We start from the raw sequence: 56,107 nt of genomic DNA, 5'->3' as shown, positions 1-56,107 counted from the left end.
GTGGCGGTCGTTCGGGGCCGAGGTCACCATCGTGGAGGCACTGCCCCACCTGCTGCCGCTGGAGGAGGAGTCCAGCTCCAAGCGCCTGGAGCGCGCCTTCCGCAAACGCGGCGTCAAGTACGAGCTCGGCACCCGCTTCGAGGGCGTCAAGACCACCGACGGCGGCGTTTCGGTGTCGCTGGAGGGCGGTAGGACCCTGGAGGCCGAGCTGCTGCTGGTCGCGGTCGGACGCGGCCCCGTCTCCGAGGGCATCGGCCTGGAGGAGGTCGGCGTCGAGACCGAACGCGGCTTCGTGAAGGTGGACCGGTTCTGCCGCACCAGCGTGCCCACCATCTCGGCGGTCGGGGACCTGATCCCGACCCTGCAGCTGGCGCACGTCGGTTTCGCCGAGGGCATCCTGGTGGCCGAACGGCTGGGCGGGCTCGACCCGCGGCCGATCGACTACGACGGGGTCCCCCGCATCACCTACTCCGACCCCGAGGTCGCCTCGGTGGGCATCACCACCGCGACGGCGCGGGAGCGCGGAATCGAGATCAGGGAGGTCACCTACGACCTGGCAGGCAACCCCAAGAGCAAGATCCTGGGGACGCAGGGCGAGGTCAAGGTGATCGCCGCCGTGGACGGTCCCGTCCTCGGCGTCCACATGGTCGGCGCGCGCGTCGGCGAACTCGTCACCGAGGGCCAGCTCATCTACAACTGGGAGGCCCTCCCCGACGAGGTCGCGGAGCTGATCCATGCCCACCCGACGCAGTCCGAGGCGGTCGGCGAGGCCCATCTCGCCCTCGCCGGCAAGCCGCTGCACGTGCACGGCTGATCCATCGCCCGCACGCAATATTCGAATTCGAAGGAGTCGCTGAGAGCCATGCCGGTCTCCGTCACCATGCCCCAGCTCGGCGAGAGCGTCACCGAGGGCACCGTCACCCGCTGGCTGAAGAAGGAGGGTGAGCGCGTCGAGACCGACGAGCCGCTTCTCGAAGTGTCGACCGACAAGGTCGACACCGAGATCCCTTCGCCCGCGTCGGGCATCCTGACCCGCATCACCGTCGCCGAGGACGAGACCGTCGAGGTCGGCGCCGAACTGGCGATCATCGGTGACGAGGGCGACGCCCCGGCGCCCGAGTCCGCCCCGCAGGCCGAGGAGCAGGCCGCCGAGCAGCCCGAGGAGCAGGCCGCCGAGCCCGAGCCGGAGCCCGAGCGCCAGCAGGCCCAGCAGGCCCCGCCGCCGTCGGCGTGGCCGCCCCCGGCCCAGCAGCAGTCGGCGCCCGAGCCCGCCCCGGCCGCGCAGCCCGCCCCGCAGGCGTCGCCGCAGCCGGCCCCGCAGGCCGAGGCGCCCAAGCAGGAGCAGGCCCCGTCCGCGGACGGCCCGTACGTCACCCCGCTGGTGCGCAAGCTCGCCGCCGAGCACGACGTCGACCTCAACTCGGTCACCGGCACCGGCGTCGGCGGCCGCATCCGCAAGCAGGACGTCCTGGAGGCCGCCCGCGCCAAGCAGCAGGCCGCCCAGCAGGCTCCCGCCGCCCCGGCCCCGGCCGCGCCCGCCGCCGTCCCGGCGCAGCAGGCTCCGGCCCGCGCCGCCCGCCCGGCCCCGGCCGCCGCCCCCGCCGAGCAGCTGGCGCTGCGCGGCAAGACCGAGAAGATGTCCCGCATCCGGCAGACCATCGCCCGCCGCATGGTCGAGTCGCTCCAGGTCTCGGCGCAGCTGACCACCGTGGTCGAGGTGGACGTCACCAAGATCGCCCGGCTGCGGGACCGCGCCAAGGCCGACTTCGAGGCCCGCGAGGGCGTCAAGCTGTCGTTCCTGCCGTTCTTCGCGCTGGCGGCGGTCGAGGCGCTCAAGCAGCACCCGAAGCTGAACGCGGTCATCAACGGCGACGAGGTCACCTACCACGACGTCGAGAACCTCGGCATCGCGGTGGACGTGCCCGAGCGCGGCCTGATGGTCCCGGTCATCCACAACGCCGGCCAGCTCAACCTGGGCGGGCTGGCGCAGCGGATCGCCGACGTCGCCGCCCGCACCCGCGACAACAAGGTCAGCCCCGACGAGCTGGCCGGGGGCACCTTCACGCTGACCAACACCGGCAGCCGCGGCGCCCTGTTCGACACCCCGATCCTCAACCAGCCGCAGGTCGGCATGCTCGGCACCGGCGCCGTCGTCAAGCGCCCCGCCGTCATCGACGACCCCGAGCTGGGCGAGGTCATCGCGGTCCGGTCCATGGTCTACCTGGCCCTGACCTACGACCACCGCCTCATCGACGGCGCCGACGCCGCCCGCTTCCTCGGCACCATCAAGCACCGCCTGGAGGAGGGCAACTTCGAGGCCGACCTCGGCCTCTGAGAACCCCGAACACCACGGAGCCCCGCCACCCGTCCGGGTGGCGGGGCTCCGTGTTTACACATGCATGGCCGTACCGTCTACGGCATGCTGGGAGTGACACCATTGGGAGAGCGACCCCAGCAGGGCGACCGGAGGCGACCACAGTGAGCGAGCACGCCCCCTCTCTCGGAAACCACGATGACGGAGCTCTGGATCTACGAAGCTACGCGGAGCAGCTTCTGGAGACCCACAAGGTCGAGTACGTGGATGAGGGGGTACTGCTGGTGATGGCGCCGGCGGGCTTCGAGCATCGGTCGATCATCGAGTCGGTCGTCGACGCCATCAAGGGAGCCTTCTACACCTCCCAGACCACGACCAACTGGGCCACGCACTCCGAGAACTTCCAGTGGGACCTTCCCGACCAGAGCGGGCGTTTCTACATCCCCGACCTGGTGGTGACACGCCGGGACGCGCACACCGCGCAGGAGGAGCGGGAGGGAATCGCCCTGGTCGTCGAGGTCACCTCGCCGAAGTCCCCTGACACCGTGCTGAACGACCGGGAGACCAAGCCCAAGCAGTACGCCAGGGCCGGGATTCCGCTCTATCTGCTGATCGACCAGGAGCTCGGCACCTGGACGCTGCACGCCCTGGCCGACGGCTGGATCCGCTACCAGATCGCGGCGGACGGCCGCTACGGCGAGAAGATCTTTCTCCCTGAGCCGTTCGGCTTCTCGATCCCCACCGGGGACTGGCCCGAGTACCGGTCGTTCTGACCTTCACACGTGGGAGCCCCCGGCCATGGGGCCGGGGGCTCCCACGTGCCTCATTCGGACCTGCGGTCGGAGACGGCGTAGGCGGAGGCCGCCGACACGGCCGCCACTCCCAGGACGGCGGGCCAGGCGCCGGTCCTCTTGGCCAGGGGGTGGGAGCCGCCGAAGCCTCCCAGGTAGATCGCGGTGAGGGCCGCGGCGGGCACCGGGCCGGCGGTGCGCGCCCAGTCCCGGGCGCACCAGGCGCCCGCGGCGGCGAGGACCGCGCCGCCCAGTTCGCGGCGGCGGGTGAAGCGTGCGGTGGCGTATCCGCCGATGAGGCCGGACGCGGCCACGGCGGCAGAAGGGATCTTCGGCATGTCCTGGAGGTTACCCATCCGCCGCCCCCTAGGCTCGGCATATGAGGGTGACGGTCACGGGTTCGACCGGACTGATCGGGACGGCCCTGGTGCGCTCGCTGCGCGCCGACGGGCACGAGGTGGTGCGGCTGGTGCGGCGCGAGCCGTCCGGGCCGGACGAGGCGCGCTGGGACCCGGCGGGCGGCACCGTGGACGCCGCCGCCGTGGAGGGCTCCGACGCGGTCGTGCACCTGGCGGGCGCGGGCGTCGGGGACCGGCGGTGGACCGCGTCCTACAAGAGGGAGATCCGCGACAGCCGCGTGCTCGGCACCCGGACGCTGGCCGAGGCGGTCGCGGGCGCCGCGCGCGGGCCGAGGGTGCTGGTGTCGGGGTCGGCGATCGGGTTCTACGGCGACACCGGGGACCGCGAGGTGGACGAGGACGCCCCGATGGGCCGCGGGTTCCTCGCCGAGCTGGTCCGGGACTGGGAGGCCGCGGCGGGGCCGGCGGCCGGGGCGGGCGTCCGGGTCGTGCACGCCCGCACCGGGATCGTGCTGGACGGGAGGGGCGGCCTGCTGGGCAGGGTGCTGCCGCTGTTCCGGCTGGGACTCGGCGCCCGGCTCGGCGACGGCCGCCAGTGGGTCAGCTGGATCTCCGCCGACGACGAGGTCGCGGCGCTGCGCTTCCTGATCGACCACGAGATCTCCGGCCCGGTCAACCTCGTCGGCCCCTCCCCCGTCACCAACGCCGGCTACACCCGGGCGGTCGCGCGGGCCGTGCGCCGTCCGGCGGCGCTGGCCGTCCCGGCGTTCGCGCTGCGGCTGGCGCTGCGGGACTTCGCCGACGAGGGACCGCTGATCAGCCAGCGGGTGCTGCCGCGCCGGCTGGAGGAGGCGGGCTTCCGTTTCGCTCACCGCGACCTGGGGTCGGCCCTCGAAGCGGTCCTGTGAGGCCCAAGATTCACCAAAACGTCCTGCGGTCGCCGACGGTACCCGTACCGTGACCCTGAGAAACGCGCCGACTGCACTGAGGAGCGCCGGGAGCAATGAGCACAGACGGACAGCCGCACATCTTGGCCATCGGCGGCGGGACCTTCGTCCCGGACGGCAGGTACGGCGTGAAGCCGAGCCCGCTGCTGCGCTACGCCCTCGACCTGACCGGCCAGGACCGCCCCCGGGTGTGCTTCCTGACCACGGCCGTGGGCGACGGGGCCGAGTACATCGCCCGGTTCTACAGCGGGTTCTCCCGGCTGGACGCGGAGGTCAGCCATCTGGCGCTGTTCCCGATGCCGAACGTCGCCGACATGCGCGCGCACCTGCTGTCCCAGGACCTGATCTACGTGTCCGGGGGCAGCGTCGCCAACCTGCTGGCGCTGTGGCGGCTGCACGGCCTCGACGAGGTCATGCGGGAGGCGTGGGAGGCGGGCGTGGTGCTGTCGGGGCAGAGCGCGGGCGCGCTGTGCTGGCACGTCGGCGGCACCACCGACTCGTTCGGCCCGCAGCTCAGCCCGCTCACCGACGGGCTGGGGTTCCTGCCGTACTCGTGCGGCGTCCACTACGACAGCGAGCCGCAGCGGCGGCCGTTGCTGGAGCGGCTGGTCGGGGAGGGCAGGCTGCCGGGCGGGTACGCCGCCGACGAGTCGGTGGCGCTGCACTACGTGGGCGCCGAGTTCGTGCAGGCGGTGTCCTACCGCAAGGAGGCCGGGGCCTACCACGTCCAGGCCGACGGGCCGGGCACCGCCAAGGAGGTCCGGATCGAGCCGCGGCTGCTGGCCACGCTCTGACCCGCCGGCGGCGACCGGCCGGTAACAACCAGGCGGCATAAGCTGGGCGGCGTGAGCGACGTAGACGTACGCGAGTCCGGCACGGAGACCCCGGAAACCGCCGAGCCGGTCCGCAACCCCCGCAGGGACGACGGCGACCTCGTCGTGGTGCACGTCGGGTTCGGGAGCGCGGCCGTTCCCTACCTGGAGGGCTGGGACCTGCAGAAGCGGGTCCAGCAGCGGCGGATCGACGACGAGATCGGCGACACCGTCCTGCTGATGGAGCACGAGCCCGTCTACACGGCGGGCAAGCGCACCGAGCCCCTGGACCGGCCGTTCGGCGACCCCGGCGCCCCGGTGGTGGACGTGGACCGCGGCGGGAAGATCACCTGGCACGGCCCCGGGCAGCTCACCGGCTACCCGATCGTCAAGCTCCGCGACTCCACCGGCGGCGTGGCCATGGTGCGGGTGCTGGAGCACATGATGATGGCGGTCTGCGCCGAGTTCGGGCTGACCACCAAGTTCGTGGAGGGCCGCAGCGGGCTGTGGGTGCCGGGCGCGCCCGACCGCAAGCTCGGCTCGATCGGGATGCGGGTGCGCCGGGGCGTCACCATCCACGGCTTCCAGATCAACTGCGACAACGACCTGTCATGGTTCGACCGGATCGTCCCGTGCGGGATCCGGGACGTGGGCTCCACGAACCTGTCGCGGGAGCTGGGGCGTCCGGTGCCGGTGGCCGAGGTCGTCCCGCTGGTGGAACGCCACCTGGCCGAGCTGCTGGGCGCCCCCGCGGTGCTGCACCGCACCACCGCCCAACTGGAGGCGTGAGGGCCGGGCGGCCGGGCCCGTCCCGGCCGCCCGGTTCACGTCCGCGGCGCCATCGCCTTGTAGACGGCCTGCCCCTCCTCGGAGGCGTCCCGGAAGAACCGCGTGAGGCCCTCGTAGGCGGGCCGGAAGAACCGCTCGCGGGCCGCCTCGTCCAGGGCGTCCGCGTCCTGCACGCCGGCGGCGGCCATCGCGGCGCGGTCCCAGCGGCGCGCGACCGCGTCGAACGGCGTGTCCGCCAGGTGCTCGGCGGCGCTCTTGACCCGCTCGGCCGCCAGGTAGACCACGTCCAGGCCGAGGTCGGCGGTGCCGTTCTCGGTGAGCAGCCGCCCGCCGCACACGATGTCGGCCTCCGGCGGGCGCCCGTCCCACGGGTCCCCGGTGATCAGGTAGTGCAGCACCTGCCAGCCGCCGCCCAGGTCCAGCAGCGCCCCGGCGGACCGGTCCCGCCAGCGCGGCGTGCCGAAGAGGCGGTGGGCGATGCGCGCGGGATCGGGCTCCCCCTCCAGCACCGGCGGCACTCTGAGGTACGACATTGCCAGACCCAAGGGGTTCCTCCTGCGAAGGGTGAAGCGAAGGCGACAGCCAGTCACCTTAGAGAGATCCACAGCTACGGAGGGTAGAAACGCGGGAATCGGTGGCCGTCTCCCGTGGTCGCCGCCCCTCCGGGGTCGATCATCCCCGATGTGCCGACGGGGTTGATCCGGACGTAACCTGAGGGGGTGACGACGGTGACACCTGAGGGGCGCAAGCTCCTGCGCATTGAAGCCCGCAACAGCCAGACCCCCATCGAGCGCAAGCCGGAGTGGATCAAGACCCGGCTGAAGATGGGCCCGCAGTACCGCGAGCTGACGTCCCTGGTGAAGTCCGAGGGGCTGCACACCGTCTGCCAGGAGGCCGGCTGTCCCAACATCTACGAGTGCTGGGAGGACCGCGAGGCCACGTTCCTCATCGGCGGGGACCAGTGCACGCGGCGCTGCGACTTCTGCCAGATCGACACCGGCAAGCCCGCCGAGTTCGACCGGGACGAGCCGCGCCGGGTCGCCGAGTCGGTGGCCACGATGGGCCTGAAGTACGCGACCGTGACCGGCGTGGCCCGCGACGACCTGGAGGACGGCGGGGCCTGGCTGTACGCCGAGACCGTGCGGCAGATCCACGCGGCCGTGCCCGGCTGCGGCGTCGAGCTGCTGATCCCCGACTTCAACGCCGACCCCGCGCAGCTGGCCGAGGTGTTCTCCTCCCGCCCCGAGGTGCTGGCGCACAACGTGGAGACCGTGCCGCGGATCTTCAAGCGGATCCGGCCCGGCTTCCGGTACGAGCGCTCCCTCGAAGTGATCACCCGGGCGCGCGAGGACGGCCTGGTCACCAAGTCGAACCTGATCCTCGGCATGGGCGAGACGCGCGAGGAGGTCTCCGCGGCGCTGCGCGACCTGCACGAGGCGGGCTGCGAGCTGGTCACGATCACGCAGTACCTGCGGCCGTCGCCGCGCCACCACCCGGTGGAGCGCTGGGTCAAGCCCGAGGAGTTCGTCGAGCTGTCGGCCGAGGCCGAGGAGATCGGCTTCGCGGGCGTGATGTCCGGGCCGCTGGTGCGTTCCAGCTACCGGGCGGGCCGGCTGTACAAGCAGGCGATCGAGGCCCGCCAGGGGTGACCGGCGGACGGTAGCGCACGACTATCCTTGGGGACATGTCGAAAAAGCCCACGGACGGGGCCCAGGAGCGAGTGGGCCGTTTCAAGCAGATCCGCATGGTCGCGGGCCTGCTCAAGCAGGCCGACCCGAAGGCCCTTCCGATCGTCTTCGGTGCCGCGCTCGCCACCCTGGTCGTCGTCATCCTCATCGGCCTGCTGATCGACCAGCTCTGGTTCTTCATTCCGCTGGGCGTCCTGGCCGCGTTCGCCGTGGGCATGATCATCTTTGGGCAGCGGGCGCAGAAGGCGCAGTACAAGATGATCGCCGGGCAGCCGGGCGCGGCCGCCGCGATCCTGAAGAACATGCGCGGCAACTGGTCGGTCACCGAGGCCGTCGCCGGCAACCGGAACCTCGACATGGTGCACCGGGTCGTCGGCCGCCCCGGCGTGGTCCTGGTGTCGGAGGGCCCGCGCAACCGGGTCGGCCAGCTGCTCGGCGCGGAGAAGAAGCGCCTGTCGCGCGCCGCCCAGCAGGTGCCGATCTATGACGTGCAGGTCGGCGACGAGGAGGGCCAGATCCCGGTCGACCGGCTCCAGCGCCATCTGATGAAGCTGCCGCGCAACCTGACCAAGGGCCAGGTCGCCGAGCTGAACGACCGCCTCCAGGCGCTGCCCCGCGCGATGCCCATGCCCAAGGGTCCGGTCCCGCGCGGCGCGCGGATGCCGAAGGGTCCCAAGCCGAAGACCCGCTGACCCTCCCCCACGACGAGGAAAGCGCCCCCTCGGGGGCGCTTTCGTGTTCCCGCCGCGTTCTCCCGCGGGGTCAGACGCGCACGACAATCGAGTTGGCGGCGCGGTCGTGCAGGCCCCGGTAGTCGCGGTCCCAGACGAGGGCGGGGATGACCAGCACCAGCAGGAGCGTCCGCACCAGCGCCCACACCGGCCCGACCGGGCCGCCGTCCGGCCGCGCCACCCGGATGCCGGTGACGCGCTTGCCGATGGTGATGCCGAGCAGGCCGGTCAGGACCCACGCCTGGATCGCGAAGATCACCAGCGTGGCCAGGCTGCGGGTCGGCGGGGACCACGCGAGCATGTTGGCCAGCAGGCTCGCCACCAGCAGCGACAGCAGCCAGTCGATGAGCAGTGCCAGCAACCGGCGGCCGTAGCCCGCCACCGACCCGCTGCCCTCCGCGGGCAGTCCCAGGCGTTCCCCCGGCGTTCCGAGGTCGACCCCGGCCGAGCGGGCGCCGCCCAGCCACGTCTGCGTCCACCGAGGCCCCTCGGCCTGGCGTCCCTTACCGCTGCTCATGCCTCTACGCTATCCGCTCCCCGGCGCGGCCCCGATCCGGCCCCGATCCGGCCCCGCCTACCGGCCCCCACCCGGGTCCCGGTCAGTGACCGACGTCATAGAGTGATGCGTAACACACCCGAAACATAAGGGACACGGCCGGGAAACGGCCGCCCCATAGCCTGCCCGAAGCCAAAAGCGCCCCAAGGAGGCTGGATGTTCAGCAGCGCCGACGAGGTCCTGAGCTTCATCAGGAACGAGGACGTGAGGTTCGTCGACTGCCGCTTCGTGGACCTGCCCGGCAAGATGCAGCACTTCACGTTCCCGGTGGAAAGCTTCGGCGAGAGCGCGTTCACCGAGGGGCTGATGTTCGACGGCTCCTCGGTCCGCGGATTCCAGGAGATCCACGAGTCGGACATGCTCCTGCTGCCCGACCCGAGCACGGCGGTGGTGGACCCGTTCCGCCAGCACAAGACGCTGAACCTGAACTTCTTCGTGCACGACCCGCTGACGGGCGAGCCCTACAGCCGCGACCCGCGCAACGTCGCCAAGAAGGCCCAGGACTACCTGCGCGGCACCGGCATCGCCGACACCTGCTACTTCGGCCCCGAGGCCGAGTTCTACATCTTCGACGACGTGCGCTTCGAGACGAGGCAGAACGCCGGGTACTACTACCTCGACTCGATCGAGGGCGCCTGGAACACCGGCCGCGAGGAGCCCGGCGGCAACCTCGGCGCCAAGCCCCCGTACAAGGGCGGCTACTTCCCGGTCCCGCCGATGGACCACTACACGGACCTGCGTTCGGAGATGGTCGCGCAGCTGCTGTCGTCGGGCATCCACGTCGAGATGCAGCACCACGAGGTCGGCACGGCGGGCCAGGCGGAGATCGACTTCCGCTTCGACACCCTGCTGAAGACCGCCGACAACCTCCTGCTCTACAAGTACATCGTCAAGAACGTCGCGCGCGCGGCGGGCAAGACGGTGACGTTCATGCCCAAGCCGATCTTCGGCGACAACGGCTCCGGCATGCACTGCCACCAGTCGCTGTGGAAGGACGGCTCCCCGCTCTTCTACGACGAGGTGGGCTACGCGGGCCTGTCCGACAACGCCCGCTACTACATCGGCGGCCTCCTCAAGCACGCGCCCGCGCTGCTGGCGTTCACGAACCCGACGGTGAACTCCTACCACCGGCTGGTGCCCGGCTACGAGGCCCCGGTGAACCTGGTCTACTCCCAGCGCAACCGCTCGGCCTGCATCCGCATCCCGATCACCGGGAACAACCCGAAGGCCAAGCGCGTCGAGTTCCGCGTGCCGGACCCGTCCTGCAACCCGTACCTGGCGTTCTCGGCGATGCTGATGGCGGGCCTGGACGGCATCAAGAACAAGATCGAGCCCGCCGACCCGGTCGACAAGGACCTCTACGAGCTGCCGCCGGAGGAGGCCCGCGCGATCCCGCAGGTCCCCGGCTCCCTGGAGGAGACCCTGGCCGCGCTGGAGGCCGACCACGACTTCCTGCTGGAGGGCGGCGTCTTCACGGCCGACCTGATCGAGACGTGGATCTCGATGAAGCGCGAGTTCGAGATCGACCCGATCCGCCTGCGCCCGCACCCGCACGAGTTCGAGATGTACTACGACATCTAGACCTACGATGTGGCTCGTGGCGGTCGCCTCGGCGACCGAGGGTCGCAACGAGATGTGCTACGACATCTGATCCTGAGCACGAGGCCGCCGGTCGCTCGCCGTACCGCGGTGGGTGACCGGCGGCTTTTCCGTATGGTCATGAGGGCGACCGTCGCCGGACATGGTCCGACAGGACCGATTTCCGGCAAAGGCCCCTCATGATGATCTTGACGCTCCTATGCTCAAGATCATGTTGATGCGCCGAACACTGCGGGCCGTCACCGCGCTCACCGTCACCCTCGCCGTCGCCGTCACCGGCTCGGTCGGCGGGGGGACGGCGACGGCGCGGGCCGACGAGGCCCAATCGCAGTCGCTGTTCTACAACCACGCCTACGCGGTGGTCGACAAGGAGACCGCCGACGCCATCGAGAACTCCGACTACCTCCGGAGGTTCGCCAACTTCGAGGTCCGCACCACGACCGGGGGCGGCATGACCTGGAAGGGGCGTTACCTGTACGGCCGGGAGACCTACATCGAGTTCTTCGGTGAGGGCGACCTGCCCGGCCAGGACGCCCTGTTCGGGTCCTCCGGGATGGCCGTCTCGACCGAGAACGCCGGTGACCTGGTCAAGGTGACCGACCGGCTGAAGGCCCTGGGGGTCACCGACCCGGCCGAGTACCGCCAGACCCGGAACTTCGGCGACGGCGTGCCGGTGCCGTGGTTCGACACCATCCGCACCACCGGCGACCAGTACGACGCCTTCGACGCCTGGGCGATGGAGTACCTGCCGGAGTACTTCGCCGACCCGCGCAGCAAGACCGAGCCGGCGAGCCGCCCCGGCGACGTCAGCCGGGAGCGCTACCTGCCCGACACCTACCGCGACCGCATGATGCGCGACGTGACCGCCCTCCACCTCGCGGTGCCCCAGCGCGACCTCGCCAACACGGTGCCGCTGCTGAAGGCCGGCGGCTTCGCCGTCCAGACCCTTCCCGGCGGGATCGTCGCGCTGCGCGGCGGGACGAGGATCCAGCTCGACGCCGTCCCGCGCGAGCGGGCGGGCCTGCGGCGGGTCGAGATGTCGCTCAACCAGTACCTGGACCACCGGCACGAGGAGCGGATCGGCAGGTCCACCCTCGCCGTCGGCCCCGGCGCCCGCGCCGTGTGGACGTTCGACGGCCCGAAGTAGGAACCGGACACCGGGACGGACGGCGCCCGGACCGGCTCGCGTCACGATCGTCGCGGGCCGGTCCGGGCGCCGTCGCGCGCGGCGGCGGATTCGGCCGTCCTGACCTGGGTAGGAACCCCGCCCCAGCGATCTGGAGGCGACCATGACGGAGCAGGTGCCGGACCGGTCCGGCGACGTCGGACGCGGTGCCGCGGAGGAGACGGACGACTCCCCCTACGAGGACCCCGACGCGACGCGCGAGGGCGAGGGCGCGGGCGACCGCCCCGAGGAGCTGAACCCCGACGACTTCGAGTGACCGGCGGGAGGGAACGCGACCGTGAGGACACGGAGACAGGCGGCGTCGGTGGCGGCGTCCGGCACCTGGCGGGACCCGGACGGGGTGCGGCTGCCCGCCGGGGAGGTGCACGCCTGGACGTCCGGGACCAACCAGACCCTGTGCGGCCTGCCGCTCAGCCGCGCCCGGCTGCTGCGGTTCCCGCACGTCGCCTGGCCGGACATCCTTCCCGAATCGGGAGGATCGGCCGACCGGGTGCAGCGGGTGTGCCCGCGCTGCGCCGCCGCCATGGGCCGCCGCCGCGACGAACGTCCCTGGACGCGCACCGATCCCCGTCCCTGACCCGCACCGGCCGCGCTTCCCAACGTTCCCCGTCCGCGGGTGACGGCCAGGACGCGGACGACCGGCGGGGCGAGGCCGGGGGCCGTCGCGAGGCCCATCCCCACTGACCCGGGCGGAGTCGTCCGCAAAAGGCCATGCGGCCCTTCCCTCCGACCAACGGTGATCGCGCGAGCGCGCGCCGGTGCGTGGTGAAACGAACCGCTCCCGGAACCCCTCCGCGCGGAAGAACGCCGACGGCGTTTCCGGTGCGACGGATCCGCGGGTCCGGGCCCGGCGGGCGCCGTCCGGAGGCCGGACCGGCGTCGCGGGCGAGGCCGTTCCCTTCCTCCCGGTGGCGTGCCCCTCACCCCGGCGGCCGCCATCGCGTGTCACCCCTTTCGTCAATGGTCGTACACAGGGCCTTTTCCCGCTGCCACGTTGTCCGCCCTTTCTGACAGGGTTACTTTGATCGAAGTCAGGTTCCAGCCGTCGACCGAAGCGGGGGTCGCGATGGCATGATCCGGTGACAGGCGAACGGTGGCCGCGCACGAGGCGGTCGCCGCCCCCGCGCCGCCGATTTCCGGGGAGACGCACGGCGGATCCGGGTCGCCTGTGCCGGGGGTGACGCTCCTGCTGGTCTCCGCGGGCTCGTTCGGCGCCATGGCGGTCTTCGCGCGGATCGCCTACCGGCACGGCGCCGACGTCCACGGCGTGCTGGGGGCGCGGTTCGTGATCGCCGCGACGATGCTGGTGGCGCTGATGGCGGTCACGTCGGCCCGCTGGCCGCACGGCCGTGACCTGTGGGTGCTGCTGGCCATGGGCGCGGTGGGATACGTCGGGCAGTCGTTCTTCTACTTCACCGCGCTGACCCGCATCCCGGCGGGCCTGGTCGCGGTGCTGTTCTCCACCTACCCGGCCCTGGTCGCGGTGTGCTCGATCGTCGTGACGCGCCGGGCCCCGGCGCGCGGCACGGTGACGGCCATCGTCCTGGCGACGGCGGGCGTCGTGCTGATCGCGGGGGTGCGGTGGTCGGCCGACGCGGTGGGCATCGCGCTGGCGCTGGCGGCGGCGGTCGTCTACACCGGCTACATCATGGCGGGCAGCCGCCTGGCACCGCAGGTCGGCTCCCTGGCCTCGACGGCGGTGGTGTGCCTGGCGGCGGCCGCCGTGTACCTCGGCGCGTGCGCGGCGCACCGGCCCGCGCTCCCGGTGGACGCGGCCGGGTGGAGCGGCGCCGCCGCCACGGCGGTGCTGTCCACCGTGGTCGCGATCATCACGTTCTTCGCGGGCCTGCGCCTGCTGGGCGCGGCGCCCGCCGCGGTCACCGGCCACTCCTCCCTGTTCAACATCCATGTCGGCGTCACCGACGTCACCGGCTTCCGCGACGTCCGCCGCGTGGACGCCGCCGCGCAGCAGGCGCTGTTCCTGGACCTGCTGACCGAGGGGTTCATCATCGCCCCGCGCGGGATGGGCGCCGTCTCCACCGCCACCGGCCCCGCCGACATCGACGCCTTCGTCGACGCGGCCACCGCCGCACTGACCCGCCTCGCCGCCGCCACTTCCACGATTTCGCCGCGCGCGTCATCGCCCCCGGCAGCGCCGGACGCGACCGCGCGGCGGCCTTCGACCGCCCCCTCTGGCAGGCCCTGGCCGACGAGGGCTTCTGGGCCGCCCGCGTGCCCGCCGAGTACGGCGGCTCCGGCGGCGACCTGTGGGGCTTCCCGGCCGGGTTCGAGGGCCTGGCCCTCGGCGCCGACGACTGCGGCTTCGTCCTGTCGGCCGTCGCCCACGCCGGGTTCATCCAGCTCCTGCCCGACCACGGCACCCACGAGCAGCGGGCCGACCTGCTCCCCCGCCTGGTCGGCGGCGCGGTCGGCGCGACCGCCGCCACCGAGCCGGGCGGCGGCTCCCACATGGCCGCCATCACCACCAGCGCCGTCCGCCGCGACGGCGGCTACCTGCTGTCCGGCTCCAAGTCCCACATCACCAACGCCCCCGTCGCCGACCTCATGCTGATCGTGGGACGCGTCCCCGAGGCGGGCGGGCACGACATCACCCTGTTCGTCATCGACGCCGGGCAGCCCGGGGTCGAACGCGGCATGGAACGGCTGTGCGTCACCGCCGTCGCACCCCACCTGCGCCCGGGCCAGATGACCGTGGGCGTCTCGGTCGAGATGCGCCACCTGGCCCCCACGCCGGTCGGCGAGAAGGTCGAGTTCCACATCACCACCGCGCTCACCGGCCGCAGGTTCACCGTGACCTTCACGGCCGCCGACCCCGCGGGCCGGGTGCTGGCCACCGGCACGCACGACCGCGCCATCGTCGACGAGGCGGCCTTCCGCGCCCGCATCGGCGCCCCCGCGTCCTGACCGGACGCCCGTCCCCACCGAAACCGCCCAGGCCGAGGAGCCACCATGGACTCCCCCACCTCGTTCGCCGTCCCGTCCGAGATACGCATCCTGACGAACCCGCCGCTGCTCCTGCGCAGACACGACGGCACCGCCGTGCGCAAGCTCATCGCCACCCGCCATGTGCCCGACCTCGGCCGGGTCTACGAGACCGTCGACGCGGACTCCGACGCCGAGCACGTCAAGCAGGTGGAATGCCTGCGCAGCATCATGGGCTACACCGTCCTCGGCGAGGCCGGCCCGGCCGCCTGACCCCGCCCGTCACGACGCCCGCCCACCGGCGATCCGGGCGGGGCCGGACGCCGCCGCCCGGATGGAGGCCCGGTGTTTTCGTCACCGGGTGGTGCCATCATGTGCCATTGGCGGTGGGAGGGGCAGGGCGTGATGATGCAGCAGGGTCTACGGCCCGTTCGGGAGCCGCGGGAGGTTCTGCGGGGGGCCCACGAGCTGTTGGAGGCCGCGCGGGCGTTGCTCGGGGACCACCGGGAGGCCCGCGCCGGCGTGCACGCGGCGTTGCAACCTCTGCGGAACGGGATCGCGCGGGAACAGCTCTCCGCCATGCCCGTGGCGCGGCTGAAGGACGTCACCGGCGGGCGGCTGCGGCTCGGGGCCGTCGAGCAGGCCGGGATCCCCACCGTCCTCGACGTGCTCGACTCCACCCCCTACCGGCTCCAGCTGATCCCCGGCGTCGGGCCCCAGACCGCCAACCAGCTGCACGCCGCCGCGCGCCAGCTCTGCGAGGCCGCCGAGCGGTCCGCCTCCATCCGCGTCGACGCCGGGGCGCGGGACGAGGCCACCACCCGCCTGCTCATCGCCCTGCACCGCCTCGTCAACGCCGGGACCGGCCTCACCAGGGCCCGCGCCCTCGCCGAGGAGCTGGACGAGCGGCTCAGCCCGCTCCTCGCCGACGCCCGGCCCCTGCGCAGTTGGTGGCGGCGCGTCCTGGCCACCAGGGCCCAGCGGGAACGCGCCCGCGCCGCCGTCGCGCGGGCGGCCGCGGTCCTGGAGGAACGGGCCGGGTCCCGGACCCTCCTCGCCCAGGCGTCGGTGGACCTGCTGCGCCCCCCGGCGGACGGCGACCGGGCCTGGATCGACTACGAGCTGCGCGCCGCCGACTACCAGACCCTGCTGGCCGAGCTGGCCGCCACCGACCCCGAGCACGACGCCGTCGAGGGCTTCCTCCCCACCGACCTGGCCGAACGCGTCCGGGCCCAGCCCCTGGACGACACCCACCGCGACGTCTCCCTGCGCGGATACCAGGCGTTCGGGGCGCGGTTCGCGCTCGCCCAGCGCCGGGTGATCCTCGGGGACGAGATGGGGCTCGGCAAGACCGTCCAGGCCATCGCCGCCATGGCCCACCTGCGCGCCGAGGGGGCCACGCACTTCCTGGTCGCCTGCCCGGCCAGCGTCCTGGTCAACTGGGTGCGCGAGGTCGAGGGCCGCAGCTTCCTTCCCGTGCGGCCGGTCCACGGGCCCGGCCGGGCGCGGGCGTGGGGGGAGTGGGCGCGGAGCGGGGGCGTCGCGGTCACGACGCTCGACAGCCTCCACACCCTGCCGCCCGCACCGGGGGTGGACGTCGGCATGTTCGTCGTCGACGAGGCCCACTTCGTCAAGAACCCCGAGACCCGCCGGTCCAAGGCCGTGGCCGCGTGGTGCGGGAACGTCGGGCGCGTGCTGTTCCTCACCGGCACCCCCATGGAGAACCGCGTCGAGGAGTTCCGCAACCTCGTCGCCCACCTGCGGCCCGAGCTGCTCCCCGCGATCCGGCAGAGCGACGCGGCCGTGGGGCCGAGGGCGTTCCGGGCGGCGGTCGGGCCCGTCTACCTGCGCCGCAACCAGCGGGACGTGCTGCTGGAGCTGCCCGAGGTCATGCACGTGGACGAGTGGGAGGAGTTCAGCGCCGCCGACGCCCGCGCGTACCGCAAGGCCGTGCGGGACGGCAACTTCATGGCCATGCGCCGCGCCGCCTACGCCGACCCGCAGCGGTCGGCCAAGCTGCGCCGCGTCGTGGAGCTGGTCCAGGAGGCCGCCGAGAACGAGCTCAAGATCGTCGTCTTCTCCTACTTCCGCGACGTGCTGGCCGCCGTCCACCAGGCGCTCGGCCGGGAGGTCCACGGCCCCGTCACCGGCGACGTCCCGGCCGCGCGACGGCAGGAGATCGTGGACCTGTTCACCGACGAGCCCGGGCACGCCGTGCTGCTCGCCCAGGTCCAGGCGGGCGGCACCGGGCTGAACCTCCAGGCCGCCTCGGTGGTCATCCTGTGCGAGCCGCAGGTCAAGCCCACCCTGGAGGCGCAGGCGGTGGCGCGGGCCCACCGGATGGGGCAGGCGCGGCGGGTGCAGGTCCACCGGGTCCTCACCCCCGAGGGCGTCGACCAGCGGTTGCTGGAGATCCTGCGCGTCAAGGAGGGCCTGTTCGACGCCTACGCGCGGCGCAGCGACCTGGCGGAGGCGACGCCGGACGCGGTGGACGTGTCCGAGCCGGAGCTCGCCCGGATGATCATCGCGGAGGAGCGGGAGCGGCTGGCCACCTGAGCGCCCGGGAACTCTGGGAAGATCGCCGGTGCCGGGCGTGTTGGCATGGGCGCCGGCTTCCGCAAGTGATCGAAGGGGATCTCATGGCCACGGTGAACGTCGAGCGCACCGCCGACGGCTTCCAGGCGACCAACGACCGCGGGGCGCGCGTCGCGATCGGGGACGGCGACACCGAGGGCGCGTTCACGCCGGTGGAGCTGCTGCTGGCCGCGCTGGGCGGCTGCGAGCTGGTCACCGTGGAGCCGCTGACCTCCCAGCGCGGGCACCGCATGGCGCGGCTGGCCGCGACGGTGTCGGCCGACAAGGTCGCGACCAGCAGGCTCGGCACGATCACGATCACCTACGACGTGGAGCTGCCGGAGGGCGACGCGGAGGCCGACGAGGTGCTGCGGAAGGTCGCCAAGCGCGTCCACGACAGCTACTGCACGGTCGGCAACGCCCTCAAGGAGCCGATGAAGGTCGAGCAGATCGTCCCCTGACCCGGTCCGCCCGCGGGCTCCCCTCCCCGGCGGCTCCCCCGCCGGGGTGCCGCGCCTCCCCCGTAGGTCCGGAGGCCGTGCCGGGTTCGTACTACTCAAGGCTGAGATGAAGACCATTCGTCGCGGTGATCTCAGGGAGGTGGCCTCCCGGCAAAGATAAATAACATGGCCCAAACCGCCCCCGCAGCCCCCCGCGGCCATGTCGCGGACCGGCCTGCCCCCCCGAGCCGGCGCCCCTCCCCCGGCGGGCCCGCCGCCGCCCGGCGAAGGCGCGCGCTCGCCGCGCCGCCGGTCTGGCGGGAGCTGCTGCTGATCGCGCTGTTCTACGCGGCCTACACGCTGACGCGCCTGCTGCTCGTCGAGGACGGCACCGGTCCGGCGTTCGCGCACGCCGACCAGATCCTGGGGTTCGAACGGGCGATCGGCCTCGATGTGGAGCTGGGCCTCAACCAGCTGCTGCTCCAGGTGCCGTGGCTGGCGCGCACCGCCAACCTGTTCTACGCCACCGCGCACTTCGCGGTGACGCTCGCCGTGGTGGTGTGGCTGTACCGGCGGCGGCCGCGCGACTACCGCTGGCTGCGCGCCTCGATCATGCTGGCGACCGGGGCCGCGCTGGTCGGGTTCTGGCTGTACCCGCTGGCTCCGCCGCGGTTCCTGCACAGCGAGGGCTTCGTGGACCCGGTGACGGCGCTGCACTCGTTCGGCCTGTACGCCAGCGACGCGTCGGGCACCCTCACCAACCAGTACGCCGCGATGCCGTCGATGCACGCCGGATGGGCCCTGTGGTGCGGGTACGTCATCACGCGGCTGGCGCGGCGGCGCTGGGCGCAGGTCGTGGGCCTGCTGTACCCGGCGACGACGGTGTTCGTGATCCTGTCCACCGCCAACCACTACGTGCTGGACGCGGTCGCGGGGATCGCGCTGGTGGGCGCGGCCCTGGCGGTGTCGTGGGTCCTGTACCACCGGTGCCCGGCGCCGCTGCTGCGGCTGCGGGCCGCCGTGGGGCAGCGGGCCGCGGACTGGACGCGTCCCCTGGCCGGCTCCGACCGGGCCCGCGCCGTCCGCTGACGGACCGCCCGGCGGGCCGGTCGGCGGGTCAGTCGGCCCCGTAGAAGACGCGGTCCACGACGGCGCGGGCGCGGCGGGCGTGCCGCCGGTAGTCCTCCAGCAGCTCCCCGGTGGCCGGGTAGCGCAGGACGCGGGCGACGGCGCTGCGCTCGCGGTGGTGCTCGGTGGGCAGCAGGTCGGACGGGCGGCCCCGCACCAGCATGGTCGTGCCGCGGATGCGGGTGGCCAGCCGCCACGCGTCGGCCAGCACCCCGGCGTCGGACCGGTCGAGCAGCCCGGCGTCGGCGGCGGCGTCCAGCGCGGCGAGGGTGCGGGTGGTGCGCAGCCCCGGGACGTCGTGGGCGTGCCGCAGTTGCAGCAGCTGGGCGGCCCACTCGACGTCCGACAGCCCGCCGGGGCCGAGCTTGGTGTGCAGCCGCCGGTCGACGCCGCGCGGGAGCCGTTCGGACTCCATGCGGGCCTTCAGCCGCCGGATCTGCCGGACGGCGGCCTCGTCGATGCCGCCGTCGGGCCAGCGCAGCGGGTCGATGAGCGCGCCGAACCGCGCGCACAGCTCCGGGTCGCCGATGAACGGGTCGGCGCGCAGCAGCGCCTGCGCCTCCCACGGCTCCGACCAGCGGGCGTAGTAGGCGGCGTAGGAGGCGAGGGTGCGCACCAGCGGTCCCCGGCGCCCCTCGGGCCGCAGGTTCGGGTCGATCTCCAGCGGCGGGTCGGGGGCGGGCAGCGCCAGCAGCCTGCGCAGCTCCTCGGCGACGGCGTACGCGGCGCGGCCCGCCTCCTGCTCGTCCGCGCCGGGCACCGGGTCGTGGACGAACATCACGTCGGCGTCGCTGCCGTAGCCGAGCTCGTGCCCGCCGAACCGGCCCATCGCCACCACCGCCATCCGGGTCGGCAGCGGTCCCCGCAGCTCCAGCTCGATCTTGTGGCGGGCGGTGCGCAACGCGGCCTCGACCGTGACGGCCGCGATGTCGGTCAGCGCCTCCCCCACCGTCCCCACGTCGACCAGGCCGAGCAGGTCGGCGACCGCCACCCGGAACAGCTCGCGGCGGCGCAGCCCCCGCACGACCGCGACGGCCTCCTCGGCGAGCAGGGTGCCGTTCGCGCCGCCCTCGGCGTCGGTGTGCCGCCGCACGGCCGCCAGCGCCTCGCCGCGCAGCGCCGCGTGCGGCCGGGGCGTCAGCTCGGCGGCGGTGCCGAGCATCGCGACGGCGTCGGGGGCGCGCAGCAGCAGGTCGGTGGCGTACCGGCTGGAGCCCAGCACCCACGCCATCCGCTCGGCGACGGTGACCTCGTCGCGGAGCAGCCGCAGGTACCAGGGGGTCGTGCCGAGCGCGTCGCTGACCTGCCGGAACCCCAGCAGCCCGCCGTCGGGGTCGGGCGCGTCGGCGAACCAGCCGAGCATCACCGGCAGCAGCGTCCGCTGGATGGCCGCGCGCCGTGACACCCCGGCGGTCAGCGCCTCGATGTGCCGCAGCGCCCCCGCCGGGTCGTGGTAGCCGAGGGCCTCCAGCCGGGTGCGGGCCGCCTCCGGCGTGAGCCGCGCCTCCTCCTCCGGCAGCCGCGCCACCGCGCGCAGCAGCGGCCGGTAGAACAGCTTCTCGTGGATGCGGCGCACCTCGCGGGCGTGCCGCCGCCACCGCGCCGTGAACTCCCCCACCGGGTCGGCGCGCAGCCCCAGCGCCCGCCCGAGCCGCCGCAGGTCGGCCTCGGCGTCCGGCACCACGTGCGTGCGGCGCAGCCGGTGCAGCTGGATCAGGTGCTCCACCTGCCGCAGGAACCGGTAGGCCGCCGTCAGCGCCGCCGCGTCGTCGCGTCCCACGTAGCCGCCCCGCGACAGCGCCGCGAGCGCGTCCAGCGTGGTGGGGCTGCGCAGCGACTCGTCGGTCCGCCCGTGCACCAGTTGCAGCAGCTGGACGGCGAACTCCACGTCCCGCAGCCCGCCCGGGCCCAGCTTGAGCTGGCGTTCGGCCTCGGCGGTGCGCTGGTTGAGGTGGGTCTCCACGCGCCGCCGCATGTCCTGCACGTCCGCGACGAAGCTCTCGCCGTCGGCGGCCCGCCACACGATCGGGGCGGTCATCTCCAGGTAGCGGCGGCCGAGACCGGTGTCCCCGGCGACCGGCCGGGCCTTCAGCAGCGCCTGGAACTCCCACGTCTTGGCCCACCGCTCGTAGTAGGCGCGGTGGCTGGCCAGGGTGCGCACCAGCGGCCCGGCCTTGCCCTCGGGCCGCAGCGCCGCGTCCACCTCCCACAGCGCGCCCTCGGCGGTGCTGGCCGAGCACGCCCGCATCATCGCCGCCGCCAGCCGGGTCGCCACCCGCAGCGCCGCGTCCTCGGCGTGCCCGTCGCACGCCTCCGCCACGAAGACCACGTCGACGTCGCTGACGTAGTTGAGCTCGCGGCCCCCGGCCTTGCCCATGCCGATCACCGCCAGGCGGCACGCGCCGTGCCCCTCGACCTCGGCGCGCGCGACCGCCAGGCCCGCCTCCAGCGCCGCCGCCGCCAGGTCCGCCAGCGCGGCGGCGACCTCGGCGAGGTCGGCCGCGCCGGTCAGGTCCCGCCCGGCCAGCGCCAGCAGGTGCCGCCGGTACTCCACGCGCAACGCCACCAGCGTCTCGGGCGAGGCGTCGCGCGCCAGGGGGACCTCGGCGTCGGGGTCGGCCCCCACCGCCCGCAGCAGCGCCGCGCGCAGCCCGTCGGCCGTCGGGGCGTCGCCTCCCCCGTCGCGCAGGACGGTCCAGTGCCCGGGGTGCCGCGCCAGGTGCCCGCCGAGCGCGTCGCTCACCCCGAGGACGGCCAGCAGGCGGGCCCGGACGGCGGGCTCCTTCTCCAGCGCCGCGCGCAGCCCGCCGCCGGCGCCGCGTTCGTCGGCCGCCGCCAGCAGCCGCAGCAGCCCGGTGAGCGCCAGGTCGGGGTCGGGGGTGCCGCCGACCGCCGCCAGCAGGTCGTCGTCCAGGGACTCGCCCTCCGCGAGGAGCCGGTGGGCCCGGCCCGGATCGGTGAAGCCCAGCCGGGCGAGCCGGACGGTCGGGGACGGGCGGCGTTCGGGACTCCACGGCGCGCTCACGCCCCAACCGTAGTCCGCCGGACGTCCGCGCGCCCGCACGCGGATCCCCGACCGGTGAAGCGCGGGCCAACCGCATCACCGATCACGAGGGACGCTCATGCGCACCAGAACCCTCACCGCGTCGGCCGCCGCCGTCACGGTCGCCCTCGGCACCGTCACGGCCGTCGTCGCCAACCAGAACGGGGGCGGGGGCGGCACCACCCCCGTCGCCGCCCCCACCCCCACCCCCGCCGGGGGGGCCACCACCCCGGCCGAGAAGGGTGCCGCTCCCGGCGACTTCAACGGCGACGGCTACGCCGACATCGCCGACATCGCCGACGGCAACCTCTACGGCGCGGTCAAGGGCAGGCGGGCGGCGGGTTTCGTCACCGTCGTCTACGGCGGCCCCAAGGGCGCGAGCGCGGCCCGCCACCAGATCGTGACCAACCCCGACGGCGCCCGGCGGGGCGACCTGTTCGGCCACACCCTCGCCTCGGCCGACCTCGACCACGACGGTCGTGCCGACCTGGTCGTCGGCCAGGCGGGCGCTTCGGGCCGCGTGATCTACGGCGGGGCGAGGGGGCTGACCGCGCGCACCGCAGTGCTGCCCGGCGGTTCCTTCGGGCGGGTCGCCGCCGGCGACCTGGACGGCAACGGCGTCGCGGACCTGGTCACCACCGGCAGCCGGGACATCCGCCTGTACCTCAACCCCGGCGCCGAGCCGGGCGCGCCGCAGGTGTCCGGGCTGCCGCTGCCGAGCCTCGACCAGGACGCGCCCGGCGGGCCGGAGGACGACTCCATCCGGCCGCTGGTCGGCGACTTCGACGGCGACCGCCGCACCGACCTCCTCCTGGTCCACTCCTACCGGGCGAACCGCGGCGTCCCGCACTCGAACCTCGTGCTGCGGCGGGGCACCGGCGGGGGCCTCGGCCCGGCCGAGACCTTCGCCCAGCCGGCGAACCAGGCGATCGACTCCGAGACGGCCCGCACGGGCGATGTCAACGGCGACGGCCGGACCGACCTCGTGTACCCGGTGACCACCCGGCCGGGCGACGCCGAGGCGTTCGCGGTGCGGCTGGGCGCCGCCTCCGGTTTCACCGATCCGCACCACGTCGCCCTCAACGGCTTCGGCCCGGCCGCCGAGGGCGCCCACCACGGCGGCGGCCTGGCGGTCGGCGACACGGACGGTGACGGCAGGGCCGAGATCGCCGTCGGCCTCGGCAGGGGTGAGGGCGGCGGCACGGTCCTGCTGGTGCGCGGCACCGGATCCGGCCCGTCCACCGGGTCGTTCCAGCTCCTCGGACAGGACGGCGAGGGCGTCCCCGGCACCGACGAGAAGGACGACAGGTTCGGCCAGGGGCTGGCGTTCCGTGACACCGACGGCGACCGCAGGGCCGACCTCGTCGTCGGCGTCCCCGGTGAGAACGGGGGCGAGGGCCGTCTCTACGTGTTCCCCGGCACCGCCAAGGGCGGCCTGACCACCAAGGGCGTCGCCAACATCAACACCCCCGCCCTCGGCATCGCGGGCGATTCCGCGTTCCTGGGAGGGGACCTGCTGTTCTGACCTGGCGGCACGAACCATCACACTTCCGCGAAGTGCGGGTAAACCGGAAATGATCTTGCGGCGTCCTTTCTGCGAACGTATCACCGAGCAAAAGGACGTTCATGCGCATCAGAACCCTCACCACGTCGGCCGCCGCCGTCACGGTCGCCCTCGGCACCGTCGCGGCCGTGGTCGTCACCCAGAGCGGTGTCGAAGGCAGCGCCGCCCCGGTCGCCGCCACCGCCAAGAAACCCGCCGCCCCCAACGACTTCAACGGCGACGGCTACGCCGACATCGCCGACGGCAACCTCTACGGCAAGGTCAAGGGCACGCGCGCCGCCGGTTTCGTCACCGTCGTCTACGGCGGCCCCAAGGGAGCGAGCGCGGCCCGTCGCCAGATCCTCACCAGTCCCGACGGCGTCAAGGAGACCGGTCTGTTCGGCTTCGCCCTCGCCTCGGCCGACTTCGACCGCGACGGCTACGCCGACCTGGTCGTCAGCCAGGGGAAGGGCCCGGGTCGCGTGCTCTACGGCGGAGCGAAGGGCCTGACCTCGCGCACGGTGACGCTGCCCGCCGGCTCGTTCCGGAACGCCGCCACCGGAGACCTGGACGGCAACGGCGTCGCCGACCTGGTCACCACGCACGGCGACGACGCCCGCCTGTACCTCAACCCCGGCACCAGGCCCGGCGCACCTCAGGTCACCACCCTGCCGATGCCGCCGAACCCCGACCCCGGCGCGCCCGGCGGGCCGGACGGCAACTCCATCCGGCCGCTGATCGGCGACTTCAACGGCGACCGCCGCACCGACCTCGCGCTGGTCCAGTCCTACAACGTCGCGTTCGACTCCACCGAGTCGAAGCTCGTGGTGCGCCTGGGCACCGGCAAGGGGCTGGGCCCGGCCAAGGTCACCTCCCAGCCCTCCACCGAGGCGATCTCCTCCGCACTGGTCCGCGCGGGCGACGTCAACGGCGACGGCAGGACCGACCTGGTGCACGCGGCCGACGCCAACGGGAGCGACACCAAGGCGTTCGCGGTGCGGCTGGGCACCGCCTCCGGCTTCGCCAAGCCGCACTACGTCAGCCTCAAGAGCTTCGGATCGGCCGTCAAGGGCGCCCACACCGGCTACGCGCTCGCGGTCGGCGACGTGGACGGCGATGGCAGGGCCGAGGTCGCCGTCAACCTCAACAAGGGCAAGGGCGGCACGCGCGGCGGCGTGGTGCTGCTGGTGCGCGGTACCAGGACCGGCCCGTCCACCAAGCTGTTCCAGGTCTTCGGCCAGGACAGCAAGGGCGTTCCCGGCACCGACGAGAAGGGCGACGAGTTCGGCGGGGGGCTGGCGTTCCGCGACGTCAACCGCGACCGCAGGGCCGATCTCGTCGTCGGCGTCCCCCGTGAGGACAAGAACGAGGGCCGCCTGTACGTCTTCCCCGGCACCGCCAAGGGCGGCGTGACCACCAAGGGCGTCGCCAACATCGGCGCCTCCGCCCTCGGTGTCGCGGGCAGCACCGCGGGCCTGGGCGGCAACCTGCTGTTCTGACCCAGCGGTACGACGAGCACCCCGGACCATGACCGAAGGTCCGGGGTGCGTTCGGATCCCGGCCGCGGACCGCTCCGCTACCGGAGCCAGGTTGAGAACGGGTAAACCTTCGATGATCTTGCGGCGTCCTTTCTGCGAACGCGTCGCCGAGCAAAGGACGTTCATGCGCATCAGAACCCTCACCACGTCGGCCGCCGCCGTCACGGTCGCCCTCGGCACCGTCGCCGCCGTGGTCGTCACCCAGAGCGGTGTCGAAGGCAGCGCCGCCCCGGTCGCCGCCACCGCCAAGAAACCCGCCGCCCCCAACGACTTCAACGGCGACGGACGCGTCGACGTCGCGGCGGGCGCCCCCGACGGGAGCAGGGGCGACTTCGTCACCGTCGTCCACGGCGGTCCCAAGGGGGCCGACCCGGCCCGCCGCCAGGTCGTCGAGGGCAGGCCCGGGTCCGGCGAGCGGCTCGTCTCGGCCGACTTCGACCGCGACGGCTATGCCGACCTGGTGGTAGGCCGCCGCGGCGGCGGCCACTCCATCGTGTACGGCGGCGCGAAGGGACTGACCGCGCGCACCGCCGAGCTGCCCGGTCCCGCCGAGGAGAACGCGGTGGCCGCCGACTTCGACGGCAACGGCGTCCCGGACCTGGCCACCGTCAGCTCGGGGTTCCACAGCGACTTCCTGTACGTGTACGCCAACCCCGGTGCCAAGCCGGGTCAGCCGGTGAGGCTGCGCAACAACAACGTCCCCGACAACGACGACGGCGCGCCCCAGCTCCCCGGCTTCGGGACCGAGGTGCACCTCGCCGCGGGCGACTTCAACGGCGACCGCCGCACCGACCTGGCGGCCGTCGTCTCCCGGCTGGGCGACGGCATGGTGGGCAACTCCTGGATCGACCTGCGGCTGGGCACCCCCAAGGGCCTGGGCGCGGTCAGGTCCTTCCCGCAGCACTACCGCGACAAGCCCGAGGCCCTCCCGGTCGCGGCGGGCGACGTCAACGGCGACGGCCGGGCCGACCTGGTGTCCCTGCTCGCCGCCGACCACCAGAAACCGACCTCCACGGCCGTGTCGGTCCGCCTCGGGCTCCCCGGCGGCTTCGCCAAGCCCAGGCACCACAAGGGCACGGGCCTGACGTCGGTGGCGGTCGGCGACGTCAACCGGGACGGCCGGGCCGACGTGGCCGTAGGCGCGGGCGCCGCGACGGTCGGCGGCAAGCGCGGGGCCGGAAGCGTCGTCGTCCTGTACGGCGCCAAGGGCGGCCTGACCTCCACCGGGGCGCAGAAGGTCCACCAGGATTCCAAGGGCGTCCCCGGCACCGGCGAGAAGGGCGACCGGTTCGGCGGCGCGGTGACGTTCGCCGACGTCAACGGCAACGGCCGTCTCGACCTGGTCGTCGGCGTTCCCGGCGAGGACAAGGGCGAGGGCCGCCTGTACGTCTTCCCCGGCACCGGCAGGGTCCTGACCGTCAAGGGCGTGCAGAACATCGGCACCACCGCCCTGGGCATCGCGGGCCGCGGGGCCGCGCTGGGCGGCGTCCTGTCGCGCTGACACGACGAACCCCGGCCGGGTCCGCCCGGCCGGGGCCCCGTTCCCGGGCGTACCGCTACAGGACCTCGATCAGGCGCTTGCGCTCGAAGTCGGTGACCTGGCGGCGGTACTCCTCCCACTCCTGGCGCTTGTTGCGCAGGAAGAAGTCGAACACGTGCTCGCCCAGCACGTCGGCCATCAGCTCGCTGCGCTCCATCGCGCGGATCGCCTCGTCCAGGCTCTGCGGCAGCGGCTCGATGCCCATCGCCCGGCGCTCGGCGGCGGTCAGCGCCCACACGTCGTCCTCGGCGCCCGGCGGCAGCTCGTAGCCCTCCTCGATGCCCTTCAGCCCCGCGCCCAGGATCGCCGCGAACGCCAGGTAGGGGTTGGCGGCGGTGTCCAGCGAGCGGAACTCGATCCGCGTCGAGTGGCCCTTCTGCGGCTTGTACATCGGCACCCGCACCAGCGCCGAGCGGTTGTTGTGGCCCCAGCAGATGTAGGCGGGGGCCTCGCCGCCCGCGCCCGCCGTGGACCCGACGCCGCCCCACAGCCGCTTGTAGGAGTTCACCCACTGGTTGCACACCGCGGTGATCTCGGCGGAGTGGCGCAGCAGCCCGGCGATGAACGCGCGCCCCACCTTCGACAGCTGGTACTCGGCCCCGGGCTCGTAGAAGGCGTTGCGGTCGCCCTCGAACAGCGACATGTGGGTGTGCATGCCGGAGCCGGGGTGGTCGGTGTAGGGCTTGGGCAGGAACGAGGCGAACACCCCCTGTTCGAGGGCGACCTCCTTCATCACCAGCCGGAACGTCATGATGTTGTCGGCGGTGGTCAGCGCGTCGGCGTACCGCAGGTCGATCTCCTGCTGGCCGGGGGCGCCCTCGTGGTGGGAGAACTCCACCGAGATGCCCATCGCCTCCAGCATCATGATCGCGTTGCGGCGGAAGTCGTGCGCGGCGCTGTGCGGGGTGTGGTCGAAGTAGCCGCCGGAGTCGACCGGCATCGGCTCGCGGCCGTCCTCGGGACGCTCCTTGAACAGGAAGAACTCGATCTCGGGGTGGGTGTAGAAGGTGAACCCGAGGTCGGCGGCCCGCTCCAGGGCCCGCTTCAGCACGAAGCGCGGGTCGGCGAAGCTGGGCGTGCCGTCCGGCATGAGGATGTCGCAGAACATGCGGGCCACGCCGGGCGACTCGCTGCGCCAGGGCAGCACCGCGAACGTCGCCGGGTCCGGCTTGGCGATCATGTCGGCCTCGTGGACGCGGGCGAACCCCTGGACGGCCGAGCCGTCGAAGCCGATGCCCTCGGCGAAGGCGCCCTCCAGCTCGGCGGGCGCGACGGCCACGGACTTCAGGAACCCCTGCACGTCGGTGAACCACAGCCGGATGAAGCGGATGTCGCGCTCCTCCAGCGTGCGGAGCACGAACTCCTGCTGACGGTCCAAAGCCCTCTCCCTCGCTGACGCGGTGCCGTACCGGTCCGGCCCGCCGCCCTGACGCCCCTCCGGCGCGGCCGTGCGGCGGTCGTCAGGCGCGGTCACCTCGCAGTATGCCCGGTCGCTGTTACCGCGACGTTACGGATCCGCGGACGGTGCCGTACGGCAAACTCTGCCATACCCCCCATCTCACGTCACACGCCGCACGGCGCCCCCGACGGTTTGTGCTTTCTTGACGTGGCGTTGTCCCCGCAGGTCAGGGACCTGTCACTAGCGTAGGCCGGGTTGTGGACGTGTCGCTGCTGCAATCGATGACCGAACGGGTGTCCGGACTGGCCACCCCCTCGGTGCTGCCCTCCGACGCCTGGCCGCTGGGCGAACGGGTCACCACCTGGGCGCGGGCCAACGGCCTGGTACTGGGCGATCCCGACTCCTCGCCGCTGGGCCGGGCCCGGTGCGACCGGCTGGCCGCCCGGCTGTTCCCCGCCGCCGACCTGGACCGGCTGGAGCTCCTGGGTCGCTGGCTGACCTGGGCGTTCGCGCTGGACGACATGCTGGACTGCGAGCCGCTGGCGGCCAGCGCCACCGGCGTGCACGGGCTGTACGAGGCCCTGCTGGCCGCCGTGCGGCGCGGGCACGCCACGCCCGGCGCGCGTCCGCTGGAGAGCACCCTGGTCGAGCTGTGGGATGCCACGGCCGCGGGGATGACCCGCGACTGGCGGCGCCGGTTCCTCCAGCACATGGAGGAGCACCGGGCGGGCTGCGCGCAGGAGGCGGTCAACCGCCGGATCGGCGAGGCCCCCGGCGTGGACGACTACCCGTCGGTCCGCCGCCGGGCGTGCGCGCCGTTCCTGTTCGACCTGGTCGAGCCGATGCTGGACGTGGAACTGCCGACCGGGCTGCTGGTCACGCCGTGGTGGAAGAACCTGTCCGAGGCCACGGCGGACATCGTCGCCTGGTCCAACGACGTGGCCTCCCACGCCCGGGAGGCCGAACGCGGCGACGCCCACAACCACGTCACCGTGCTCTCCGCCGCCTACGACTTCCCGCCGGAACGCACCGTCGAGTGGGTGGTCGAGCGCATCGAGCACCGCGCCGGGGACCTGGCGGCCGCCGGGCGGACCATGGACGAGGCCCTGAACTGGCTCCAGCTCACCCCCGAACGGCGGTCGGACGTCGAGCGGGTGGTGGGGGTGTTCCTGGCGCTGCCGCGCGCCCACATCGACTGGCTGTGCGAGTCGGGCCGCTACCGCCCCCGGGCCGAGGACCGCAGGCAGGGGGACGACGGCCCGCGCCGCGCCAAGGGCCTGTGGGACGTGCTGGCGTCCATGTGACCGCCGCCGGGGCCGCGTGATCACTCCTGCGGCTCGGCCAGCGCGTCGCCGGCCCGGGTCCGCGTGTACAGCACGCGGTGGCCCAGGCGGTGCCCGGTGACCAGGCCGCAGGCGCGCAGCACGCCCAGGTGCTGGCTGACCGCGCCCGCGGTGACGCCGAGCCGCCGCGCCAGCTCGGTGGTGGAGGCGGGGGTGCCGAGCGCGGCGAGCAGCCGCGCGCGGGTCCGGCCGACCAGCGCGGCCAGGGCGTCCGGCGGCGCGGCGGGCCGGGTCTCCCACAGCGTGGCGATCCCCTGGGCGGGATAGCCGATCATCGGCTGGTAGGGCGGCACCATCACCGACGCGCGGGGCCAGACGAACACGCTGGGCACCAGCAGCAGCCCGCGCCCGCCGAGCGGGCCGCGAAAGTCCCACCAGCGGTCGATCCGCAGCGTCCCGGCCTCCCACCGGACGGTCGGGTGCAGGCCGGCGAAGACCCCCTCGGCCCCCCGCTCGGCGAGCGCGCGGGTGCGGCGCAGCACGTCGCCCTCCAGCAGGTCGCGGACCGCCTGCCAGTGCGGTTCCAGGGCGGCGGCCCAGTACCGCTCCAGCTGGTCGGCGACGCGTTCCAGGGTGCGTCCGGGCTCGGCGACCAGGGCCCTGCGCTCCGGGGCGACCGGCCCCCACCGCGTCCAGCCGATCTCGCGGGCGACGACCTCCGGCGGCGTCGCCCGGACGGTCTCCAGCTCGGCGGCGAAGTCGGGCAGCGGGGTCGTCGGCGGCGGCGTCAGGAAGTCGGGGATGTAGCCGCCGGCCGGGACCAGCGCGCGCAGCAGCCCGATGTCGAGCCCGCGCAGCCGGGGCCGCACCCGGTGGACCCACGGCAGGTGCAGCGCGAACCGGGCCGGGTCGTCCAGGACCCGCAGCGTGTGGACCAGCTCCCACAGCGGCGAGAACGCGAACCGGACCCGCGCCACGTCCTGCGGCGCGCATTCGAACTCGATCATTTAGCCCAGGCTAAATCACTTCCGCGGCCGGTGCCCCGCGCCGATGATCTCGTCCATGACCTCCCCCGAACCCGCCGTCCTCCCGGCGCCGCCCGGGCGCATGCCCGCCTTCCTGCACGCCCGCGTCGGCGGATTCCCCCGGTCGTTCTGGGCCCTGTGGACGGGGACGCTCGTCAACCGCACCGGCGCGATGGTCCAGCCGTTCCTCGCGCTGTTCCTCAGCACCACGCGCGGGCTGTCGATCGCGCAGGCGGGCCTGGTGGTGACGGTCCTCGGGATCGGGTCGCTGGGCGCGCAGGTGATCGGCGGGGCGCTGGCCGACCGGATCGGCCGCCGCACCACGATGACGCTGGCCACGTTCGCGACCGGCGGGGCGATGCTGGCGCTCGGCTACGCCCGCGGCCTGCCGATGATCATGGCGGCGGCGCTGCTGCTCGGCCTGACCATGGACATGTACCGGCCCGCGTCCGCCGCGGCGGTCGCCGACATCATCGACCCCGCCGACCGGCCGCGCGCGTTCGCGATGCTGTTCTGGGCGATCAACCTCGGCTGGGCGGTCGCGATGGTGTTCGGCGGGATGCTCGCCGATCAGGGCTTCCTCTGGCTGTTCTGGATCAACGCGGCCACCTGCGTGCTGTTCGGCGCGCTGGTGTGGCGGGCGGTCCCCGAGTCCCGGCCCGAGCCCGGCGCGGACGAGGGCGCCCCGCGGGGCGGGTTCGGCGAGGTGCTGCGCGACCGGGTGATGGTCGCCTACACGCTGCTGTTCCTGGCGTACGTGTTCACGCTGATGCAGGGCATGACGACCATGCCGCTGGCGATGCGGGAGCTGGGCCTCGGCCCGCGGGACTACGGCCTGGCGATCGCCATGAACGGCGTGCTGATCGTGCTGGCGCAGCCGCTGGTCGGCCCCTGGCTGGCGCGCTTCGACCGCGGCCCGGTGCTGGCCCTCGGGTTCGCGCTGACCGGCGTCGGCTACGCGGCGACCGCGCTGGCCACCACGGTGTGGGGGTTCGTCGGCACGATCCTGCTGTGGACCGTCGGGGAGATCATCGCCTCGGTGTCCGGGCAGGCGATCGTCGCCGACCTGGCCCGGCCGCACCTGCGCGGCCGCTACAGCGCGCTGTGGGGCATGGCGTGGTCCGGCGGCTTCCTGCTGGCCCCGCTGGGCGGCACCCAGCTGCTCGGGTTCGGCCGGGAGGTCCTCTGGCTCACCTGCGGCGGGATCGGGGTCGCGGCGGCGGCGGGCGTGCTGGCGCTGTCCCCCGCGCTGCGCCGCCGCGCCGCACCCCCCTTCTCGTCAAAGTGACGAAACCAGGGGCGATCACCTAGGCTGGGGCCGTGGCACAGCTCCGGATCGCGCTCGCGCAGGTGAACCCGACCGTCGGCGACCTCGACGGCAACGCCGACCTCATCGTGGAGTGGAGCAGGCGCGCCGCCGACGCGGGCGCGCACCTGGTCGCCTTCCCCGAGATGACGCTGACCGGCTATCCCGTGGAGGACCTGGCGCTGCGCTCGTCGTTCGTCCAGGCCTCCCAGCGCGCCCTGGAGAAGGTCGCGCGGCGGCTGGCCGACGCGGGCCTCGGCGACCTGCCCGTGGTGGTGGGCTACCTGGACCGCCGCTCGGTCAGCCTGGTCCGCGCGGGCCAGCCCGCCGGGTCCCCGCTGGACGCGGCGGCCTGGCTGCACGGCGGTGAGGTGCTGGTCCGCTCGGCCAAGCACCACCTGCCCAACTACGGCGTCTTCGACGAGTACCGGATCTTCGTGCGCGGCGACCGGCTCCCAGTGGTCCGCGTCCACGGCGTGGACGTCGCCACCGTCGTCTGCGAGGACCTGTGGCAGGACGGCGGCCCGGTCGGCGTCACCGCCACGGCGGGCGCGGGGCTGCTGCTGGCCCTCAACGCCTCCCCCTACGAGCGCGACAAGGACGACGTCCGGCTGGAGCTGTGCGCCCGGCGCGCCCGCGAGGCGGGCTGCGCCCTGGCCTACGTCAACATGGTCGGCGGCCAGGACGAGCTGGTCTTCGACGGGGACTCGGTGATCGTGGCCGCGGACGGGACGCCGCTGGCCCGCGCCCCGCAGTTCGTCGAGCACCTGCTGGTCGCCGACCTGGCGCTGCCCGCCGCCGACCCGGCGCGCGAGCCGGGCCGCACCCCGGTGGAGGCCCTGGACGGCACCACCATCACCGTCGAGCGGCACGTCCTGACGCCCGACCCGGTCCCGGCCTACGACGTCCTGCCCCAGGAGGCCGCCGAGCCGCTGGACGGCCTGGCCGAGGTGTACGGCGCGCTGGTCACCGGCACCCGCGACTACGTCCGCAAGAACGGCTTCCGCTCGGTGATCCTCGGCCTGTCCGGCGGCATCGACTCGGCGCTGGTCACCACGATCGCCTGCGACGCCATCGGCCCGGAGAACGTCCACGTGGTCCTGCTGCCGAGCCGCTACTCCACCGACCACTCGGTCTCCGACGCCGAGGAGCTGGTCAAGCGCCAGGGCGTCGCCTCCCGGCTGGTCCCGATCCGGGGGATGGTGGACGCGTTCGAGGCCGAGCTGGAGCTCACCGGCCTGGCCGCCGAGAACCTCCAGGCCCGCGTCCGCGCCAACGTCTGGATGGGCCTGTCCAACCAGGAGGGCCACCTGGTCCTCACCGGCGGCAACAAGAGCGAGCTGGCGACCGGCTACTCCACCCTGTACGGCGACTCGGCGGGCGGCTTCGCCCCCATCAAGGACCTGGTCAAGACGATGGTGTGGGCGCTGGCCCGGTGGCGCAACGCCGCGGTCGGCCGGGACCTGCCGTTCCTGCACCCCTTCGAGGCCGAGCCGATCCCCGAGGCGATCATCGTCAAGGAGCCGTCGGCCGAGCTGCGCCCCGACCAGAAGGACCGCGACACCCTCCCGCCCTACGACGTGCTGGACCCGCTGCTGGTCGACTACGTCGAGCGGGACATGGGCCGCGACGCCCTGGTCGCCGCGGGCCACGACCCGGCGCTGGTGGAACGCGTGATCCGCCTGACCGACCTGGCCGAGTACAAGCGCCGCCAGTACCCGCCGGGCCCGAAGGTGACGCCGAAGAACTTCGGCCGCGACCGCCGGGTGCCGATCACCAACCGCTGGCGCGAGACCACCTGACCCGCTCCCGGCGGGTCACTCCCGGTGGTGGTTCTCGCCCGGCCAGGCCGGAACGGGCTCGGCCGGGTCGGGGTCCACCCCCGGGATCAGCTGCTCGCACCACACCACCTTGCCCTCGGGGGTGCGGCGCGTGCCCCAGCGGTGCGCGACCTGGCTGACGACCAGCAGGCCCCGGCCGTTCTCGTCGTCGTCGGCGGCGTGGCGCAGCCGCGGCAGCGCCGCCGAGCCGTCCAGCACCTCGCAGGTGAGGGTGCGTTCGCGCAGCAGGCGCAGGCGGATCGGTCCGGTCGCGTAGCGCAGCGCGTTGGTGATGAGCTCCGAGGCCAGCAGCTCGGTCTGGTAGGTCAGCGACTCCAGGCCCCACTCCTCGAGCCTGGTGCGGACCAGGCCCCGGGCGCGGCGCACGGCCGCCGGGTCGGCGGGCAGCGTCCAGGACGCGACGTGCTCGGCGGGCAGCCGGCGCAGCCGGGAGATCAGCACGGCGATGTCGTCGCGGTGCTGGTCGGCGTACACCCCGGCCAGGGTCGCCTTGGCCAGGTCCTCCATCGGCCGGGTCGCGGTGTCAGAGCCGAACACCCCGCGCAGCCGGGCCAGGCCGTCGTCGATGTCGCGGCCCCGGTTCTCCACCAGGCCGTCGGTGTAGATGACGAAGACGCTGCCGTCCTCGACAGTGAACCCGCGGCTCTCGATGGCCGCGCCGCCCGACACGCCGAGCGGCGGCGCGGGCGGGATCTCCAGGTACTCGTTGGAGCCGTCGGGCGCGACCAGCAGCGGCGGCAGGTGCCCGGCCGACGCGATCTCCAGCGCCCCGGTGGTCGCGTCGTACACGGCGTACACGCAGGTGGCGAAGTGCGGTTCCTGCTCGCCCAGCTCGATCATCAGCTCGTGCATGACGTGCAGCGCGTCGGCGGGCGGCAGCTCCAGGTTGGCGAGGGTGTGCAGCGCGGTCCGCAGCCGCCCCATCGTGACGGCGGCGCGCACCCCGTGCCCGGCGACGTCGCCCACGATCAGCGCGACGCGCGCGCCGGGCAGCGCGATCGACTCGTACCAGTCGCCGCCGACCTCGACCAGCTTGCTGCCGGGCAGGTAGCGGTGCCGCACCTCCACCGGGGTCGGCGCGGACAGCCGGTTGGGCAGCAGGCTGCGCTGCAGCGCCAGCGCGGTGGCGCGTTCGCGGCTGAAACGGCGCGCGTTGTCGATGACGATCGCCGCGCGGGTGGCGAACTCCATGCCGATCTCGACGTCGTAGGCGTCGAACCGGCGGAACCCCGGAACGCGCGTGCAGGCGATGAAGCCGAGGAGCGTGTCGCGGGCGATCAGCGGCAGCAGCACCATCGACACGTCGGTGAGCAGCCCGGCGACCGGGTTGCGCCGCCACTTGCGGGCGATGTCCCCGGCCAGGTCGATGTTGACGTGCGGCAGGTGGACGGGGCGCGCGGTGTCCAGGACCTCCCGGTAGGGGGTGCCCTCGGGGAACACCAGCACCTCGCCCACCGGGAACGTCGCGGTCCACAGCGCGTTGCCGTCGTCGGAGGTGACCGCGATGCGGCGCAGCACCGCCGACCCGGACTCGCCGTGCACCTCGTCGGCGGCGACCAGGCTCTCCAGCACCAGGACCGACGCGGTGGTGCAGTAGTGCGGGACGATGACCTCGACGAGGCCGCGCGCGGTCTGGTCCAGGTCCAGCGACGCGCCGAACCGGGTCAGCGGGTCGTCCATCAGCGCCCGCCGCATCAGCGCCGGGTCCTGGTAGCGCTCGCTGGGCGGCAGCGCCACCCGCACGTACAGCAGCCCCGCCAGCGCGGTCGCGGCGGAGGCGCCGTCGAGGGTGCCCTCGGCCGGGCCGACCAGCGGCTGGGCGGTCACCACGGCGTCGGCGCCGCCGCCGTCGCCGCGCCGCACCGTCAGCATCGCGGTGCGCTCCTGGACGCCCGCCAGGGCCTCCAGGAGGTTCTCCAGGTCGGCCTTGGCGTCGTCGTCGACCAGGTCGGCGGCGGGCCGCCCGATCAGGTCGTGCGGCTCCCGGCCCAGCACCGCCGCCGCGTTGGGCCCGCACTGCGCGACGCGGCGGGCGCGGTCGACACCGAGGACCAGGGTGCGGGACGGCGAGTCGCCAACGGGCGCATCGCCTCTCGGCGCCATCACGGATCTCACTGACGCGCTCCAGTCAGCCGTCGTCCAACCACTCCCCTGCGCCAGTATGGGGCATGACAGGGCCTCACGGGGAGAAGATCACGCTTACCGCGGAGAAAAGGGTAAGGGGTTCCTTACCCTCCGGAGCGCGCGATGCCCCGGAGCAGGGTGTCCACGGCGCTCTCCACGAAGCCCGGCGCGAGGGCCTCGCGGGGGCCGCGCATCGCGAACGGCCCCACCAGCAACGTCATCACGACCTCCACGTCGAGGTCGGGGCGCAGCTCGCCGCGTTCGACGCCCCGGCGCAGCACCCGGCGCATCACCTCGCGGCGCGGCTCGATGACGTCCTGCCGGTACCGGGCGTACAGCTCGGGGTGCTTCTCGGCGCCGCCGAGCACGTTGAAGAAGCACCGGCCGTGCTTGGCGTGGCGTTCGGCGGCGAGGGCCTCGCCCAGCACGAGCAGGTCCTCGCGCACCGAGCGGCCGGGCGGTTCGGGCAGCGGCCCCTTCAGGGTGGCGAGCGCGCCGACGATCAGCGCCTCCTTGTTGGGCCAGCGCCGGTAGATGGTGGTCTTGCCGACCCCGGCGCGGGCGGCCACGGCCTCGATGGTGACCCCGGCCACGCCCGACTCCTCGGCGAGCAGGTCGATGGTGGCCTCGATGATCGCCTGCTCGGCGCGTTCGCTGCGGGGCCGGCCCGGCGTCCGCCCCGGCGCGCCGTCGCCCATGGTGCTCTCGGTGGTCATCGCGGTTCAGGCTTTCACACTTCGGCGACCTCGCGAGAGGCCGCCTCCGGTCGCTCGGCGGGGGCCGGGGGCGGGTCGGCGGCGGCGCGGCCGGGCATCCAGCGCAGCGCCACCATCGCGCCCAGGAACGCGATGGCGGCCGCCGCCGCGGCGGCGGTGTGCATGCCGTCGAGGAACGCCGCGTTGGCGGGCTCGACCAGGCCGCGGCCGGCCTCGCCGAGCCGGGCGGCGACGGCGTGCGCGCCCTCGATGGACTCGCCGGCCATCCCGCGCACCCCGGCGGGCAGCGCGGCCAGCTCCTCGCGGATCCCGTCGCGGTAGACCGAGGCGACGACCGAGCCGAGCACCGCGACGCCGAGGGCGACGGCGACCTGGCGGGCGGTGTTGTTGACGGCCGAGCCCGAGCCCGCCTTCTCGCGGGGCAGCGCCGACATGATCGACTCGGTGGCCGGGGGCATCACGTTGGCCATGCCCGTGCCCTGCACGAAGAAGATGACCCCGAGCACCCACAGCGGGGTGTCGGCGCCGATGAGCTGGTAGCCGAGCAGCGCGGCCGACACCAGCAGCAGCCCGGTGGTGCTGACGGCCTTGGCCCCGAAGCGGCGGACGATCGCGGCGCTGCGCGGCGAGAACATCAGCTGGGCGGCGGCGAACGGCAGCACCATCGCGCCCGCCTGGAGCGGCGACAGCCCGCGCACCGACTGCATGTAGAAGTTGGCGAAGAAGAACACCCCGGCGGCGGCGAAGAAGCACAGCGCGATCGCCGCGACGGCGGCGGACATGCGCGGGTCGCGGAACAGCCGCACGTCGAACGCCGGGTGCTCGCTGCGCGCCTCGTGCCAGGCGAACGCCGCCAGCACCGCCGCGCCTCCCAGCAGCGGGCCGAGCACGCCGGCCTCCAGCCAGGAGCCGCGCTCGCCGCCCTGGATGATGCCGTAGGACAGCGCGACCAGGCCGACGACCGACAGCAGCACGCCGAGCGGGTCGAGCCCGCCGGGGGCGGTGTTGCGGGAGTCGGGCACCAGGAACACCATCGCGACCAGGCCGACCACGACGACCGGAACGTTGATCAGGAAGACCGAGCCCCACCAGAAGTGCTGGAGGAGCAGGCCGCCGGTGACCGGGCCGATGGCGACGGCCAGGCCGACCGCGCCGGTCCAGATGCCGATGGCGCGGGCGCGCTCGTGCGGCTCGAACACGTTGGTGATGATCGACAGCGTCTGCGGCATGATCGCCGCGCCGCCGAGGCCCATCAGCGCGCGGGCCCAGATGAGCTGGTCGGGGCTCTGCGCGTAGGCCGAGGCCAGCGAGGCGACGCCGAAGACGGCCATGCCGCCCAGCAGCACCCTCTTGCGGCCGAGCCGGTCGCCCAGCACGCCGAAGGTGAACAGCAGGCCCGCGAAGACCAGCGTGTAGGAGTTGATCGACCAGGCGAGCTCGCTCTGGGTCGCGCCGAGGCCCTTGTCGGGGTCGGCGATGGTCTTGAGGGCGACGTTGAGGATGGTGTTGTCCAGCACCACCACCAGCAGGCTGAACGTCAGCACCCCCAGGACGTACCAGCGTCGGCGCTGGACGGTCTGCGGATCCATGGGGCTCCTCGGGGGAGAGCCGGAGGCTCAATCGATACGGAGACGTTTCGTAATGACCCGACGAGCGTACGCCCCGGAGAATCGATACGCAACAGTATCGTTTCGAAACGTGGGAGGAATCCGGGGGCTACCGCAAACGTTGGGACAGTGGGATCATCGGTCCCGTCCGGGTACGCCACCGTGGCGCCTCGAGACTGCTGGAGGTACAACCGTGTCTGTAGCGACGTCCACGTCCGCCCAGTCGTCCGCCCCGTCGACCGCTCTGTACGGCGGCCAGGGCACCCGACGGGTGACCGTCCGGGACATCGCCGCCGCCAAGCAGCGCGGCGAGAAGTGGCCCATGCTGACCGCCTACGACGCCATGACCGCGCGCGTCTTCGACGAGGCCGGGATCCCCGTGCTGCTGGTCGGCGACTCCGCCGCCATGGTCGTCTACGGGTACGACTCGACGATCCCCGTCACCGTCGACGACCTCATCCCGCTCACCGCCGCCGTCGTGCGCGGCTCCCGGCGGGCGATGGTCGTGGCCGACCTGCCGTTCGGCTCCTACCAGACCGGCGTCCCCGAGGCGCTGGCCACCGCCAGCCGGTTCCTGAAGGAGACCGGCGCGCACGCCGTCAAGCTGGAGGGCGGCCGCCGCGTGCTGCCGCAGGCCGAGGCGATGGTCGCCGCCGGGATCCCGGTGATGGGCCACCTCGGGCTCACGCCCCAGTCGGTGAACGTGTTCGGCGGCTACCGCGTCCAGGGGCGCGGCGAGTCGGGCGAGGAGCTGATGGCCGACGCCAAGGCGCTGGAGGCGGCCGGGGCGTTCGCCGTCGTGCTGGAGTGCGTCCCCGAGGAGCTGGCCGAGCGGGTGACCACCTCGCTGTCGATCCCCACCATCGGCATCGGCGCGGGCGGCTCCACCGACGCCCAGGTCCTGGTCTGGCAGGACATGGCCGGGCTGACCGAGCACACCGCCAGGTTCGTCAAGAAGTTCGCCGACCTGCGGACCCTTCTCGGCGACGCCGCCCGCGAGTTCGGCAGCGAGGTCGTCGGCGGCGCGTTCCCGGGCCCCGAGCACGCCTACCACTGATCATCTGACGCGGACGGCCGCGTCCCCGCCACGGGGGCGCGGCCGTCCGCGTGTCAGGACCCGGGCGGCACGCGAACCGCACGGGCGAGTTCCCGGGAACGTGTCGCGCCCTTCGGCTTCCGGCGCCGACGCCGTTCATGCAGAATGTCCCGGAGCCAGCCTCCGGGCACGCCTTCCGGAAGACCACGGCGACACCCCCTGAGGAGATCTTCGTGACAGGTCCCGCTGGCCAGCCGTGGGGACAGGGCGGGCAACGGCCGCCTCCCGTCCCGCCGCAGTATCCGCCCCCGCCGCCGCCGTGGCAGCATCCGCCCCCACCGCAGCATCCGCCCCCGTGGCAGTACCCGCCGCCGTGGCAGCCGGGACCCCCGCCGCCCCCGCGCCCGCCGACGCGCGCGGGACGGATCATCCGGAAGCTGAACCCGTTCCTGGCCGCACGGGCGGTCTTCCGCCCCGCACGGTCGGACCTGATCGTCGACCCGCGCGTCCGGAGGCTCCAGGTCATCCGTGCCTGGGCGGGCATGGTGGTGACGCTCGCCGTGGCCCTGGTCTACCAGGCCACCGCCCCCAGGGAGCTGGCGAGCGACCGGTTCAACGACGCCTGGACCAACGTCCTGATCCTCACCTGCGCCCTGCCCCTGGTCGTGGGCGCTTTCATCCTGGCCTGCCGGCCGCCGAACCGGGGCGCGTTCGCGCGCCGGCTCCGCCACCCGCTGGTCGCGGTCGCGGCGATGTTCGGCTCCATGTTCTGCTTCGCGCTCGCCGCCGCCCCCGAGTTCGGCGGCCTGCGCGAGGCGCTCGGGCCCGTCGTCCTGGTGCCCGCCGGCGTGGCGCTGTTCCTCTGGGTGCTCCCCTTCACCGTCTACGGCATCGTCCTGTCCCTGACCCACGTGTTCCGGACCGCCGACATCCACGAGGTGGTGCCGCCTCTGGTGAGCGTGTCGGCGTCCTGGGTGATCGCCCTGGTCAACCTGTTCACCGACGCCTACCGGGGGGTCCCGGCCGCCCTGGCCGTGGCGCTGCTGCTGGGAGCGCCGCTGACCGTGTCCGCCCTGACGTGTTACGAGCTGCGCCGGCTGCGCCTCCTGCACGGCATCACGCTGCGCAACACGATGCTGCGCTGACTCCGCGCCGCCGTCACCCCTCCGGCGCGGCCGGCTCCGCGTCCCGGTGCGGGGTGGACCGGACGACGATCAACCGGTCGCCGGGGGCCAGCGCCGAGCAGGCCGCGTGGTCGTAGGGCAGGGTCACCCCGTCGCGGACCACCGCCACGGCGGGCTGCCCCACGGCCGTGACCGGCCTGCCGAACTCCTCCGGCCGCACCTCCCGCTCGGCCAGGTCCAGGCCGCTGCCCTGCTCCAGCAGGTCCTCCAGGACGGCGCTGACGTGCGGGTGGCTGGCGGACATGCCCAGCAGCCGCCCGGCCGCCTCGGAGGAGGTGATGACGTTGTCGGCGCCGCTCTGCCGCAGCAGCGGGACGTTCTCCGCCTCGCGGACCGCCGCCTGGATCACCGCGGTCGGGTTCAGCTGGCGGGCGGTGAGGGTGATCAGGACGGCGGTGTCGTCGCGGGCGCTGGCCACCACGACCTGCCGGGCCCGCGGCACGCCGGCCCGGCCCAGCACGTCGCTGCGGGTGGCGTCCCCGAGCACCCCGACGAACCCGGCCTCGGCGGCGTCGGCCACCATGCGCGGATCGGGATCGACCACCACGATCGAGGCCCGGTCCATCCCGGTGCTGAGCAGGGTCTTGATGGCGCTGCGGCCCTTGGTGCCGTAACCGGCCACCACGATGTGATCGTGCACCCGGGACCTCCAGCGGGCGACGCGCCAGTCCTCGCGGGTGCGCTCGGCCAGCACCTCAAGGGTGGTGCCGACCAGCACGATCAGGAAGAGCACCCGGACCGGCGTGATGAAGACGATGTTGATGAGGCGGGCCGCGGGCGACACCGGCGTGATGTCGCCGTACCCGGTCGTGGAGACGGTGACGGTGGCGTAGTAGAGGGCGTCCAGCAGCGACACCCTCCCGTCATGGGAGTCGCGGTAGCCGTCGGCGTCCAGGGCGACCACGAGGACCACCAGGAACAGCAGCGCCGTCGCGACGGCGACGCGCTTGGCGACGGCGCGCAGCGGACGGGTCGTCCGGTGCGGCAGCTGGACGCGGGGACGCCGCGTCGCCTCCTCCGTACCCACGTCGGGTAACGGTACCCAACGCGGGCGCGGAAGATCGGCGGGAGTGGGTCAGACGTCGGTCACGCGCAGGCCCGCGTGCGCCTTGTAGCGGCGGTTGATGGAGATCAGGTTGGCGGTGAACGCCTCCACCTGGTGGGCGTTGTGCAGGCGCCCGCCGTAGATCCCGCGCATGCCGGGGATCCGCCCGGCGAGGGCCTGCACCAGGTCGGTGGCCTCCCGGTCGTTCCCCAGCACCAGCACGTCCAGGTCCATCGACTCCACCGACGGGTCCAGCAGCAGCTTGGCCGACACGTGGTGGAACGCGGCGACCACGCGGCTGTCGGTCAGCACGGCGGCGGCCTGCTCGGCGGCGCTGCCCTCCTCGACCGGCAGCGCGAACGCGCCCTTGCCCTTCTCGAAGCCCAGCGGGTTCACGCAGTCCACGACGATCTTGCCCGCCAGCTCCGGGCGCAACGACTCCAGGGTGGGCCGGTGGCCCTCCCACGGCACCGCGATGATCACGATGTCGGCCGCGGTGGCGGCGGCCGCGTTCTCCGCCCCGCGCACCGGCAGGCCGGCGACCACCGAGCGCAGGTCGTCGGCGGCCTCCTGGGCGCGGTCGGCCTTCCGGGACCCGATGATCACCTCGTGGCCGGCCATGGCGAACCGCAGCGCCAGCCCCTTGCCCTGGTCACCGGTGCCGCCCAGGATCCCGATCGTCAGGCCGGAGGCGTCGGGAAGGTCGTGCGGGCTCTTCTGCTCAGTCATGCCTGCGAGTCTGCCAGGTCCGGGACGAACCACCCGGATCCGGGCCCCGGTTGCCCCGACGCGCTCCGCCACCCCGCCGTTTCTCGGCGAAACCGCCTGCCCCGCGCGGCCGGTGGGGCACCATGAGTCGGGTGGACGCCGAGCAGGTGACGATGTTGCGCGAGGTGCTGTCGACCACCGGGTGGCTGGAACGCACCGGGGAACTCGGCCGCGCCCTGCGCGCGGGCGCCCGTACCCCGGGGGGTCTGCTGCTGGTGGGCACGCCCGCCGACGAGCCGTGGCACATGGCCGCCCACCTGGACGACGAGAGCCGGCTGGCGGGACTGCCCGGCCTGTCCCCCACCCTGGTGCGCTGGTCGCCGCCGCCGGACGCGCCCGCGCACCTGCGGATCGGCCTGGACCGGCTGGAGGGGGCCCGGCGCGGCGAGACGCTGCTGGTGGTCGCCGAGGACGACGCCCCCGACCCGCTGCTGGAACGCGTCGACGACGCCCGCCGCACCGGCGCGGTCATCCTGGCGCTGGAGGGCGGCGACCGGGAGCTGCGCGGCCTGGCCCACGAGGCGCTGACGGTGCCTCCGGGCGACCCGCTGGTCACCTTCGACGGCGCGCAGCACCTGGTGAGCGCCGCCGCCGGCCAGGAGCCGTTCACCCCCCGCCGCCGCGAGCGCGGGCTGCGCGGACGCCTGGCCCGCCTGCTGGAGACCGTCAGCGGCCCCGTGGTCGACTAGGCCGTGTTTCAAAGCCCTGGCCCACGGCGCTCGCCTGGCGGCTCGCACCTCACCAGGGCTTGGCGAGCGCGACATCGCTTCGCGATCTGACCTGCGGGCCCTCGCCTCCGGCGTCGGGCCCGCAGATCAGGTGACGCGCTCGCGTGCGCGGCTGAGGCCCACTGTGAAACAGGCCCTAGCCGTGTCCCAAAAGCCCTGACCCACGGCGCCCGCCCGGGGGCTCGCGCGTGGCCGGGGCCCTGCGGAACAGGCCCTGGGCGCGAGGGTCAGGGTCGCGGCAGGGCGCGGCGGCCACGCTGGAGGGGCTCGCCCCGCGGCTGCGCGTCGAACGCCACGGCCACGAGGTGGTCCTGTCCTCTCCCCCGCGCTCGACCTCGCGCCGGCGGAGGGCGACCGGCTCCCGCTCGTGCCCTCCCACTTCACCTGGCCGCAGATCGTCGCCGTGGGGCACCGCGAACGGCGGGCGGGCCGCACCCGGCGGACCGCGCGGACCACCTCCGCGCTGGCCGAGCCGGAACGGCAGGCGCGCCCGCCGTCACCGCCCGAGGACCCCCTCGGGCTCCCGCGTTCGGCGGCGGACCCACCCGGCTCCGGATCCTGGGCCTGCCGGCCGCGCGGCCGCGCCCGACCCGCGGGATCGCCGGGCTGGTCGGCCTCACCGAGGCCGCCGTCTCCCGGCACCTGAAGGTGCTGGCGGAGGCCGGGTGGGTCAGCGCGGAACGGCACGGCTACCACGTCTACTACCGCCTGGTCCGCGACGCCCGCGGCAGGATCACCGACGCTCTGGGCGGCCTCCTCGTCTGACCGGGTTCAGGGCCGCGGCGGGCCGAGGAGGCGTTCCATGCGGGTGCGTCCGGCCGCCAGCAGGGCCGGCAGCGGCGCGGCGCCGGGATGCCAGGCGGCCTCGTACTCCCAGCACAGCCAGCCGTCGTAGCCGTGCGCGCCCAGGACGCGGCCGACCTCGTCCAGGGGCAGCGTCCCGGCGCCGAGCGCGACCGGGGTCCCGGCCGGGTCGGCGTCCTTGACCTGCACGTAGGCCAGGCGGTCGGCGAGGGCGGTGTGGGTGCGTCCGGGGGTCTCGCCCGCCCGGTGGCCGTGCAGGACGTCCCACAGCGCCCGCGCGCCGGGCACGCCGTCCAGCAGCCGCGCCAGGTCCCGTCCGGCGCGGTGGGAGTCGTGGGTCTCCACCGCGACCGCGACGCCCCGGGCGCGCGCGGCGCCGGCCACGGCGGTCAGGCGGGCGGCGGCGCGGCGTTCGGCGTCGGGGTCGGCGGGGTCGGCGCCGGGGAACACCCGCACGTGCGCCGCGCCGAGGTCGGCGGCCAGGTCGAGGTGGGCGCGCAGCGCGTCGACCACCGGGCCGTCCGGGCCGGGCGCGGCGACCCGGACGTAGGAGGCCGCGCACAGCGGGACGACGCCCGCGCCGTCGAGGGCGGCGGCCACCGCCCGGCGACCGGCGGACGTCAGCCCGGTGTGGACGGGCCCGTCCCCGGCGCAGCGCAGTTCGAGACCGGCGTAACCGGTCCGGACGGCCAGGTCCAGCACCTCGGGCAGGGGCATGCCGGGGACGCCGAGCGTGGAGAACGCCGCCCGCGTCACCGCGCCTCCCCCGGCCGGTCGCGGACCTCGACGCGGCGGCCCGGGACGGGGGCGGCGGGCTCGTCGAGCTCCAGCACGACGATCTCGTTGCGGCCCGGGGCGAGCAGCGGCCACGGCAGGTACAGGGCGCGCTGCGGCCCGGCGGCCTCCCAGTGGCGGCCCAGGCAGAACCCGTTCACCCACACGTAGCCCTTGCCCCAGCCGGGCAGCGCGACGAAGGCGTCGGCGGGTGCGGCGACCTCCAGCCAGGCGCGGTGGAACGCCGGTCCCGCGCTCCGGCGCGCGCGGCCCCAGGGGACGCGGGCGATGTCGTCCAGCGGCACCGAGGCGGTGCGCCAGTCGTGGACGTACTGGCGCTCGTGCAGGACGCCGCCGGTGACGCCCTTGCGTTCGCCGAGCAGCGGCCCGTAGTTGATCCGTCCCATGGCCTCCACGACCAGGGTGACCTCGGCGCCGCCGCCCGGCACGGCGACCGGCGCGCCGGTGCGGCCGTCGCGTTCCAGGACGGCGCGCGGCTCGCCGTCCACCAGCAGGTGGGCGCGGTCGCGCAGGCCGCGCACCGACAGCGGGAGCTCCGGGCGCGGGCCCGGCAGCGTCGCCCGGTACACCGCCAGGCCGTACGCCTGCCCCAGCTCCTCGAACGTGGGCGGCACGGCCGTCTCCACCGTGCGGGCGGTCAGCTCCGGCAGGCAGTCCAGCAGCCGGACGGTGTCGGTCACCGGCAGGCTCGCCGGGGGCAGGGTCGGCGCGGGCGGCGGGGGCTCGGGTGGCGGCGCGACGGCGTGGCGGGACAGGACCTCGCGGAACGCCCGGTACTTGGCGGTGGGCGCGCCGCGTTCGTCGAGCGGGGCGTCGTAGTCGTAGGAGGTGGTCTGCGGCCGGTAGGCGCCGTCGTGCAGGTCGCCGTCCGCGTTGGCGCCCGCGTGGAAGCCGAAGCTGGTGCCGCCGTGCGCCATGTAGACGTTCACCGACGCGCCCGCCGCGAGGACCTCCGCCAGCGCGGCCGCCGCGTCCGCGGCGGGCCGGGTCACCGCCGGCCTCCCCCACTGCCCGAACCAGCCGCACCAGAACTCCATGCAGAACAGCGGGTCGTCCGGGCGGTGGCGGCGCAGCGCCGCGAACTCCCCGGCCGCGCCGCTGCCGAAGTTGGTGGTGGCGGGGACGCCGGGCACGGTCCCGCCGGTCAGCATCAGGTCGGTGCCGCCGTCGGAGGTGAACAGCGGCACGTCCACGCCCCGCGCGCGCAGGCCGTCGCGCAGGTGCGCCAGGTAGGCGCGGTCGCTGCCGTAGGAGCCGTACTCGTTCTCCACCTGCATCATGATCACGTTGCCGCCGCGGGTGGCCAGGTGCGGGACCAGCCGGGGGATCAGCACGTCGAACCAGCGGTCCACGGCGTCCAGGTAGCGGCGGTCCATGCAGCGCAGCGGGATCTCGCCGTCGGCCCGGAGCCAGGCGGGCAGGCCGCCGTTGTCCCACTCGGCGCAGATGTAGGGGCCGGGCCGCACGATGGCGCGCAGGCCCGCGTCGGCGGCGGCGCGCAGGAAGCCCTCCACGTCGGCCAGGCCGGTGAAGACGTACTCGCCGGGCCGGGGCTCGTGCAGGTTCCACGGCACGTAGGTCTCGACGGTGTCCAGCCCCATCGCGCGCAGCGCCGCCAGCCGCTGCGGCCACTGCGGGGGGAGCGTGCGGAAGTAGTGCATGGCCCCCGACAGCACGCGCGTTCCCTCCGTGCTCACGGCGTCAACTCCCGGCGAACGAGCCTTTCGCGAAGACCCCGGGCGACCGGCCCCACCCGCCAACGCGGCCCACCCGAAAGGAACGGCTCCATACGACCGTCACAGCTCGCAAGAGGCGAACACGCCGCATACCCGCGTTGGCCGATGCCACCACCAAACACACCACCGGAGACAACACCGACCGCGCCGCCGGACGCGCCGCCGGACACGGCGTTGGACGCGCCGCCGGACACGGCGTTGGACGCGCCGCCGGACACGGCGTTGGACGCGGCATCGAGCACAGCGGTGGCTGCACCGTCGAGCGTGGCGTCGGGCACAGCATCAAGCGCGGCACCGAGCGCGGCGTTGGACGCGGCGCCGGGTGGGGTATTGGGGGTGGCGCTGGGTGGGGGGTTGGAGGTGGGGGTGGGCATGGGGGCTCCGGGGTGGGTCGGGGCGTTGGCAGCGGGGAACGCCGCGCCACCGTATGGAGCGGAAACCGATCACGTCAAGAGTGGTTTGATTGTTCGATCATAAACGTTCAATTACGAACAGGAACGCTAGACTTCCGGAACAGCACGGTCCGGTGCCGTCCCGGCGCCGCCGCCCCGTCCCCCCGTTGACCAGAAGGAGCCCCGGTGCTCGCCGACCACCGGCACAACGCCATCCTCGAAGAACTCCGCCGCCACGGGTCGATCCGCGTCAGCGACGTGGCCGACCGGCTCGGCGTCTCGGCCGTGACCGTCCGCCGCGACATCGAGCAGCTGGCCGCGCAGGGGCTGGTCACGCGGGTGCACGGTGGGGCCACGCTGCCGGAGGCCGCCGGGGCCGAGGGGCTCGCGCCCGACCTGGTGCTCGGCCTGGTGGTCCCGTCGGCGGGCTACTACTTCCCCGAGATCATCCAGGGGGCGCGGACGGCCGCGGCGGCGCTGGGCGCCCGGCTCACCCTCGGCATCTCCGGCTACGCGGCCGGGCAGGACCGCGAGCAGGCCGAACGGCTGGCGGCCGCGGGCGCGGCCGGGCTGCTGGTCACCTCCAACGAGGCGCCCGGCGACTCGCCCGCGACCCTGGAGTGGCTGGCCGCGCTGCGGGTGCCCGCCGTGCTGGTGGAACGCGAGAGCGCGCGCGGCTGCGTCCCGCTGGAGCACGTCCGCTCCGACCACGCCCAGGGCGCCTACCGGGCCGTCCGGCACCTGGCGGGGCTGGGCCGCGAGCGGCTCGGGCTGGTGCTGCGCACCACCCCCACCGAGCCCTGGCTGCGCGCGGGCCACGACGCCGCCCTCGCCGACCTGGGCCTGGCGGCGGGCCCGGCGTTCACGCTGCCCACCCAGGCCCCCGACGTCGCCGCCCCCACCACCGAGGACCAGGTGGAGCGGATCGTGGCGGCGGTGCGCCGGGGCGAGCTGGACGGGGCGCTGGTGCACACCGACCAGGACGCGATCCTGCTGGTCCAGCGGTTGCGGGCGGCCGGGCTGGACGTCCCGGGCGACCTGGCGATCGTGGCCTACGACGACGAGGTCGCGGGGCTGGCCGACGTCCCGCTCACCGCCGTGGCCCCGCCCAAGCGCGCCGTGGGCGCGGCGGCGGTGGAGACGCTGGTGCGGCGGCTGCGCGACCCGCGGCGCCCGCCGCACCGGCTGAGCCTGGTGCCCGAGCTGCGGGTGCGCTCCTCCTGCGGCGCCGCGGAGCGGTGAACGAACGCTCAGCCCACCTCATCGATCATGCCGAGACCCTTTCGTTGCTGATCGAAATGTTCGTTCGCTCTTGACTGTGAACGAACAGACATCAAAGATGTCCAGCATTTCCTCCCTGTCCCCCTCACGTTCAGGAGCTGGACGATCATGATGCGCAAGTCCCGGCGGACGCCCCGCCGTCCGGCCGCCGCCCTCGCCGCCTCCCTGGCGGCGCTCGCCCTGGCCGCCACCGCCTGCGGCGGTTCGGGCGGGGACGCCGGAGGCGACGGCGGCCCGGTCACCCTCACCTACTGGTCCTGGCTGAAGGGGCAGAAGGAGGCCGTGGAGCTGTTCAACCGGACCCACAAGGACGTCCAGGTGAGGTTCGAGGAGATCCCCGCCGGGGCCAACGGGGGCTACGACAAGATCAGCAACGCGGTGAAGGCGGGCAACGCCCCCGACGTCGCGACCGTCGAGTACGCGATGCTCCCGGCGTTCGTCACCCAGGGCGTCCTGAAGGACCTGCCCTCCGCCGGGGCCTCGACCGTCAAGGGCCGGTACCCCGCCTCGGTCGGCGAGCTGGTGACGTTCGGCGGCAGGACCTGGGCGATGCCCCGCGACATCGGCACGATGGTCTACTTCTACCGCAGGGACCTGTTCGACAAGCACGGGCTGGCGGTGCCCAGGACCTGGGACGACTACAAGGCGGCCGCCGAGAAGGTGAAGAAGGCCGACTCCAAAGCCCGCCTCGGCTCGTTCCTCACCGACGACCCGGTACTGCTGGCCGGACTGTCCTGGCAGGCCGGGGCCAGGTGGTTCGGCACCCAGGGCGACAGCTGGAAGGTCGCCATCGACTCCCCCGAGTCCCGGAAGGTCGCCGACTACTGGCAGGGCCTGGTCGACAAGGACCTGGTGAAGGCGCAGAGCGCCACCGACCCCCTCACCCAGAGCATGCAGAAGGACGAGGTCCTCAGCGTCATCAGCGGCGCCTGGAACGCGGGCGTGCTGAAGACCCTCGTCCCCGGACAGTCCGGCAAGTGGGCCGTCGCGCCGCTGCCCAGCTGGGACGGCAAGCCGGCCTCCGCCGGTTACGGCGGCGCGGGCGCGGCGCTCACCAAGGGCACCGCCAAGGCCGACAAGGCCACCGCGTTCATCACCTGGCTGAACAACTCCGCCGACGGCATCAGGGCGCAGCTGTCCAGCGGCACCAGCAGCGCCCTGCCCGCCTCCCCCGACCTGGTCCCGGTCGCGGCCAAGACGTTCGACACCGCCTTCTACGGCGGCCAGGACATCTACAAGGTCGCCGGGGACGCGCTGGGGACGATGCCGACCGGCTGGGCGTGGGGCCCGGCCATGGCCGCCACCAACACCGAGCTCAAGACCGGCATCAACGCCTTCACCAGCGGCTCGGCCAAGCTCGCCGACGCCCTCGCCGCCGCGCAGGGCAAGACCGTCGCGGAGCTGAAGGGCCGCGGGCTGTCGGTCACCTCCTGACCGCCGCCGCGCCGACCCGCCGTCCCGCGCGGCCCGCCGGACCTCCCCCGGCGGGCCGCGCGCTCCCCGTCCCTCGATCACTGGAGCACGCATGGCCCCGACCTCGCCGCGCCGGCGGCGCGGCGCGCCGATCCTGTTCCTCGGCCCGTTCCTCGTCCTGTTCGCCGCGTTCACGCTGGCGCCCCTCGGCTACGCCGCCTGGCTGAGCCTGTTCACCGAGCGCGGTTCCGGGCTGGGCTTCGGCGGCGCCGAGACGGTCTTCGCCGGACTGGGCAACTACGCCAAGGCCCTGCGCGACGACGCGTTCGCCGACGGCTTCGCGCACATCGTCGCCTACTGCCTGGTCTACATCCCCGTGATGATCGGGGCCGCGCTGCTGCTGGCGCTGCTGCTGGACTCGGCGTACGCGCGGGCCCGCCGGGCGGTGCTGCTCGGGCTGTTCCTGCCGCACGCGGTGCCCGGCATCATCGCCGCGATCGTGTGGGTGTTCCTCTACACGCCGGGCCTCAGCCCGGTGGTGGACCTGCTGCGCGCGGGCGGGATCGGGTGGGACTTCCTGTCGGCCGACCGCATGCTCGTCTCGGTGGTCAACATCGCCGCCTGGCAGTGGACCGGCTACAACGTCGTGATCTTCTTCGCGGCGCTCCAGGCGGTGCCGCGCGACGTGCTGGAGGCCGCCACCATCGACGGCGCCGGGGCCGCGCGGACCGCCTGGAGCGTCAAGCTGCCGCTGATCCGGCCCGCCGTGCTCACCGCCGCGCTGTTCACCACGATCGGGGCGCTGCAACTGTTCACCGAGCCGCAGGTGCTGTTCCGGGCGGGCGCGGGCATCGAGGCGGCCTGGAGCCCCGCCATGTACGCCTACAACGCCGCCGCCGGGCAGGACCACGGCCTGGCCGCGGCGTCCTCGCTGCTGCTGGCGGCGTTCGCCGGCCTGCTGTCGTTCCTGGTCACCCGTCTCAGCGCCCGCCGGAGGACCGCATGAGCGCCCCCGTCCTGACGAAGGCCCCGGCCCCGCCCGCGCGCCGCCCCGCGCCCGCGCCGCGCCGCCGCCCCGCCCTGATGGCCCCCGCCGTGGTCAACGCGGTGCTGGTGGTGGGCCTGGCGTACATGCTGCTGCCGCTGACCTGGCTGGTGATCGCCGCCACCAAGGACCGCCGCGACCTGTTCGGCACCGGCGGCTTCGAGCTCGCCCGGTTCGACCTGTGGGACAACCTCGCCCGCCTGTTCACCGAGAACGGCGGCGTCTACGGCCGCTGGCTGCTCAACAGCGTCCTGTACGCGGGCGGCGGCGCCCTGGTCGGCGCGCTGGTCTGCGTGGCGGCCGGGTTCGCGTTCGACAAGTACCGCTTCCGGGGCAAGGAGCGGCTGTACGGGCTGGTGCTGCTGGGCGTGCTGGTGCCCGCCACCGCGACGGCGCTGCCGACCTACCTGCTGGCCTCCGAGGTGGGGCTGGTCAACTCGTTCTGGGGGGTGTTCCTGCCGATGCTGGTCAACCCGTTCGGGGTGTACCTGGCGCGGGTGTTCAGCGCCTCCTACGTGCCGGACGAGGTGCTGGAGGCGACCCGGATCGACGGGGCGTCCGAGCCGGTCGCGTTCTGGCGGGTGGCGCTGCCGATGCTGCGCCCCGCGTTCGTCACGATCTTCCTGTTCCAGTTCACGGCGGCCTGGAACAACTTCCTGCTGCCGCTGCTGATGCTGTCCGACGACCGGCTCTACCCGGTCAGCCTCGGCCTCTACATGTGGAACGCCTCCTCCCGCGCCACCCAGCCCGAGCTGTACCCGCTGGTGGTCACCGGGTCGCTGGTGGCGGTGGTGCCGCTGGTGCTGGCGTTCGTGCTGCTCCAGCGGCACTGGAGATCGGGCCTGACCGCCGGAGCCGTGAAGTGAGGGAACCCATGACCGAACCCGGCCGCCGCCCCCGCGCGGTGCTGGCGATGGACCCGGGGGTGCTCCCGGCGCTGTTCGACCCGGCGGCGCTGGCCCGGCTGGAACGGCTCGCCGAGGTGGACCCCGCCCTGGTGGTCGACGACTTCGCCGCCCCGGCCGCCGCCGGGCCGCTGGCCGCGGCCGAGGTGCTGGTGACCTGCTGGGGCTGCCCCCCGCTGGACGCCGCCGCGCTGGCGGCCATGCCGGGGCTGCGGGCCGTGGTCCACGCCGCCGGATCGGTGAAGCACCACGTCACCGACGCCTGCTGGGAACGGGGCGTCGCGGTGTCGTCGGCCGCCACCGCCAACGCGCTGCCGGTCGCCGAGTACACCGTCGCCGCGATCCTGTTCGCGGGCAAGCGCGTCCTGGACATCGCCCGGCACTACGCCGCCGACCGGACCCGCCGCGACTGGGCGGCCCTGTACCCCGGCCTCGGCAACTACCGGCGGGTCGTGGGCGTCGTCGGCGCCTCCCGGATCGGCCGCCGCGTCCTGGAGCTGCTGCGCCCGTTCGACCTGGACCTCCTCGTCCACGACCCCTACCTGGACGCGGCCGCGGCGCGCGCGCTGGGCGCCCGTCCCGCCGGGCTGGAGGAGCTGCTGTCGGCCAGCGACGTGGTGACCCTGCACGCCCCCGAGCTGCCCGAGACCCGCCACCTGCTGGACCGGCGGCGGCTGGCGCTGCTGCGCGACGGCGCCACCGTGGTCAACACCGCGCGGGGGTCGCTGGTCGACACCGCCGCGCTGGAACGGGAGCTGGCCGCCGGGCGGCTGCACGCGGTGATCGACGTGACCGACCCCGAGCCGCTGCCGCCCGACTCGCCGCTGTTCACGCTCCCCAACGTCCTGCTGACCCCGCACATCGCCGGGTCGCTCGGCGGGGAGCTGCCGCGCATGGCGCACGCGGCGCTGGACGAGCTGGAACGCTACGCCGCCGGGCTGCCGTTCGCGCACGCCGTCCACGCGGACGCGCTGTCCCGGTCGGCCTGACCGGATCGGCCCGACCGGATGGGGGACGGGAGAGGGCCGTCCCCCGCCGCCGGGGCCGCCCGGTCCCGGTTCAGTCCTCTTCGTCCTGGCGCGCCCACGCCTCGTTGCGCTCACGGGCCAGTTGCAGGGCGTTGGCGGCCTCGCCCTCGGTCCGGTAGGGGCCCATCCGATCCTTGTCCGGGCAGCCCGCGCCGTGCTCCACCTTCATGTGCTTGAGGCAGAACCACCAGTCGCCGTCGCCGTCCTTCATCCGCGTCCTCCGATCGATCTTGTCCCCCGTGCCGGATTACTGCCCCGTCGTGGCTGACTACACTCAAGCACTATGACGACCCACCTACTCCAGCCCGGCCGTGTCTCGCCCATGCGGAAGGTCCCCTCGCACATCCCGCGACCGGAGTACGTGGGAAGGAAGCGGCCGAAGACCGGTGAGGCCGACGTCAAGACGCCCGAGACCATCGAGCGGATGCGGGTCGCCGGCAGGATCGCCGCGCAGGCCCTGGAAGAGGTCGGCAAGCACATCCGGCCGGGGATCACCACCGACGAGCTGGACGTGATCGGGCACGAGTTCCTGCTCGACCACGACGCCTATCCCTCCACCCTCGGCTACCGGGGCTATCCCAAGTCGCTGTGCACCTCGATCAACGAGGTGATCTGCCACGGCATCCCCGACGACACGGTGCTGCGCGACGGCGACATCATCAACATCGACATCACCGCCTTCATCGACGGCGTGCACGGCGACACCGACGCCACGTTCCTGGTGGGGGACGTGGACGAGGAGTCGCGGCTGCTGGTGGAGCGCACCCGCGAGGCGATGATGCGCGGCATCAGGGCGGTCGCGCCGGGCCGCGCCATCAACGTGATCGGCCGGGTCATCGAGTCCTACGCCAAGCGGTTCGGCTACGGCGTGGTGCGCGACTTCACCGGGCACGGCATCGGCACCACGTTCCACTCGGGGCTGGTGGTGCCGCACTACGACGACCCGACCGCCACCACCATCATGCAGCCGGGGATGACGTTCACGATCGAGCCGATGCTGACGCTCGGCACCCACGACTACGACATGTGGCCCGACGGCTGGACCGTGGTGACCAAGGACCGCAGGCGGACCGCGCAGTTCGAGCACACGATCCTGGTGACCGAGGACGGCCACCAGATCCTGACCCTGCCCTAGGTCCCGCGACCGGGCCCGCGCACGATCCCTGACCGCGACCAGGGAGGTCACGCGATGAACGCTCCAGTGCCGAACGGCCCGCCCCGGGTGCCCTCCGACAGCATGCCGCCGGGCCGGGCGGCGCTGAGCGTGACGTGGGCCGCGCTGCCCGTGCTGACGCTGGGGTACGGGACGGCGTTCACGTTCGCGGCGGCGGCGCTGTGGCGGCGCAGCGTGCACCTGCTGCTGGCGTCGCTGGCCTACATCGGCCTGTTCGTGATGCTGCTGCGGGTGCAGGGCGACGGCCCCGAGCGGCTCGCCGGGGTGCTGATCTTCGCGTTGGCGGTGGTGGGCAGCGCGCACGCGTTCCTGATCCGCTCGCGGGTGTTCGATCCCGACGGGCTGTCGGGCATCGGCAACGAGCAGGTCGTGGAACGCGTGCGGCGGCAGCGGCTGCTGCGGGAGAAGGCGCGGGAGCTGGCCGCGCGGGACCCCGGTCTCGCCCGGGAGCTGCGCATCGGCCGCCCCGACCTGCCCCGCGAGTACCAGGACGGCGGCCTGGTCGACGTCAACCACGCCCCGGCCGGGGTCCTGACGCAGCTTCCGGGCGTGACCGGGGAGATGGCCGCGCAGATCGTGAAGGTGCGGGCCGAGACCGGCGGCTTCCTGTCGGCCGAGGAGCTGTCGGCGGTGGCCGGGCTGCCCCCGGACCTGACGCCCGGCATCGCCGACCACGCCGTCTTCATCCGCTGACCCGCCGGCGGCGGGCCCGGCGGCGGCGGTCGGCGGGCCACGTTTCAGTAGGCCACGGTGATGCGGCGGCCCACCGCCTGCGGCTTCTCCAGCTCGTCGACCAGCGCGACCGCGTAGTCCTCGGCGCTGATCCGGCTGTCGCCCGCGGCGTCGGTCAGCAGCCGGTCGCCGCCGGTCCGGAAGGTCCCGGTGCGCTCGCCGGGGGCGATCTCGGCGGCGGGCGAGACGTAGGTCCAGTCCAGGTCCCCGGCCTCGGCGCGGATCACCTGGAGCAGCTCGGCCTGGGCGAGGGACTCGTTCTTGTAGATCGCGGGGAAGCCGGGGGTGTCGACCAGGCGGGCGCCGGGCGCGACCTCCAGGCTCCCCGCGCCGCCGACCACGACCAGCCGCCGCACGCCCGCCCCGCGCAGCCCCTCCAGCACGCCGCGCCCGGCCGCCAGCAGCGGGGCGGCGGGCTCGGAGCCGTCGCGCGGCGGGGAGACGGCCAGCACGACCGCGTCGTGCCCGGCGGCGAGGGCCGCGACGGCGCCGGCGTCGGCGGCGTCGAGCCGGGCGGTGCCCCCGGCTCCGCGGCGGGTGGTGCCGGTGACCTCGTGGCCGCGAGCGCGCGCCTCGGCGGCGACCCGGCTTCCGATCATGCCGGTGGCCCCGATGAGCAGGATCTTCATGGTTCTCCAGTCGCTCGGTGTCGTCCTGACGCGGCGACAGTATCCATTGGATACTGGTTACTACAACGTTCCATTGGTACCTTGGGGAAACCATGGAGGACTCCCTGCGTCCCGGAGACGCCTTCGACCCGAACTGCCCGACCCGCCTGGTCCTGGACCGCATCGGCGACAAGTGGTCGGTGCTGGTGGTGCTGAGCCTGCTGGACGGGCCGCGCCGCTTCACCGAGCTGCGGCACACCATCGGTGGCGTCACGCCGAAGGTCCTCACCCAGACCCTGCGGGTGATGGAACGCGACGGGCTGCTGACCCGCGAGGTGTTCGCCGAGGTGCCGCCGCGCGTGGAGTACGCGCTGACGCCGCTCGGCCGTTCCCTGCGCGCCCCGATCGAGGCCGTCACCGCCTGGGCCGAGGCGAACGTGGGCGCGGTGGTGGCGGCCCGCGCCCGCCACGACGAGCGCGCCTCCCCCGCGGCCGCGACCGGCTGACCCCCGGAACCCCGCCCCGCGTTCCGCCGTCCAACCGGACGTAACGCGCACACCGGCGTGCCGCGCCAGGAAACGATCGAATGCGGGCTAGAGTCGCGGGCTGGCGGACCGGCGACGGGGCCCGGACCGGCGACGCGGCTGCGGAGGAAGGCGGGGGATCAGCGGCGATGATGGGCAAGACGCACGCCCTGAGCGGGGCGCTGGCGTGGCTGGGCGCGGTGCCGCTGCTCACCCAGCACGACCTGCTCGGCGACTACGCGGTGAAGCTGTCGCCCGAGCAGATGCTCGCCGGGGCGGTGGTGTGCGCGGGCGCGGCGCTGCTGCCCGACGTCGACCACCACAACGGCCGCATCGCCAACACCTTCGGCCCGATCACCCAGACGTTCTGCAAGTACGTCGGGAAGATCTCCGGCGGGCACCGGATGGCGACCCACTCGATCCTGTTCGCGGTCGCGATGGGCTTCGCGATGGACTGGCTGGCCACCAACTACGTCTACGGCTGGTGGGCGGCGCTGTTCGTCATCGTGGGGTTCGGGCTGCGCGGCATCGGCTTCGACTTCGAGGGCAGGGAGCCGCAGTCGGCGCTGGCCGACTGCGCGCTGGCGGGCCTGGCGGTGTGGCTGATGCACGACCTGGACATGAGCTTCGTCGGGTTCGCGGTCACCCTCGGCTGCCTGGCGCACGTGCTGGGCGACTGCCTGACGCCGCGCGGCTGCCCGGTGCTGTGGCCCGCGCCGTGGCGGCTGGAGATCCCCCTGGTGCCGCGCACCGACGGCACCGTGGAGCGGTTCGTGGTGATGCCGCTGCTGCTGCTCGGCGTGGTGATCCTGACGCTGCGCTCGGTGCTGGGCGACATCGCCGCCGACTGGATGCACGCGCACGGCTGGATCGACCGCGGCTGACCCGCGCCGTCCCCGTCGCGGGACGGCGCGGAACGGTGCCGGTCAGCGCAGGTCGGCGTAGTCCGCGCAGCGCAGCCGCAGGTCGCCCGGGCGCGTTCCGACGGCTTTGGTCGTGTCCGCCGCGGGGTCGGTCACCAGGAGGGTGCGGCGCACGCCGCGGATCGCCTCGGCCGTGCAGGCGAGCTGGCCGAGCGCGAGCCTCG

The 56,107-nt window shown here is 73.9% G+C and carries 53 protein-coding genes and 2 pseudogenes (2 of these 55 only partly in view); 38 read left to right on the top strand and 17 right to left on the bottom strand.

All coding sequences use genetic code 11. The annotated features are described in order from the left end of the window. The 3 genes in view from lpdA to HNR61_RS36990 are tightly spaced (at most 50 nt apart) and all read left to right on the top strand, a layout consistent with a single transcriptional unit that may run on beyond the window. On the top strand, window positions 1–814 hold the 3' portion of the coding sequence (gene lpdA, locus HNR61_RS37000; RefSeq protein ID WP_182847791.1) for a dihydrolipoyl dehydrogenase. Its footprint begins 575 nt before the window's first position; only the last 814 of its 1,389 coding nucleotides appear in the window; its start codon lies beyond the left edge, outside the window; it ends in the stop codon at window positions 812–814. 48 nt (window positions 815–862) lie between these two features. Continuing rightward, window positions 863–2,335 (top strand): 2-oxoglutarate dehydrogenase, E2 component, dihydrolipoamide succinyltransferase, encoded by a 1,473-nt coding sequence (sucB, locus tag HNR61_RS36995; protein ID WP_182847790.1) that lies wholly within the window; start codon window positions 863–865, stop codon window positions 2,333–2,335. 50 nt (window positions 2,336–2,385) lie between these two features. Next, window positions 2,386–3,087 carry a Uma2 family endonuclease gene (locus HNR61_RS36990; protein ID WP_312898280.1) on the top strand — a complete coding sequence of 234 codons (702 nt, stop codon included), beginning with the start codon at window positions 2,386–2,388 and terminating at the stop codon, window positions 3,085–3,087. 50 nt (window positions 3,088–3,137) lie between these two features. Here the strand turns inward: HNR61_RS36990 and HNR61_RS36985 are convergent, their stop codons facing one another. After that, window positions 3,138–3,443 carry a hypothetical protein gene (locus HNR61_RS36985; RefSeq protein ID WP_067820027.1) on the bottom strand — a complete coding sequence of 102 codons (306 nt, stop codon included), beginning with the start codon at window positions 3,441–3,443 and terminating at the stop codon, window positions 3,138–3,140. Window positions 3,444–3,484: 41 nt separating this feature from the next. Between HNR61_RS36985 and HNR61_RS36980 the strand changes: the two genes are divergently transcribed. From HNR61_RS36980 to lipB, 3 genes are all read left to right on the top strand, one after another. Continuing rightward, window positions 3,485–4,372 carry a TIGR01777 family oxidoreductase gene (locus HNR61_RS36980; protein ID WP_182847788.1) on the top strand — a complete coding sequence of 296 codons (888 nt, stop codon included), beginning with the start codon at window positions 3,485–3,487 and terminating at the stop codon, window positions 4,370–4,372. A 95-nt stretch (window positions 4,373–4,467) separates the two neighbouring features. Then, window positions 4,468–5,205: a Type 1 glutamine amidotransferase-like domain-containing protein gene (locus HNR61_RS36975; RefSeq protein ID WP_182847787.1), complete on the top strand. Its 738-nt coding sequence runs from the start codon at window positions 4,468–4,470 to the stop codon at window positions 5,203–5,205. Window positions 5,206–5,256: 51 nt separating this feature from the next. After that, window positions 5,257–6,012, top strand: coding sequence for a lipoyl(octanoyl) transferase LipB (lipB, locus tag HNR61_RS36970; protein WP_083999913.1), 756 nt, complete (start codon window positions 5,257–5,259; stop codon window positions 6,010–6,012). A gap of 35 nt (window positions 6,013–6,047) precedes the next feature. Here the strand turns inward: lipB and HNR61_RS36965 are convergent, their stop codons facing one another. After that, window positions 6,048–6,545 carry a DUF1877 family protein gene (locus tag HNR61_RS36965; RefSeq protein WP_246444617.1) on the bottom strand — a complete coding sequence of 166 codons (498 nt, stop codon included), beginning with the start codon at window positions 6,543–6,545 and terminating at the stop codon, window positions 6,048–6,050. Window positions 6,546–6,731: 186 nt separating this feature from the next. Between HNR61_RS36965 and lipA the strand changes: the two genes are divergently transcribed. Next, entirely contained in the window at window positions 6,732–7,661 is a 930-nt protein-coding gene (lipA, locus tag HNR61_RS36960; protein WP_067820039.1) for a lipoyl synthase, read from the top strand. A 35-nt stretch (window positions 7,662–7,696) separates the two neighbouring features. Beyond that, the gene (locus HNR61_RS36955) at window positions 7,697–8,392 is read left to right on the top strand and encodes a DUF4191 domain-containing protein (RefSeq protein ID WP_182847785.1); all 696 of its coding nucleotides are present in this window, start codon (window positions 7,697–7,699) and stop codon (window positions 8,390–8,392) included. Window positions 8,393–8,462: 70 nt separating this feature from the next. Here the strand turns inward: HNR61_RS36955 and HNR61_RS36950 are convergent, their stop codons facing one another. Next, complete coding sequence (locus tag HNR61_RS36950; protein ID WP_182847784.1) at window positions 8,463–8,948, bottom strand: RDD family protein; 486 nt, start codon at window positions 8,946–8,948, stop codon at window positions 8,463–8,465. Window positions 8,949–9,143: 195 nt separating this feature from the next. Here HNR61_RS36950 and glnA (HNR61_RS36945) point away from each other — a divergent pair, with 195 nt between their 5' ends. The 11 genes and pseudogenes from glnA (HNR61_RS36945) (at window position 9,144) to HNR61_RS36905 (ending at window position 18,818) form a co-directional block, all read left to right on the top strand. Beyond that, on the top strand, window positions 9,144–10,568 hold the full coding sequence (glnA, locus tag HNR61_RS36945) for a type I glutamate--ammonia ligase (RefSeq protein ID WP_182847783.1): 1,425 nt from the start codon (window positions 9,144–9,146) through the stop codon (window positions 10,566–10,568). A 235-nt stretch (window positions 10,569–10,803) separates the two neighbouring features. Then, window positions 10,804–11,733: a DUF5829 family protein gene (locus HNR61_RS36940; RefSeq protein WP_182847782.1), complete on the top strand. Its 930-nt coding sequence runs from the start codon at window positions 10,804–10,806 to the stop codon at window positions 11,731–11,733. Between the two features lie 142 nt (window positions 11,734–11,875). Continuing rightward, on the top strand, window positions 11,876–12,028 hold the full coding sequence (locus tag HNR61_RS36935; protein WP_182847781.1) for a hypothetical protein: 153 nt from the start codon (window positions 11,876–11,878) through the stop codon (window positions 12,026–12,028). Between the two features lie 21 nt (window positions 12,029–12,049). Beyond that, window positions 12,050–12,349, top strand: a complete 300-nt coding sequence (locus HNR61_RS36930) for a hypothetical protein (protein ID WP_067820050.1) — start codon at window positions 12,050–12,052, stop codon at window positions 12,347–12,349. Between the two features lie 516 nt (window positions 12,350–12,865). Beyond that, window positions 12,866–13,333 (top strand): annotated as a pseudogene (locus tag HNR61_RS50575) (EamA family transporter); the annotation flags it as partial. After that, window positions 13,258–14,136: pseudogene (locus tag HNR61_RS50570) on the top strand (acyl-CoA dehydrogenase family protein); the annotation flags it as partial. The pseudogenes HNR61_RS50575 and HNR61_RS50570, both read left to right, overlap by 76 nt. Before the next feature lie 105 nt (window positions 14,137–14,241). Continuing rightward, window positions 14,242–14,697 carry a thioesterase family protein gene (locus HNR61_RS47020; RefSeq protein WP_220510274.1) on the top strand — a complete coding sequence of 152 codons (456 nt, stop codon included), beginning with the start codon at window positions 14,242–14,244 and terminating at the stop codon, window positions 14,695–14,697. Between the two features lie 45 nt (window positions 14,698–14,742). Further along, window positions 14,743–14,988 (top strand): hypothetical protein, encoded by a 246-nt coding sequence (locus tag HNR61_RS36920; protein ID WP_182847780.1) that lies wholly within the window; start codon window positions 14,743–14,745, stop codon window positions 14,986–14,988. Window positions 14,989–15,087: 99 nt separating this feature from the next. Further along, window positions 15,088–17,271, top strand: a complete 2,184-nt coding sequence (locus HNR61_RS36915) for a DEAD/DEAH box helicase (protein WP_220510248.1) — start codon at window positions 15,088–15,090, stop codon at window positions 17,269–17,271. 83 nt (window positions 17,272–17,354) lie between these two features. Then, complete coding sequence (locus HNR61_RS36910; protein ID WP_067820074.1) at window positions 17,355–17,750, top strand: OsmC family protein; 396 nt, start codon at window positions 17,355–17,357, stop codon at window positions 17,748–17,750. Window positions 17,751–17,915: 165 nt separating this feature from the next. Next, the gene (locus tag HNR61_RS36905) at window positions 17,916–18,818 is read left to right on the top strand and encodes a phosphatase PAP2 family protein (protein ID WP_182847779.1); all 903 of its coding nucleotides are present in this window, start codon (window positions 17,916–17,918) and stop codon (window positions 18,816–18,818) included. 28 nt (window positions 18,819–18,846) lie between these two features. On the opposite strand, the gene HNR61_RS36900 is transcribed toward HNR61_RS36905, so the two are convergent. Continuing rightward, entirely contained in the window at window positions 18,847–21,882 is a 3,036-nt protein-coding gene (locus tag HNR61_RS36900; RefSeq protein WP_182847778.1) for a bifunctional [glutamine synthetase] adenylyltransferase/[glutamine synthetase]-adenylyl-L-tyrosine phosphorylase, read from the bottom strand. A gap of 97 nt (window positions 21,883–21,979) precedes the next feature. Between HNR61_RS36900 and HNR61_RS36895 the strand changes: the two genes are divergently transcribed. From HNR61_RS36895 to HNR61_RS36885, 3 genes are all read left to right on the top strand, one after another. Further along, window positions 21,980–23,425, top strand: coding sequence for a VCBS repeat-containing protein (locus HNR61_RS36895; protein ID WP_182847777.1), 1,446 nt, complete (start codon window positions 21,980–21,982; stop codon window positions 23,423–23,425). A 101-nt stretch (window positions 23,426–23,526) separates the two neighbouring features. Beyond that, complete coding sequence (locus tag HNR61_RS36890; protein WP_182847776.1) at window positions 23,527–24,942, top strand: VCBS repeat-containing protein; 1,416 nt, start codon at window positions 23,527–23,529, stop codon at window positions 24,940–24,942. 163 nt (window positions 24,943–25,105) lie between these two features. Next, window positions 25,106–26,482: a VCBS repeat-containing protein gene (locus HNR61_RS36885; RefSeq protein ID WP_182847775.1), complete on the top strand. Its 1,377-nt coding sequence runs from the start codon at window positions 25,106–25,108 to the stop codon at window positions 26,480–26,482. Window positions 26,483–26,537: 55 nt separating this feature from the next. On the opposite strand, the gene glnA (HNR61_RS36880) is transcribed toward HNR61_RS36885, so the two are convergent. Beyond that, a complete protein-coding gene (gene glnA / locus HNR61_RS36880; protein ID WP_067820091.1) occupies window positions 26,538–27,899 on the bottom strand; it encodes a type I glutamate--ammonia ligase in 1,362 nt (453 codons plus the stop codon). Between the two features lie 284 nt (window positions 27,900–28,183). Between glnA (HNR61_RS36880) and HNR61_RS36875 the strand changes: the two genes are divergently transcribed. Further along, window positions 28,184–29,224, top strand: a complete 1,041-nt coding sequence (locus tag HNR61_RS36875) for a terpene synthase family protein (protein ID WP_182847774.1) — start codon at window positions 28,184–28,186, stop codon at window positions 29,222–29,224. A gap of 20 nt (window positions 29,225–29,244) precedes the next feature. Here HNR61_RS36875 and HNR61_RS36870 read toward each other — a convergent pair whose 3' ends face one another. Beyond that, the gene (locus tag HNR61_RS36870; RefSeq protein WP_182847773.1) at window positions 29,245–30,210 is read right to left on the bottom strand and encodes an ArsR/SmtB family transcription factor; all 966 of its coding nucleotides are present in this window, start codon (window positions 30,208–30,210) and stop codon (window positions 29,245–29,247) included. Window positions 30,211–30,265: 55 nt separating this feature from the next. Here HNR61_RS36870 and HNR61_RS36865 point away from each other — a divergent pair, with 55 nt between their 5' ends. Beyond that, the gene (locus HNR61_RS36865; RefSeq protein ID WP_220510247.1) at window positions 30,266–31,516 is read left to right on the top strand and encodes an MDR family MFS transporter; all 1,251 of its coding nucleotides are present in this window, start codon (window positions 30,266–30,268) and stop codon (window positions 31,514–31,516) included. A gap of 32 nt (window positions 31,517–31,548) precedes the next feature. Further along, window positions 31,549–33,336, top strand: coding sequence for an NAD+ synthase (locus tag HNR61_RS36860; RefSeq protein ID WP_182847772.1), 1,788 nt, complete (start codon window positions 31,549–31,551; stop codon window positions 33,334–33,336). Between the two features lie 15 nt (window positions 33,337–33,351). On the opposite strand, the gene HNR61_RS36855 is transcribed toward HNR61_RS36860, so the two are convergent. From HNR61_RS36855 to HNR61_RS36845, 3 genes are all read right to left on the bottom strand, one after another. Next, complete coding sequence (locus HNR61_RS36855) at window positions 33,352–35,478, bottom strand: SpoIIE family protein phosphatase (protein ID WP_182847771.1); 2,127 nt, start codon at window positions 35,476–35,478, stop codon at window positions 33,352–33,354. Between the two features lie 125 nt (window positions 35,479–35,603). After that, entirely contained in the window at window positions 35,604–36,215 is a 612-nt protein-coding gene (locus HNR61_RS36850; RefSeq protein WP_182847770.1) for a TetR/AcrR family transcriptional regulator, read from the bottom strand. A 14-nt stretch (window positions 36,216–36,229) separates the two neighbouring features. Then, a complete protein-coding gene (locus tag HNR61_RS36845; protein ID WP_182847769.1) occupies window positions 36,230–37,804 on the bottom strand; it encodes an MFS transporter in 1,575 nt (524 codons plus the stop codon). Between the two features lie 211 nt (window positions 37,805–38,015). On the opposite strand from HNR61_RS36845, the gene panB reads away from it, so the two are divergent. After that, the gene (gene panB / locus HNR61_RS36840; RefSeq protein WP_182847768.1) at window positions 38,016–38,879 is read left to right on the top strand and encodes a 3-methyl-2-oxobutanoate hydroxymethyltransferase; all 864 of its coding nucleotides are present in this window, start codon (window positions 38,016–38,018) and stop codon (window positions 38,877–38,879) included. 212 nt (window positions 38,880–39,091) lie between these two features. Further along, a complete protein-coding gene (locus HNR61_RS36835) occupies window positions 39,092–40,003 on the top strand; it encodes a hypothetical protein (protein ID WP_182847767.1) in 912 nt (303 codons plus the stop codon). Window positions 40,004–40,016: 13 nt separating this feature from the next. Here HNR61_RS36835 and HNR61_RS36830 read toward each other — a convergent pair whose 3' ends face one another. Continuing rightward, window positions 40,017–41,069: a potassium channel family protein gene (locus tag HNR61_RS36830; protein ID WP_182847766.1), complete on the bottom strand. Its 1,053-nt coding sequence runs from the start codon at window positions 41,067–41,069 to the stop codon at window positions 40,017–40,019. 48 nt (window positions 41,070–41,117) lie between these two features. Then, a complete protein-coding gene (gene npdG, locus HNR61_RS36825; RefSeq protein WP_182847765.1) occupies window positions 41,118–41,816 on the bottom strand; it encodes an NADPH-dependent F420 reductase in 699 nt (232 codons plus the stop codon). Window positions 41,817–41,938: 122 nt separating this feature from the next. Between npdG and HNR61_RS36820 the strand changes: the two genes are divergently transcribed. Together HNR61_RS36820 and HNR61_RS50225 are read left to right on the top strand one after the other, a co-directional pair. Continuing rightward, a complete protein-coding gene (locus tag HNR61_RS36820; RefSeq protein ID WP_182847764.1) occupies window positions 41,939–42,544 on the top strand; it encodes a hypothetical protein in 606 nt (201 codons plus the stop codon). 195 nt (window positions 42,545–42,739) lie between these two features. Further along, entirely contained in the window at window positions 42,740–43,348 is a 609-nt protein-coding gene (locus HNR61_RS50225; RefSeq protein WP_182847926.1) for an ArsR/SmtB family transcription factor, read from the top strand. A 6-nt stretch (window positions 43,349–43,354) separates the two neighbouring features. Here HNR61_RS50225 and HNR61_RS36810 read toward each other — a convergent pair whose 3' ends face one another. From HNR61_RS36810 to HNR61_RS36800, 3 genes are read right to left on the bottom strand one after another with little or no spacing between them, the layout of a single operon-like run. After that, a complete protein-coding gene (locus tag HNR61_RS36810) occupies window positions 43,355–44,143 on the bottom strand; it encodes a sugar phosphate isomerase/epimerase family protein (RefSeq protein WP_312898279.1) in 789 nt (262 codons plus the stop codon). Next, window positions 44,140–45,879 carry a glycoside hydrolase family 35 protein gene (locus HNR61_RS36805; RefSeq protein WP_312898278.1) on the bottom strand — a complete coding sequence of 580 codons (1,740 nt, stop codon included), beginning with the start codon at window positions 45,877–45,879 and terminating at the stop codon, window positions 44,140–44,142. Before HNR61_RS36805 ends, HNR61_RS36810 begins: the two co-directional genes overlap by 4 nt. Next, a complete protein-coding gene (locus HNR61_RS36800; protein WP_182847763.1) occupies window positions 45,876–46,292 on the bottom strand; it encodes a hypothetical protein in 417 nt (138 codons plus the stop codon). The genes HNR61_RS36805 and HNR61_RS36800 overlap by 4 nt, the downstream gene beginning before the upstream one ends. Window positions 46,293–46,496: 204 nt before the next feature. Here HNR61_RS36800 and HNR61_RS50220 point away from each other — a divergent pair, with 204 nt between their 5' ends. The 5 genes from HNR61_RS50220 (at window position 46,497) to HNR61_RS36775 (ending at window position 51,943) form a co-directional block, all read left to right on the top strand. After that, window positions 46,497–47,552 carry a substrate-binding domain-containing protein gene (locus tag HNR61_RS50220; RefSeq protein ID WP_182847762.1) on the top strand — a complete coding sequence of 352 codons (1,056 nt, stop codon included), beginning with the start codon at window positions 46,497–46,499 and terminating at the stop codon, window positions 47,550–47,552. 147 nt (window positions 47,553–47,699) lie between these two features. Beyond that, a complete protein-coding gene (locus tag HNR61_RS36790; RefSeq protein WP_220510246.1) occupies window positions 47,700–49,025 on the top strand; it encodes an ABC transporter substrate-binding protein in 1,326 nt (441 codons plus the stop codon). Window positions 49,026–49,116: 91 nt separating this feature from the next. Next, on the top strand, window positions 49,117–50,010 hold the full coding sequence (locus tag HNR61_RS36785) for a carbohydrate ABC transporter permease (RefSeq protein WP_182847761.1): 894 nt from the start codon (window positions 49,117–49,119) through the stop codon (window positions 50,008–50,010). Continuing rightward, a complete protein-coding gene (locus tag HNR61_RS36780; RefSeq protein ID WP_182847760.1) occupies window positions 50,007–50,915 on the top strand; it encodes a carbohydrate ABC transporter permease in 909 nt (302 codons plus the stop codon). Before HNR61_RS36785 ends, HNR61_RS36780 begins: the two co-directional genes overlap by 4 nt. 8 nt (window positions 50,916–50,923) lie before the next feature. Next, window positions 50,924–51,943 carry a hydroxyacid dehydrogenase gene (locus HNR61_RS36775; RefSeq protein WP_182847759.1) on the top strand — a complete coding sequence of 340 codons (1,020 nt, stop codon included), beginning with the start codon at window positions 50,924–50,926 and terminating at the stop codon, window positions 51,941–51,943. Window positions 51,944–52,013: 70 nt separating this feature from the next. On the opposite strand, the gene HNR61_RS36770 is transcribed toward HNR61_RS36775, so the two are convergent. Then, entirely contained in the window at window positions 52,014–52,193 is a 180-nt protein-coding gene (locus HNR61_RS36770) for a hypothetical protein (RefSeq protein WP_182847758.1), read from the bottom strand. 72 nt (window positions 52,194–52,265) lie between these two features. On the opposite strand from HNR61_RS36770, the gene map reads away from it, so the two are divergent. Together map and HNR61_RS36760 are read left to right on the top strand one after the other, a co-directional pair. Beyond that, window positions 52,266–53,117 (top strand): type I methionyl aminopeptidase, encoded by an 852-nt coding sequence (gene map, locus HNR61_RS36765; RefSeq protein ID WP_182847757.1) that lies wholly within the window; start codon window positions 52,266–52,268, stop codon window positions 53,115–53,117. Between the two features lie 54 nt (window positions 53,118–53,171). Then, window positions 53,172–53,849, top strand: a complete 678-nt coding sequence (locus HNR61_RS36760; protein WP_182847756.1) for a ComEA family DNA-binding protein — start codon at window positions 53,172–53,174, stop codon at window positions 53,847–53,849. Window positions 53,850–53,893: 44 nt separating this feature from the next. On the opposite strand, the gene HNR61_RS36755 is transcribed toward HNR61_RS36760, so the two are convergent. Further along, entirely contained in the window at window positions 53,894–54,517 is a 624-nt protein-coding gene (locus HNR61_RS36755) for an NAD(P)-dependent oxidoreductase (protein WP_182847755.1), read from the bottom strand. Between the two features lie 92 nt (window positions 54,518–54,609). Here HNR61_RS36755 and HNR61_RS36750 point away from each other — a divergent pair, with 92 nt between their 5' ends. Further along, complete coding sequence (locus HNR61_RS36750; RefSeq protein ID WP_182847754.1) at window positions 54,610–55,002, top strand: winged helix-turn-helix transcriptional regulator; 393 nt, start codon at window positions 54,610–54,612, stop codon at window positions 55,000–55,002. Window positions 55,003–55,169: 167 nt separating this feature from the next. Next, window positions 55,170–55,904, top strand: coding sequence for a metal-dependent hydrolase (locus HNR61_RS36745; RefSeq protein WP_182847753.1), 735 nt, complete (start codon window positions 55,170–55,172; stop codon window positions 55,902–55,904). Between the two features lie 42 nt (window positions 55,905–55,946). On the opposite strand, the gene HNR61_RS36740 is transcribed toward HNR61_RS36745, so the two are convergent. Continuing rightward, window positions 55,947–56,107, bottom strand: the end of a protein-coding gene (locus HNR61_RS36740) for a hypothetical protein (RefSeq protein ID WP_182847752.1). Its footprint extends 397 nt past the window's final position; 161 of the gene's 558 nt are visible here — the last part of the coding sequence; its start codon lies off the right edge, out of view; its stop codon occupies window positions 55,947–55,949.

It is taken from the genome of Actinomadura kijaniata (assembly GCF_014138665.1).
GTDB classification, from domain to species: Bacteria; Actinomycetota; Actinomycetes; order Streptosporangiales; family Streptosporangiaceae; genus Spirillospora; species Spirillospora kijaniata.
Note: the sequence above shows the minus strand (reverse complement) of the source record. Positions and strands in the feature narration are given on the sequence as shown.

Bases quoted from the DNA above. Each gene is read 5' to 3' on its own strand.
- sucB (WP_182847790.1), top strand. From the start codon at position 863: ATGCCGGTCTCCGTCACCATGCCCCAGCTCGGCGAGAGCGTCACCGAG.
- HNR61_RS36985 (WP_067820027.1), bottom strand. From the start codon at position 3,443: ATGCCGAAGATCCCTTCTGCCGCCGTGGCCGCGTCCGGCCTCATCGGC.
- HNR61_RS36980 (WP_182847788.1), top strand. From the start codon at position 3,485: ATGAGGGTGACGGTCACGGGTTCGACCGGACTGATCGGGACGGCCCTG.
- HNR61_RS36975 (WP_182847787.1), top strand. From the start codon at position 4,468: ATGAGCACAGACGGACAGCCGCACATCTTGGCCATCGGCGGCGGGACC.
- HNR61_RS36965 (WP_246444617.1), bottom strand. From the start codon at position 6,545: ATGTCGTACCTCAGAGTGCCGCCGGTGCTGGAGGGGGAGCCCGATCCC.
- HNR61_RS36955 (WP_182847785.1), top strand. From the start codon at position 7,697: ATGTCGAAAAAGCCCACGGACGGGGCCCAGGAGCGAGTGGGCCGTTTC.
- HNR61_RS36950 (WP_182847784.1), bottom strand. From the start codon at position 8,948: ATGAGCAGCGGTAAGGGACGCCAGGCCGAGGGGCCTCGGTGGACGCAG.
- glnA (WP_182847783.1), top strand. From the start codon at position 9,144: ATGTTCAGCAGCGCCGACGAGGTCCTGAGCTTCATCAGGAACGAGGAC.
- HNR61_RS36940 (WP_182847782.1), top strand. From the start codon at position 10,804: ATGCGCCGAACACTGCGGGCCGTCACCGCGCTCACCGTCACCCTCGCC.
- HNR61_RS36935 (WP_182847781.1), top strand. From the start codon at position 11,876: ATGACGGAGCAGGTGCCGGACCGGTCCGGCGACGTCGGACGCGGTGCC.
- HNR61_RS47020 (WP_220510274.1), top strand. From the start codon at position 14,242: ATGGCCGCCATCACCACCAGCGCCGTCCGCCGCGACGGCGGCTACCTG.
- HNR61_RS36920 (WP_182847780.1), top strand. From the start codon at position 14,743: ATGGACTCCCCCACCTCGTTCGCCGTCCCGTCCGAGATACGCATCCTG.
- HNR61_RS36915 (WP_220510248.1), top strand. From the start codon at position 15,088: ATGTGCCATTGGCGGTGGGAGGGGCAGGGCGTGATGATGCAGCAGGGT.
- HNR61_RS36910 (WP_067820074.1), top strand. From the start codon at position 17,355: ATGGCCACGGTGAACGTCGAGCGCACCGCCGACGGCTTCCAGGCGACC.
- HNR61_RS36905 (WP_182847779.1), top strand. From the start codon at position 17,916: ATGGCCCAAACCGCCCCCGCAGCCCCCCGCGGCCATGTCGCGGACCGG.
- HNR61_RS36895 (WP_182847777.1), top strand. From the start codon at position 21,980: ATGCGCACCAGAACCCTCACCGCGTCGGCCGCCGCCGTCACGGTCGCC.
- HNR61_RS36890 (WP_182847776.1), top strand. From the start codon at position 23,527: ATGCGCATCAGAACCCTCACCACGTCGGCCGCCGCCGTCACGGTCGCC.
- HNR61_RS36885 (WP_182847775.1), top strand. From the start codon at position 25,106: ATGCGCATCAGAACCCTCACCACGTCGGCCGCCGCCGTCACGGTCGCC.
- HNR61_RS36870 (WP_182847773.1), bottom strand. From the start codon at position 30,210: ATGATCGAGTTCGAATGCGCGCCGCAGGACGTGGCGCGGGTCCGGTTC.
- HNR61_RS36865 (WP_220510247.1), top strand. From the start codon at position 30,266: ATGACCTCCCCCGAACCCGCCGTCCTCCCGGCGCCGCCCGGGCGCATG.
- HNR61_RS36855 (WP_182847771.1), bottom strand. From the start codon at position 35,478: ATGGCGCCGAGAGGCGATGCGCCCGTTGGCGACTCGCCGTCCCGCACC.
- HNR61_RS36850 (WP_182847770.1), bottom strand. From the start codon at position 36,215: ATGACCACCGAGAGCACCATGGGCGACGGCGCGCCGGGGCGGACGCCG.
- HNR61_RS36845 (WP_182847769.1), bottom strand. From the start codon at position 37,804: ATGGATCCGCAGACCGTCCAGCGCCGACGCTGGTACGTCCTGGGGGTG.
- npdG (WP_182847765.1), bottom strand. From the start codon at position 41,816: ATGACTGAGCAGAAGAGCCCGCACGACCTTCCCGACGCCTCCGGCCTG.
- HNR61_RS36820 (WP_182847764.1), top strand. From the start codon at position 41,939: ATGAGTCGGGTGGACGCCGAGCAGGTGACGATGTTGCGCGAGGTGCTG.
- HNR61_RS36800 (WP_182847763.1), bottom strand. From the start codon at position 46,292: ATGCCCACCCCCACCTCCAACCCCCCACCCAGCGCCACCCCCAATACC.
- HNR61_RS36790 (WP_220510246.1), top strand. From the start codon at position 47,700: ATGATGCGCAAGTCCCGGCGGACGCCCCGCCGTCCGGCCGCCGCCCTC.
- HNR61_RS36785 (WP_182847761.1), top strand. From the start codon at position 49,117: ATGGCCCCGACCTCGCCGCGCCGGCGGCGCGGCGCGCCGATCCTGTTC.
- HNR61_RS36780 (WP_182847760.1), top strand. From the start codon at position 50,007: ATGAGCGCCCCCGTCCTGACGAAGGCCCCGGCCCCGCCCGCGCGCCGC.
- HNR61_RS36775 (WP_182847759.1), top strand. From the start codon at position 50,924: ATGACCGAACCCGGCCGCCGCCCCCGCGCGGTGCTGGCGATGGACCCG.
- HNR61_RS36770 (WP_182847758.1), bottom strand. From the start codon at position 52,193: ATGAAGGACGGCGACGGCGACTGGTGGTTCTGCCTCAAGCACATGAAG.
- map (WP_182847757.1), top strand. From the start codon at position 52,266: ATGACGACCCACCTACTCCAGCCCGGCCGTGTCTCGCCCATGCGGAAG.
- HNR61_RS36760 (WP_182847756.1), top strand. From the start codon at position 53,172: ATGAACGCTCCAGTGCCGAACGGCCCGCCCCGGGTGCCCTCCGACAGC.
- HNR61_RS36755 (WP_182847755.1), bottom strand. From the start codon at position 54,517: ATGAAGATCCTGCTCATCGGGGCCACCGGCATGATCGGAAGCCGGGTC.
- HNR61_RS36750 (WP_182847754.1), top strand. From the start codon at position 54,610: ATGGAGGACTCCCTGCGTCCCGGAGACGCCTTCGACCCGAACTGCCCG.
- HNR61_RS36745 (WP_182847753.1), top strand. From the start codon at position 55,170: ATGATGGGCAAGACGCACGCCCTGAGCGGGGCGCTGGCGTGGCTGGGC.